The organism is Nonomuraea antimicrobica, assembly GCF_039536965.1.
Taxonomy (GTDB): Bacteria; Actinomycetota; Actinomycetes; order Streptosporangiales; family Streptosporangiaceae; genus Nonomuraea; species Nonomuraea antimicrobica.
In genome coordinates this window covers 18,456-73,632 of the sequence record NZ_BAAAZP010000005.1, presented here as the reverse complement: position 1 = coordinate 73,632, position 55,177 = coordinate 18,456, and the positions used below count along the sequence as shown (strand labels likewise).

Genomic DNA, 55,177 nt, shown 5'->3' with positions numbered 1-55,177 from the left:
ATCATCCAGGCCCGCCGCCCGTCGATGCCGAGTTCGGCGACCGCGTAGCCGAGCACGAGCCCGGCCTGCACGATGCGTCCGACGCGGGTGGCATTGAAGCGGTCGGTGGTGAGCTGGATCCACGCGCTGACCGGCCTGATGAGGACGGTGTCGAGCGTGCCGGCCTTGATGTGCTGGCCGACCCGGTCGAGGTTGCTGACGAACGTGTCGCAGACGGTGAAGGACAGGCTCGCGGCGCCGTACAGGAACAGCACCTCCTCGCGGGAGAACCCGGCGAGCGTGGTGGTGTTGGCGAAGATGATCAGGATCACGGCCACGTCGAGCGCGGCGATGACGAAGCCGAGCAGGGTCATCAGCGCGAACGAGACCGGGTAGGCGGCGGCGGCCCGCGTCCAGGTCCACAGCAGCAGGAAGTACGTCCTAACCACCCTGGATCACCACCTTGTGGCGGATCGCCCGGGTGCCGAGCGCGCCGAGCCCGAGCAGGACCACGGCCCAGAACGCCTGGAAGGCCAGGGCCTGCGGCACCGAGCCCTTGCCGAGGTAGACGTCGGTGGGCACCTGGACCATGGCCGCCCAGGGCAGCGACCTGGCCAGGTCGCCCAGCCAGCCGGGGAAGATGTGCAGCGGCACCATCATCCCCGAGAAGAACGTGGTCAGCACGAGCGACAGGACCGCGACGCCCCGGTCGTCGAGCAGCCAGCAGACCGACAGCGCCAGCAGGTAGCGCCATCCGAAGCTGACCACGATGGCGAGCGTGAAGCTCGCCAGGAAGCCCGCCCACTGCCCCGGGTCGGCGGGCACGACGATGCCGAAGACGGCCGCGCCGACCAGCATGGGCGGCAGGCCGCGCACGAGGAACAGGTAGGAGGCCCTGCCCACGTCCTCCGACAGCGTCCACAGTTGCAGGGAGGCGGGGCGGACCAGGTCGAGCGCGATGTCACCGCTGCGGATGCGCTCGGGGATGCCGAGGCCCCCGCCGAAGAGCTGCATCGGGCCGATGCACGCCTGGGTGACGAAGCAGAAGGTGATGGCGTCGGTCACGTCGTAGCCGGCCAGGCCGGGGCGGGCCTGCCACAACGCGATGAGGATGTAGGCGCGCAGGATGCCGAACACGCTGTTGGTGAACGCGCCGGCCAGTGCGGCCCTGACGTAGGTGGAGTGTTTGCGGAAGCCGTACCGGACGAGCCGGGCGTAGAGCGGTATGGTTTTGCACCTCCGGTGGGTGATGGCACGGTGACGGACCGTGCTTGGATCCGGGCACGGGTTCACGGGCGGGAAACACGGATTATCGAGGGCGGCGCCGTCGGTCCGCAACGCAATAACCGGGGCCGGGCACCCGGCCGGGCACCCGAGGGCGGGCGTAGCGTCCGATATGTGGGGAATCCAGTTACAAAGGCGAAATGTCCGCGTAAGAGGTAGGTTACTTACTGGCCGGTAGGAAGATGGTCATGGGGGAAGAACTGTTCTTGGAGGGTCGATATGCGAATCGACGAGGATGTGCTCCTGGAATACCCCTTGAGCTGGCAGGCCCGCGCGCTCACCGGTCTCCTGCGCGGCACGGTGAAGCCGGCCTTCAGCCTGTTGATGCGTCATCCCCTCGCCCTGGCCGGGGTCGCCCACCTCGGGGAGATCGGGCGGCTGGTCCAGATGGCCTGCCCCGAGCACGTCGTGGTCGAGCCGGTGTCGTTCTCGTCGTGCGGAGGCGAATGGGTGCGCGGCGGGCGCAGGCTCGACGAGCGCAAGGCCGTGCTCTACTTCCACGGCGGCGGATACTTCTCGTGCTCGCCGCTCACGCACCGGTCCATCACATGGCGGTTGTCGGTGGCGGCCGGGCGGCCGGTGCTGGCGCTCGACTATCGGCAGGGGCCGGAGTACCGGCTGGCCGACGCGCAGGCCGACGCGCTGGACGCGTACGAGTGCCTGCTGCGGCGCGGCCACGCGCCCGAGCACATCGTCCTGGCGGGCGACTCCGCCGGCGGCCATCTGACCCTGGTGACCCTGCTGGCCCTGCGTGACGCCGGGCGTCCGCTGCCCGCCGCGGCGATCTGCCTGTCGCCCTGGGCCGACCTGACCGACATCCCGCGCCGGGTCAACCGCTGGCAGGACCCCATGGTGCCGGCCGGTCGCGTACGGTGGCTGGCCCGCAGGTACACCCTGGGCCTGGACCCGTGGGACCCGCTCGTCTCGCCGGTGCACGGCGACTTCACGGGCCTGCCGCCCCTCATGATCGTGACGGGATCGACGGAGGTGCTCAGGGACGAGGCCCGGCGGGTGGCATTGCGGGCGCGGGAGGCGGGGGTACCGGTGCGGTACGAGGAGTGGCCCCAGATGCCGCACGTCTTCCCGATCCTGGCCGACGTGCTCCCGGAGGCGCGGCTGGCCTTCCGGCACATGTCGCGCTTCCTGCGGGCCGCGGCCCGCAGGAACGAGCGGATGGGCGGCACCACGGCCGCCTGATGGCGGATGGGCGGCACCACGGCCGCCTGATCGCGGGTGGGCGGCACCATTACTGCCTGGTCGCGGGTGGGCGGCACGGGCGGCCGCCTGATTTCCGCCCGACCCTTTTAGGGGGATCGGCTTACCCGGAGCGACCAGGGCGGTGTAGGTTAGGTATACCTAACTTTTTGCAGGGGGGCTTTTGATGGCGGAGCAGCGGGCGGACCATCATCGGGGTGTCGTCCGGAGGACCGAGCGCCTGTCCCGGAACATGGTACGCGTCGTCGTCGGTGGCGACGGGCTGGCCGGCTTCGCGACCTCCGGTCTCACCGACCACTACGTGAAGCTGGTCTTCCCGCACGAGGGCGTGCGCTATCCGGAGCCGTTCAGCGTGAAGGTCTGCCGCGAGACCATGCCCCGCGAGGTCTGGCCGAGGCTGCGCACCTACACCGTACGCGCCTGGGACCCCGACTCCCGCGAGCTGACCCTCGACTTCGTCGTGCACGGTGACGAGGGCCTGGCCGGGCCCTGGGCGGAGCGCGCGGCCCCGGGCGACGAGCTGCTCATCCTGGGCCCCGGCGGCGGTTACGCCCCCGACCCCGGGGCGGGCTGGCACCTGTTCGTGGGCGACGAGAGCGCGTTGCCCGCCATCGCGGCCTCGCTGGAGGCGCTGCCCGTGGGTGCGCGGGCGCACGCGCTCATCGAGGTGGACGCCCCCGAGGACGAGCAGAAGCTGCTCACCCCCGCCGACGTCCTGGTCTCGTGGATCCACCGGGGACGGCGTCCCGTCGGCGAGAGGCTCGTGGCCGCGGTGCGGGCGCTGGAGTTCCCCGGCGGTGACGTGCACGCGTTCGTGCACGGCGAGGCCGGGTTCGTCAAGGAGCTGCGCCGCCACCTGCGCCTGGAGCGGGGCGTCGGGCTCGACCGGCTGTCGATCTCCGGCTACTGGCGGGCCGGCGTGGACGACGAGGCGTGGCGGCAGGTCAAGGGCGACTGGAACCGTCGGGTCGAGGCCGAGGAGCAGGCCGCGATCGCGTCCTGAACCCGTCGCCGGGCAGCCATGATCCCGCCTGGCACCCCAGGCGCAAAGATGCACTTCGTGCCCGCTCTGTCACAGCACTTACTTACCTCGAAGATATGACCGCCTTACCTCCAATACCCCTTATGTAAGACATGCGGAAAGCCTCCGCGGATGCCGCCACAGTGTGCTTTGGCCACGACACTGATCAGGAGAGGCGGACCCGGATGGCGCGTGGTGCGAGCGGCATGCCTCCTGGCGTGCGACCGCTTACGGTGGGGGACCCGGTCATCATCGGCCGACACCTGCTCCTCGGCCGCCTCGGAACGGGCGGGATGGGAGTGGTCTATCTGGCCGAACATCCTCAGGGTGGCCTCGTCGCGCTCAAGACACCGCATGCGGTGCATCTCAACGATGCCACGTTGCGGGCGCGTTTCGCGGAGGAAGTGGCTTTCTCCCGCAGATTGGTGCCCTTCTGCACGGCGGCGGTCGTGGCGGACGGCACCGACGGAGACCGTCCTTACCTGGTCAGCGAGTACATTCCCGGCCCCGCGCTCTCCCAGGTCGTCATGGCCAGGGGGCCGCTCACGCCCGACCTGGCCTACGGCGTGGCTCTCGGCGTCGCGGCGGCGCTGGTGGCGGTGCACGAGGCGGGGCTGGTGCACCGGGACCTCAAGCCGGGCAACGTGCTGCTGTCCACGCGGGGGCCGCGCGTCATCGACTTCGGCATCGCCCGCGACGTCGACACGCTCGCCGCGCACACCCAGGCCGGCCAGGTCATGGGCAGCCCGGGGTGGGTGGCGCCGGAGCGGCTGACGGGCGGCCCCGCGCTGCCCGCCTCCGACGTCTTCGCGTGGGGCTGCCTGGTGGCCTTCGCCGCCGCCGGGCACCACCCGTTCGGAGGCGGCGAGGACGACGTGCTGACCCGGCGCATCCTGTTCGAGCCGCCCCGCGTGGAGGGCGTGCCCGCGCTGCTCAGGCCCGCCGTCGAGGCCGCGCTGGCCAAGGAGCCCGCCGACCGGCCCAGGGCCGCTGACCTGCTGCGGGCGCTGCTGGCGGCCGGTGGGGTGGGGGATCCGTGGGATCTGCGGCAGTCGGTGGCTGAGGTGCTGGAGGAGATCTGGACGCCGGTCGCGTACCCGGCGAGCCCCGCGTACGGCGGGCCGGGACCGGACGGGGTGGTGAGCGGCGCGGATCTGTACGGCGGGCCGGTGGTGGGCCTGTCGCGTCCGTCCGGTGAGCCGGGAACGGCGGTGGAGCGTTCCCGTACGCGACGGCGCAGGGTGAAACCGGCGACCCAGCTCTCGCACGCCACCTTCGCGGCCCTGGCCACGGTCTCGATCGCGGCCCTCACGGTCATCGCGGCATCGAGCGGCGACGGGCTGAGCGCCGGGGGCGGCTCGCCGCTGCCCGGAGATCCGCCCGCCGTGCGGTCGTCCGGCAGCGCGCACTCCACGGCGCGTCCCAGCGTGGCGACGGGCCGGGTGCCGCCGTCGGTCCGGCCGGTGACGACGGCCGCGCCGGGCACGCCCACGGTGTTCGTCACGCACACCCGCACCAAGGGGTCGGGCACGCCGGGCACGCCGCCGGAGCGGGAGGGCGGAGACACGTTCCCCCCCTCGCAGACCAGCGGCCCCGGCGACCAGGGCGGCGACGACCCCGGTGAGTGCGCGAGCCCCGCCGGGCGCGGTCGCGGTGATGCGGCGGGCCGCCGCGACTGCCCGCGGCCGTCCGGTTCGGTCACCACGATCCCCCAGGACGGGCCGGGCGAGTCCCCGGGCCCGTCGGTCCCCGTCTCCGAGACCCCGACGGCCACCGCGACCGTCAGCCCGTGACGTCCGCCCGCGCCGGGCTCAGTGGGCGAACTGCTCCTCCTCCGTGGAGCCCTTGAGCGCGGTCGTCGAGGAGTCGGGCGCGACGGCGGTGCTGACCAGGTCGAAGTAGCCGGTGCCGACCTCCCGCTGGTGCCGGGTCGCGGTGTAGCCGCGCGCCTCGGCGGCGAACTCGGCCTCCTGCAGCTCGACGTACGCGCTCATGCCGTCGGCGGCGTACCCCTGGGCCAGGTCGAACATCGAGTGGTTCAGCGAGTGGAACCCGGCCAGCGTGATGAACTGGAACTTGTACCCCATGTGCCCCAGCTCCCGCTGGAACTTGGCGATCGTCGAGTCGTCCAGGTGCTGCTTCCAGTTGAACGACGGCGAGCAGTTGTAGGCGAGCATCTGGTCCGGGTACTCGGCCTTGATCGCCTCGGCGAACTCGCGGGCCACGTCCAGGTCGGGCGTGCCGGTCTCCATCCAGAGCAGGTCGGAGTACGGCGCGTACGCCAGGCCGCGCGCCACGCACGCCTCCAGCCCGTTCCTGACCCGGTAGAAGCCCTCCGAGGTGCGCTCGCCGGTGGTGAACGCCTGGTCGCGCGGGTCCACGTCGCTGGTCAGCAGGGTCGCGGCCTGTGCGTCGGTCCGCGCGACGATCAGCGTGGGCACCCCGGAGACGTCCGCGGCGAGGCGGGCGGCGCTGAGGGTCTTGATGTGCTGGCCGGTGGGGATCAGCACCTTGCCGCCCAGGTGACCGCACTTCTTCTCGGAGGCGAGCTGGTCCTCCCAGTGCACGCCCGCGGCGCCGGCCGCGATCATGCCCTTCATCAGCTCGAACGCGTTGAGCACGCCGCCGAAGCCGGCTTCGGCGTCCGCCACGATCGGCGCCAGCCAGTACGGCGCGTCGCTCACGCCCTCCGACCAGGTGATCTGGTCGGCCCGCAGCAGCGCGTTGTTGACGCGGCGCACGACGGCGGGCACGGAGTTGGCCGGGTACAGGCTCTGGTCCGGGTACGTCTGGCCGCCCAGGTTCGCGTCCGCGGCCACCTGCCAGCCGGACAGGTAGATCGCCTTCAGACCGGCCTTCACCTGCTGCACCGCCTGGTTGCCGGTGAGCGCGCCGAGGGAGTTGACGTAGTCCTCGGTGTGCAGCAGGCTCCACAGCCGCTCGGCACCGAGCCGGGCCAGCGTGTGCTCCTCCTGGACGCTGCCGCGCAACCTGATCACGTCCTCGGCGCGGTAGGTGCGCTCGATCCCCTCCCAGCGAGGGTCGTTGTCCCATTCGTCCTGCAGCTGCTCAGCAGCTCCCTTGAGGCGATCGATCATCGTCCGCTCCTTTGTCGTCCCCTGGGCTCACGCCGAGTCTGTGCCCCGGTGGGTGGCGCCAAACAGTGTGGAGGTGTGAGAAGAAGAGCGGAAATTTCGTCGATGTGCATTACTCGCGGGTATTCAGCAGTGAAGAAATCGCAAGTTTTACCGTTGGCCTAGACCAATGGCGCGGTGGGAACCGCGGGCCCGAAGGCGCCGCCCGCGGGCTCGCCGAGACTAGAAAATGGGCTGAATTTCTGTCTAAGATGCCCGTATGGCCTCCTTGCTGGGCGAAGAACCGCTGTCTTTGACGCAGGAGCTTGATCTGATCGCGTTCGGCCAGCGCCTGCGCCACCTGCGCAAACAGCGCGGCCTCACGCTGTCCGACCTGGGGTCCCGCGTCGGAAGGGCGCCCAGCCAGCTCTCCCTGCTCGAGAACGGCAAGCGCGAGCCCAAGCTCTCCCTGCTCAAGGCGCTGGCCACCGCCCTGGGCGTGCCCGTCGAGGAGCTGCTGCGCCGCCAGCCGCCCAACCGCCGCGCCCAACTGGAGATCGCGCTGGAGGAGGCCCAGCGCGACCCCGTCTACGCCGGGCTCGGCCTGCCCCGGCTGAAGGTCTCCACCCGGGTGCCCAACGACGTGCTCGAACACCTCCTCGGCCTGTACGGCGAACTGCGCGCCCGGCAGGCCCGCGGCACCGCCACGCCGGAGGAGGCCAGGGTCGCCAACGCCGAACTGCGCCGCCGACAGCGGGAGGTGGGCAACTATTTCCCCGAGATCGAGCAGGCCGCCGCCGAGGCGCTCGACGCCGTCGGATACCGCACCGGGGCGCTGTCCCAGAGCATGATCCAGGGCCTGGTCACCCACTTCGGCTACACGGTGCACACCGCACAAGACCTGCCCCGCTCCGTACGCTCCATCACCGACCTGCGCAACCGCCGCATCTACGTCAAACACGAGCAGCTCGGCATGCACACCCCGCGGACGATCCTGCTCCAGACGCTCGGCCACCTCGCGCTCGGCCACGACAAGCCCCGCGACTTCGCCGACTTCCTGCGCCAGCGCACCGAGGCCAACTACTTCGCCGCCGCCGTCCTCGTCCCCGAGAAGGCCGCCGCACTCTACCTCCAGGAGGCCAAGTCCGGCCGGGCGCTGTCGGTGGAGGATCTGCGGGACGTGTTCGCGGTCTCGTACGAGATGGCCGCCCACCGCTTCACCAACCTCGCCACCCACCACCTCGGCCTCGTCTGCCACTTCGTGCGCAACGACGCCGGGGGCACGATCTACAAGGCGTACGAGAACGACGGCATCGTCTTCCCCGCCGACGAGCAGGGGGCCATCGAGGGGCAGCGGATGTGCCTGCAGTGGTCGGGGCGGCAGGTGTTCGCCTCGCCCGACCGGTTCTCGGTGTACTACCAGTACTCCGACTCGCCGACCGGCACCTACTTCTGCGTGGCCCACGTCGATCCGTCGCGCGAGCGGGACTTCGCGATCACGCTGGGGGTGCCGTACAAGGAGTCGCGGTGGTTCCGTGGGCGCGAGACCACCAACCGCACCAAGTCCAACTGCCCCAACGGCGACTGCTGCCGCCGCCCCCCTGCCGCCCTGGCCGAGCGCTGGGAGGGCTACGCGTGGCCGTCCGCCCGCGCCAACTCCCACGTGCTGGCCGCGCTGCCGCCGGGCTCGTTCCCCGGCGTGGACGAGGCCGACGTCTACACCTTCCTCGAACGCCACGCCACCACGGCCTGAGAGGGCTCATGCCCGCGGTGCGGGTCCCCTGAGCACCTCGGTGAGCGCGGAGACGCTGTGGTCGCCGTGGCCCGCCGCCACCGCCCGCCGTACCAGGTCGTGCATGGGGGCGAGCCAGGCCGTCTCGACGTTCGTCTCCTCGGTCAGGTCCGCGTCGTCGGCCTCTGCGGTCAGAAAGAGGTTCACGGAGGAGGCGGCGTCGGTGTAGTCGCCGGTGTCGATCTCGCGGGCGAAGACCGGGAGCAGCGACTTGATCATGTCCAGCCACTTGCCGGCGAACCGCACCATCGAGGCCACCTCGAGACCGCGCGCCTGGACGGCGGCGGCGCCCTGGAAGAAGCCCACGAGGGCGGGCAGCAGCATGGCGCCCACGGCCATCTCGTACAGGGCGGCCAGGTCGGGCTCGTCGCCCAGGTGCACGGTGTCGCCGCCGAGCACGTCCAGGGCCGCCCTGAAGTCGTCGAAGACGGTCCTGTCGCCGCTGTAGTAGAGCAGGGTGTCCGGCGCTCCCACGGCCGAGGGCACGTTCTTGACGGCGCCGGCGAGGAACCGCGCCCCGTGACCGGCCGCCCAGGCCGCCGTCTCGCGGGCGCCTGCCGGGGAGCCGCTGTTCAGGGTGACCAGGGCCCGGCCGGGCAACGCGGCGACCGCCTGGCCCAGGGCCTGCCGGGTGTCGTCGAAGGTGGTCAGGCAGGTGACGACCAGCGGGCTCGCCGCCACCGCGGCCTCGACGTCCGCCGCCCGCGTGGCTCCCAGGGCGACGAGGGGCTCGGTGCGGGCGGCGGTCCTGTTCCAGACCGTGGTCGGGTGCCCGGCCCGGACGAAGGCCCCGGCCAGGGCGGAGCCCATCGAGCCCAGCCCGATGACGGACACCGGCGTGAGATGAGGTGCGGGCATGCGCGTACTCCAGACAGAGAAGGGATGGTGGTGCGGCGCCAGGTCCATGCTGGATGCGTACGGACATATGATCAAGTACCGATATTTTTGCCGGGTACCGACAAGAAGGTAAGTGTGGAGAAGACGACGAAGAGGACGTTCACCTGCGGGCTCGACGCCGCCATCGCCGTCATGGGAGGCAAGTGGAAGGGGCTGATCCTCTTCGCGCTCCAGGACGGCGCGCTGCGCTTCGGCGAGCTGCGGCGGGCGATCCCGCACATCAGCGAGCGGGTCCTGATCCTCCAGCTCCGGGAGATGGAGGCCACCGGGCTGCTGCACCGGGAGGTCCACCACCAGGTGCCGCCGAAGGTGGAGTACTCGCTCACGGAGTTCGGCCATTCGCTCAACAGCGTGATGGCGCCGCTGGGGGAGTGGGGCGAGGAGCACATCGAGCGCATCGAGGCGATCCCCTGGGACCGGCTGACCCCGCCCGCCCGCTGACCCCGCGAACGCCTGCCGGGATCAAGGAGCCTGGGACGGCGGCGGTGGGTCGGCGGGGGAGGGGCGGGTGAGCACGTCGAGGGCGTGCCGGCGGTGGGTGGCGAAGAGCGCCAGGGCGTTGCCCGCGTCGCGGGCGCGTAGCGCGGCGGCCAGCTCGCGGTGCTCGTCGGCCAGGTGCGACCGGTAGTCGTCGGCGCTGCGGCCGATCCGGGTCAGCAGGAACAAGTGGACCTGGGAACGGATGGCCTGCCACGCCTCCTGGAGACGCCGGTGGTGGGTGGCGGCGTACACGGCGTCGTGGAAGGCGATGTCACGGCGCACCGAGGCGTGGGCGTCCTCGGCGCGTTCCATGTGCTCGGCCGCCGTCTCGACGGCTGCGAGGTCGTCGTCCGTGGCACGGGCGACCACCAGCTCGACGGCGAGCCGCTCCAGCGCGCCCCGCAGGCTGTCGAGCTCGGCGACGTCGTCAGGGGTGAGCGCGGTGACGGTGGCGCCGCGGTGCCAGGCGCTGCGTACGAGGCCCTCGCGTTCCAGCCGGAGGAGCGCCTCGCGTACGGGGCCGCGGCTGACCTCCAGCGCGCCCGCCAGCTCCACCTCGCGCAGCGGCGCCCCAGGGGCGTAGACACCGGCGAAGACGGCGTCGCGGATGCGGTCGGCGACCTCGTCGGCGAGGCCCCGGCGGCGGGCCGGCGTCACCCTGCCCGGCCGGCTCCGGGCCCCGCCTTCGGCCCCGGGTTCACTCATGTGCGTCAGCCTCTCACGACCTCACCTGGCTTGTCTGATTGTTCGAATGTTAACATCAGACATTGTTGGTGATCTCAGGAAGGACGTGCCCCGTCATGACCGTTCTCGACTCGCCGATCCCGCGGTTCCACCTCGCCGTGCCGGTCGACGACCTGGCCGCCGCGCGGCACTTCTACGGCGAGACGCTGGGCCTGGAGCAGGGCCGCAGCGCCGACACCTGGGTCGACTGGAACCTACACGGCCACCAGTTCGTCACCCACCTGGCGCCGGGCCGCTCCCAGCGGATCCACAACCCGGTCGACGGACACGACGTCCCGGTGCCCCATTTCGGGCTGATCCTGACCGTCTCGGAGTTCCACAAGCTCGCCGACCGGCTCCGCGCCGCGGGCACCGCGTTCGTGATCGAGCCGTACGTGCGCTTCGAGGGGCAGGCCGGGGAGCAGTGGACGATGTTCCTGCTCGATCCAGCGGGCAACGCCCTGGAGTTCAAGGCGTTCGCCGACGACGCGCAGGTCTTCGCCGTCTGACGTCAGCCGATCCCCCGGCCTGGCCCCGGCCTCTGGCGATCAGCCCGTCACCATCGTCATGCCGTCGGGGCCGAGCCGGAGCGTCACCGCGCCCTTGATGGGCTTGCCGCCCAGGCGGATGACCGCGCGCCCGCCGTCGACGCGGACCAAGGTCAGCGAGATGCCGTTGAGGTTGGCCGAGCCGGTGGGGCCGGGCTGGGTGAAGGTCCAGGCGCCGGACGCCAGCTCGTAGATCACCTTGTCCTCGCGGACGCGCTGCACCTTGAGATCGGCGAATCCGGCCTTGCGGAGCGCGCTGGTGCCGAGGCGGAGAACGTCTCCCGCCTCGACCTCGACCTCGCAGGAGGCGTCCGCGCAGGATGACAGGCGCCTGCCGTCCTTGGCGGGGCGCGACTCGGCGCTCGCGCTCGGGGTGGCGGGAGACGGGGTGCCGGGAGATGGCGTGGCCGATGGCGACGGCGTCGGCGTCGGGGAAGCGGACGCCGGGGCAGAAGGGGGCGCGGAGGCAGGAGCCGGGGCGGTGGCGGACGTGCTGTCCTGGTGCCCACCGGCGCAGGCCGCGAGGGTCAGCGCCAGCACCGCGCCGAGCGCCGTTCGTGCGGCACGGCGCACCGGGCGTCGTCCTGCGTCCATGAGCATCGGCCTCACTGTGGGTGACTGTGCGTCCGGACTGTCGCTGGGCGTCCGCAACCTAACAGCTCGGGCCCGGGACCGGTCCCGGTCTTGCCGCGGGCTCGCCGGACGTGCCTATGATGCGCCCCATGTCTCCCCTCACGCTTCCCCGTCAGCACGCCCGTACGGCGCGGTTCAGGCTCGGCGTCCCCCGCGACTTCACGATCGCCCCCGACGGCAGCCGGGTGGTCTTCCTCAGGTCCTCGGCCGGTGACGACCAGGTGAACCGGCTGTGGGCGCTGACCGTGGCCACGGGAGAGGAACGCCTGCTCGTGGACCCCGGCCGGCCGTCGGGTGAGGCCCTGTCGGAGGCCGAACGCGCGCACAGGGAACGCACCCGCGAACGCGCCGCCGGCATCGTCGCCTACGCCACCGACGCCGCCGTCACCAAGGCCGCGTACGCGCTCAACGGCGAGATCCACACCGTCGACCTGCTCACCGGCGAGGTCACCGCGCTCGGCGTCACCGGCTCCGCCCCGCGGCCCGACCCCACCGGGCGGCACGTCGCCCACGTGTCCGACGGCGCGCTGCACGTCGACGGCAGGGCGCTGCTGACGCCCGACGGCCCCGAGGTGACCTGGGGGCTGCCCGAGCACGTGGCGGCCGAGTCGATGGCCAGGCACCGCGGCTACTGGTGGGCGCCCGACGGCACCCGCCTGCTGGCGGCGCGGGTGGACAACGCCGGGGTGACCAAGTGGCACCTGTCCGAGCCCGCCGACCCGGCCCGGCCGCCCAGGACCGTGGCCTACCCGGCGGCCGGCACCGACAACGCCGACGTGACGCTCTGGCTGACCACGCTGGACGGTGAGCGTACCGAGGTGGTGTGGGACAGGGCGGCCTTCGAGTACGTCGCCGCCGTGTCGTGGACCGCGCAGGGCCTGCTGGTCCTGGTGCAGAGCCGTGACCAGCGCACCACCCGCGTCCTGGAGGCCGACCCCGAGACGGGCGGGACCACGCTGCTGCGCGAGGAGACCGACGCCGCCTGGCTGGAGCTGGTGCCCGGCACGCCCGCCCGCACGGCCGCCGGAGAGCTGGTCAGGACGGTGGACCGCGACGACACCCGCCGCCTGGCGCTGGGAGACGACCTGGTCACGCCACCTGGTCTGCAGGTGCTCGGGGTCCTGGCGGTGGACGGCGACACCGTCCTCATGCAGTGCTGCGACGAGCCCACCGAACGCCACCTCTACACCTACTCCAGAGCAGCAGGGCTGGTCAGGGTCACCGCCGAGCCGGGGGTGCACACCGGCACCCGCGCCGGCGGTGTCACGCTGGTGGTGAGCCGCACCTTGGAGGAGCACGGGGTGCGCGTCACGGTGGCCGGCGGCCCGGCGGCCACCCGGATCGCCTCGAACGGCGCGGTGCCCGTCCTGCGGCCGACGGTGGAGATGGTGGCGCTGGGGAAGCGGGAGCTGCGCGGTGCGATCATGTTCCCGTCCGGGCACGTGCCGGGCTCGCGGAAGCTGCCGGTGCTGCTGTCCCCCTACGGCGGGCCGGGGGGCGCCCTGGTCCTGCGCGGTCTTGACGACTTCGCGGTCGGGCAGTGGTTCGCCGACCAGGGCTTCGCCGTGCTGGTCGTGGACGGGCGCGGCACGCCGGGCCGGGGCCCCGCCTGGGAGCGGGCCGTCCACCTCGACAAGCTGAGCGCGGCGCTGGAGGACCAGATCGACGCCCTGCACGCCGCCGGTGCCCGATTCCCCGACCTGGACCTGGGCCGGGTGGCGATCCGCGGCTGGTCGTACGGCGGGTATCTGTCGGCCGCGGCGGTGCTGCGCCACCCCGAGGTGTTCCACGTCGCCGTCGCGGGTGCGCCGGTCACCGACGCGCGCCTCTACGACACCCACTGGCAGGAACGCTTCCTCGGCCACCCCGACACGCACCCCGAGGCGTACGACCGCAGCTCCATCGTCGCCGACGCCCCGAACCTGCGCCGCCCGCTGCTGCTCGTGCACGGCCTGGCCGACGACAACGTCTTCGCCGCCCACACGCTGCGGCTGTCGGGCGCGCTGCTGGCCGCCGGGCGGCCGCACACCGTGCTGCCGTTGTCGGGGGTCTCCCACATGACCGCCCAGGAGGACGTCGCCGAGAACCTCCTCCTGCTCGAACTGGACTTCGTACGCAGAAACCTCCCGTAACCCCGGCCCGGATCGTGCCCCGAAAGGAGCCATACCGGAACAGGCGCATCTCTTTGCCCGATCGCGCACGTCGCCGGACGCACGACGAGGGCGGCGTCCCGGAACGCGCGCCCTCCCCACCGATCCGATCGCCCTCCCTCCGGCGGACCGTCCTTGAAGGTGATCAAGGAACGTGCAGGTAGGCGTGGGGTTTTGTGGAAAGGGGCAGGCGGGCCGGCTTCACATAAGCTGAAATGTGGGGCAACGGGGGGAGGTGTCGCATGCTTCGTGAAGTGAGCGGATGGTTGCGGCGCCGCACTTCGTCCGCCAGGGACTGGCCGATCCGGGACCTGGTGGCCGCCAAAGGGAGCACCACGGTCAGTGTGGTGCTCCCGGCCCGTGACGAACGCGAGACCGTGGGAGAGATCGTCGGAGTGATCCGGCGGGAGCTGGCCCCGCTCGTGGACGAACTCGTGGTCATCGACTCGCGTTCGACCGACGACACGGCGCTGGTCGCCGCACGGGCCGGGGCCAGGGTGCACGCCCAGGACGAGATCCTGCCGCGGCTCAAGCCGCTCGACGGCAAGGGCGAGGCGCTGTGGAAGTCCCTGGCCGTCACGTCGGGGGACGTGGTGGTGTTCGCCGACGCCGACATCCGCGACTTCCGCGCCTCCCTGATCCTCGGCGTACTCGGGCCGCTGCTGGCCGACCCGACCGTCGTGTACGCCAAGGGCTGCTACGACCGCCCCCTCCACGGGTCTCCCAACGGCGGCGGCCGGGTCACGGAACTGGTGGCCCGCCCCCTGATCAACCTGCACTGGCCGCTGCTCGCGGGCTTCGTGCAACCGCTGGCGGGCGAGTACGCGGGCCGGCGCTCGGCCCTCGAACGCGTACCGTTCATGACCGGCTACGGTGTGGAGCTGGGGCTCCTGATCGACCTGCTGGAGCTGGCGGGGCTGGACGCCTTCGCCCAGGTGGACCTGGGCTCCCGTGAGCACGCCCCGCAGTCCACGGAGGCCCTCGGCGGGATGTCGGCACAGATCATGCTCGCGGCCTGGTCCCGCCTGGAACGCCAGGGAAAGATCCGCTCCTTCCACGAGCCGTCGGGCCGCCTGTGTCAGTTCCGCAGGTGCCAGGGCGGCCACGACGTCCTGACCCGCGACGTCGGCATCGGCGAACGCCCTCCGATGCTCACGATCACCACGACCTGAGATCCGCTCGACGTCCTGCGCGCCACGGCGGTCGTGTCGGCCGGGCCGGGTCTCACGGGCCGGTGCCGAAACCGGTCACCCCTCGCGACAGGTCGAACTGGTGGATCCGGGTCAGCGGCCATTCCTCGTACGGGAAGGTCCGCGGCGCGTCGCCGTCGAGAGCCTCGGTGACGTGCTCGGACCGGAGCCGATCGGCGAGCAGCGCGGTCAGCCGATCGGCGTCCCGCGGCCGTTCCGCCTGCACCGGCGTCAGCTCGTGCGGATCGACGGCGAGATCGAACAGCAGCCGGTGTCCGCCGTTGGCCAGCCAGATCAGCTTCAGGTCGCCCTGCCGGACCATCGCCTTGAACCGCCGGGTCCCGGGCCGTCCGAGGAAGCCGAACAGCGTCTGCCTGGCGGGCGCCGCATCGGTCAGCAGGCCGAGCAGGTCGCTGCCCTGCCGCAGTTCCGGCCGCCCCGCTGCGGAGGTCGCCAGGCCGAACAGGTCGGTCAGGCACACCAGCTCCGACCGGCGGTCGCCGGCCGCGATCCGCTCCGGCCAGGAGACCAGGAACGGGACCCGGGTGGAGGCCTCGAAGAAGCTCTCCTTCTGCCAGCCGTGATGATCGCCGAGCAGGTCGCCGTGATCGGCGTAGAAGCAGATCACGGTGTTGTCCGCGTCCGGTCTTCGCTCCACCGCGTCCAGCAGGTCGCCGACGCATCCGTCGATGTAGCTGATCTCGCCGTAGTAGCGGGCCTTGAGTGTCCTGGCCCGGTGCGGGTCGACGTCCTCGGCGTAGACCAGGTGGTTCATCCAGGGGATGTGCTGGTCGAGATGGTCGATGTCGCGGTCGCCGCACACCGGGTCGGGCATCCGGTCCGGGTCGTACATCCGGTTGTACGGCAGCGGCGGCGCGAACGGCGGGTGCGGACCTATGTAGGACACGAACCCGAACCAGGGCCTGCCGTCGTCGGCGGCCATCAGGCCGATCGCCTCCCGGGTGGCCCAGGACTCGACCGTGCGGTCCGCCGGCAGAGGGCTGAGCTGCGGCATGTAGTACATGTCGGTCCGCTCGCCCATCAGCGCCTCGATCCAGTCGTACGCGGGATGCTCGGCCGCGATCCACGACGCGTACGCGTCACCGGTCCGCTGCTCGGGACTCTCGTAGAACTCCTCGCTGTGCCGCTGCACCTCATAGCCGACCGGCGCGTCCCAGGGCGTGGTGTGGAACTTGCCCACCCCCCAGGTGCGGTACCCGCGCAGACCCATCGCCTCGGCCAGGTACGGGCCGCAGCGCTCCCGGACCAGGCCGTGCCCCCTGTCCGGGACGGTGTTGTCGTACACCCCTGTCCTGGTCGGCTCGCATCCACTGCGTAGCGTGTAGCGGGCCGGGACGCAGACGGGAGCGGTCGAGTACGCGTTGTCGAAGACGGTCCCGCGGGCGGCCAGGCGATCGAGGTTGGGCGTCGCGAGGTGCGGGTTGCCGAGCGCCGAGATGGTGTCGAACCGCTGCTGGTCGGTCATCACGAACAGCACGTTCGGGCGGGTGGGCATGGACGGATCTCTCCTCACAGAGCGGTCGGCGGGCCGGACGGCCGACGAAGGTGCACCACGACGTCCGGAGCCGTCACGCGCGGAACTCCTGCGGGTCGATCTCGCCGCTCTTCACCGCGGCGTCGTAGGCCGCCTGCATCCGCCGCTGCATGTCGGCGAGCGCGGGCCCGAGCGGCACGGACGGGTCGAGCAGCAGCTTCTCCACCGTCTGGTCGACGCTCTCCCCCTCCACCTGGAGCAGGCCGCCGGGCGTCTTCGGCCACTGCCGATCGAGTTCGGCGGGACGGAACTGCTGCAGGAGCGCGTTGTCCCTGACCGCGGCGGAGTCCCAGACGGCGGTGTTCAGCGGCGGCGCGGCCTTCGCGGCCAGCGCCTCCTGGACTCCGTCGCCGACCATCACCTCGAGCACCTTGGCGGCCTTGGCCGGGCTCTTGGTGGTCGACGAGATCGCGTACGGGTACCCGGCGTTCATGGGTGAGCGCACCAGCCGCTGTCCGTCGGGCACCGGCAGCGGCACCGCGACCGCCTTCACCGCGCTGCCGAGTTCGGCCAGTGACGACACCACCGCGCTGCTGCCGATGTACATCCCGGCCTCTCCCTTGCCGAAGGCGTTGATCGCGACGTCGCCGGCCAGGGTCGCGGCGCCCGGGTAGGCGGTCTTGTCGGTGATCAGGCTCCGGTAGAGCTCCAGCAGCGGCGCGTACTTGGCCGACTCGTACCGTTGCGTGGTCGCGTTGAACAGCCCGAACATGGCCAGCGCCGGGTCACCCGCCATCAGCAGGACGTCCACGTTCCACTGCCGGAACCCGGTCGCCTTGATCGGGACCAGCATGCCGAACGCGTCGCCGCCGCCGGCCTTGGTGATCGCCGCCGCGGCCTGCCGTACCTCGGAGAACGTCGAGGGCGGCGCGTCCGGGTCCAGCCCGGCTTTCTCGAACAGGTCGGTGTTGATCAGCATCCGGTTGGTGAACGCGGTGGTCGGCACCGCGTACGGCACGCCGCCCCAGACCAGCTCCCCGTTCTTCTGGTGGTACGGCGCGGCCTTGTCCAGCACCGCCCGGTCGACCAGGTCCGGCAGCGGCTGGACCCATCCGGCCGCGACGAACGCGCCGAGCTGCGCCGACGGGCTGTGGAACAGGTCGGGCGCCCGCTTGGTCTGGAAGCCGAGCCGGACGATCTCCTCGTACTTGTCCGTCGCCTGCGGCTCGTACCGCACCGCGATGCCGAGAGATCTGCCCTGCTGCTCGTTCCACGTGCGGAAGAACTCCTGCCGGGCCGTGGCGTGCGCGCCCGCGCGGTCCCAGACCACGATGGTCGTCAGCTCGTTCGGATCGGCAGCGCCGGTCGAGGTGCCGGTCGAGGAGTCGCCGCACCCGGCCAGGACGCCCACCGCGCCGGCCGCGAACGTGCCGAGGAAGCCACGGCGGGTCAAGGAGGAATCAATCATCAGGGGGCCTTTCTCATCCGGAAGGGACCGAACCGGACCCGATCCGGCCGGAGGGGTTCACGTCCCGAAGCGCGCCGGCTCGGTCGCCGAGCCTGACCACGAGGCTCGCCACGGCCGCCGGCAGCGCGACCAGCAGCAGCGGACCGGCGTACGGCACCCGGACCGCCAGGGAGGGACCGGCGACGACGGCGGCCGGCACGACCGCCGCAGCGAGCAGCGCCAGCTCCGGCCGCGACAGCGCCAGCCGGTACGCCGCCGGCAGCGCCGCGCCGACCCGGCCGTCGCGTTCGAAGAAGACCACCGACCACGGGGCCACCAGCAACCAGGTCACCCCGGTCACCGCGCTGGTCACCAGCACCAGCCAGCCGTAGGGCCCGCCGGGCGACGGTCCGAGCAGGCCGACGAGCACCAGGCCGGCGATGCCGGCATGACAGCCGGCCAGCCGCAGGCCCGGCAGCAGCCGGCCGGCCAGGAACCGCAGCGTCTCACCCGGTCCGAGCGCGGGCTCGCCGGCGGCATATCGTCGTTGCTGGGCCACCAGCCACAGGGTGGCCGCCGGCGCGGTGATCAGGGGGAGGCTCAGCAGCAGCCAGCAGCAGCTCGTCCAGGCCCAGAACCACCAGCGGGACCAGCCGCGCATCAGCGCGCCGTCGGGAGCGAACAGGGTCATCCCTTCACCGATCCGTCCGTCCAGCCGCGCACGAAGTGCCGTTGCAGCACGATGAAGATCACCACGATCGGCACCAGCGCCATGTTCGCGCCCGCCAGCACGGTGTTGTACGGCGTCATTCCCTCGGCGGCGTCGTACTGCAGCGCGCTCACGCCCACGACCAGAGTGCGCAGGTCGGGCTCGGCGAGTGAGAACACCAGCGGCACCTGGTAGTTGTTCCAAGACGCCTGGAATCCGAGTATCACCGTGGTCGCCAGGATCGGCCGCATCATCGGGAAGGCGATCCGCCAGTAGGTGCCGAACAGCCCGCACCCGTCGACCCGGGCCGCGTCCTCCATCTCGGTGCCGAGGCCGAGCACGAACGCCTTGATCAGGAAGACGTGCACCAGCATGATCCCGGCCATCTGGACCAGCGCGATCCCGAGCAGGTTGTCCAGGCCCAGCGCCTGGGCGATCACGTACTGGGGGTAGAGCGTCGCGGTGGTCAGGCCGACGAACAGGGTCCCGACGTACAGGCCCTCCAGGAGCCGCTGGCCGCGCAGCCTGCGCCGCGCCAGCACGTAGCCGGTCATGCTGGAGGCGAGCGTGTCCAGCAGCACGACCAGCGCCGTGACGATCAGGCTGTTGACGAAGTACCGGGAGAAGTCGGCCGTGGTCCAGGCGCGCAGGTAGGTGCCCCACTCCCAGACCCGGGGCAGGATGCCGCCGTCCCTGCTGAGGATCTGGTCCAGCGGCGACACCGAGGCGAACAGACCGAAGACCAGGGGCGAAAGCATGATCAGCGCCACCGCGATCAGGGCCGCGTGCAGCAGCACGGTCTGCGGGCGGACCCTGCGCCGACGCCGTGCCGGGGCGGACTGGGTCGCCTGCTCGGTGGTGCGGCTCGCGGGCCCGGTGACGGTGGGTGTGCTCATGACGTGGTCCTCCCGCTCCGGCTGATCCGCAGGTAGGCCACGGAGATGATGCCGACGATCACGCTCGCGGTGACGCCGAGTGCGGCGGCGTACCCGATCTGGGGGATGGATTCCGGCTCGAAGAAGAACCGGTAGAGGTAGGTGAACATCACTTCGGTGCCGCCGGCCGGGCCGCCGTCGGTGAGGGTCTTGACCAGGTCGAAGCTGCGCAGCGTACCGATGATCGAGATCAGGACCACCACCCGGGTCACCGGGGCCAGCATCGGCAGGACGATGCGCCGCAGTGTCGACCAGTGACCGGCGCCCTCCAGCGACGCGCTTTCGAGCAGCTCGTTCGGGATGGTCATCATCCCGGCGAAGAAGAGCAGCAGGTTGATCCCGAGGTGGGCCCACACGCCGACCCCGATGAGGCTGCCGAGCGCGCTGCCCGCCTCGCCGAGGAACCGGATCGGCGTCTCCAGCAGGCCCGATCCGGTGAGCAGTTGGTTGATCGGCCCGCCTGTCTCACGCAGTAAGAAGACGAAGACGATGCCGACGATCGCCGGCGACAACACGTGCGGCAGAAACAGGATCGTCCGGTACGCCGTGCCGCCGCGAACCCCGCGGAAGAACACGTACGCCAGCACCAGCGCCAGCGGAATCTCGATGACCAGCCGGCCGGCCCCGAACTTCACCGTGTTCAGCACCGCCAGCCACCACTGCTCGTCGCCGATCATCCGCTCGTAGTTGGCCAGCCCGGTGAACCGCGGCGCCGAGAACCCGTTCCAGCGCTGGAAGCTGAACCAGAACAGCCAGCCGATCGGCAGCAGGGCGAAGGCGAGATACGGCAGCAGGCTCGGCAGCAGCATCAGGCGGCCGACGCCGTCCTCCTGCCGGCGCCAGTGCGCGCGACGCGGGGAACGGACAGTTGCGGGCATCCGTGCCCTCCCTCGGTCGAGTGGGCCGGGGCTCGCGCCGGTTCGGCCTCATGAACTCGGGTACTGACCTTAGATCGATCTAAATGAATGGGTCAACCATATAGGTAAAAACCGGTAGGTCAACTATGAAATAGCTGTGAACCGACAGCCCCGAGCGATAGCTGTGAACCGACAGTCGCGAGCGATAGCTGTGAACCGACAGTCGCGAGCGACTGCTCAGTGACAGCCGCAGGACGCGCGAGCGTGCACCTCGGGCCGCGGAGGGGTGCGACTGCCCTCGACCGGCATCCCCATCTCGCCCAGCAGCACCCGGCCGCAAACCCGGCCCAGCTCGACCGGTTCGGTGGCGATGCTGCTGATCGACGGGTTCCACATCGCGGACTGGCGCAGGTCGTCGATGCCCAGCACCGCGCAGGACGCCGCGTCGGGCGTGCCGAGCCGCAACGCCCGCGCCACGCCGTAGGCCACGTTGTCGCTGTGGCACAGCAGCCCGTCGGGCGGCGGCCCGGCCGCGAGCAGCTCGGCCGCGCGACGGTACGCGGCCTCCGCGGTCGCCTCCACCGGCTCCGACCAGGTCGCGTCCCAGTCGGCGCCGGCTTCGCCGACCGCCCGGCGGAAGCTGTCCAGGCGGCGTACCCGCGGCGAGGCCAGGGGGTCGCCGCCGAAGTAGGCCACCCGGCGGCAGCCGTGCACGGTGGTCAGGTGCTCGGCGCCGAGCCGGCCGATGGCCACCTCGTCGGTGCCGACGAAGGGCAGCTCCACGCCGTCGATGTGCCGCAGCAGCAGCACCGTCGGCAGGCCGCTGCGGCGCAGGCCGGTGAAATGGTCGGCGGCCGAGGTCAGCGCGGGGATGGAGACCACGCCGGCCGCCCGGTGCTCGACCAGGGACTGCAGGATCTGCCGCTGCAGGTCCAGCCGGTCGACGGTGTTGGCGATCACGACGAAGAAGCCGAGTTCCCCGAGCACCTCCTGCACGCCCAGGGACACCTCGGCGACGAACGGGTTCATCACGTCCGGCATCACCAGGCCGACCAGGTCGTTGCGCTGGGTCCGCAGGTTCGCGGCGGCCTGGTTGTAGATGTACCCCAGCCGTTCGGCCTCGGCCAGGACGGCGGTCCTGGTGGCCGCCGACACCAGCGGGCTGTCGCGCATCACCAGCGAGACGGTGGCCCGGGACAGGCCGAGCGAGTTGGCCACGTCGATCATCCGCACCCGTCGGACGCGGTCACCCCGTTCGCGCGCTTCCCGCACGTCTCACCTCCTGCGCCCGCACCGCGTGCGTGAGCCGGAACGTCGTCGCCGAGGCCGGCACCCGTCTCGCGATCATCAGGTGATCGGACGGCCCCAGGATAGCCCGATCCCGACCGGCGGGAGCAGCGCGAGGGCCGACGACGGTGACCGGCGGGCGGTCGGCCCCGGTTCGGTCGCGGGTGAACCCGTGACCGAACCGGAGCCGGGGAGGCGTTCCCGGCCGGGTCCGGCGGCCTTAAGGTGTTACCAGCGGTAACGGCTGCTCGCTTCGAGGGGTGCGGCGCATGACGGGGTTCTGCCCGGAGCTGAGTGACGACGTGGTGCGGGTGCGCGACTGGGTGCACGAGTTCGCCCGCGACGTGATCCGCCCGGCGGGCGCCGAATGGGACGAGCGCGAGGAGACGCCCTGGCCGGTCATCCAGGAGGCGGCCAAGATCGGGCTGTACTCGCTCGACTTCTTCGCCACCCAGTGGTTCGAGGAGAGCAGGCTGGCGCTGCCGGTGGCGTTCGAGGAGATCTTCTGGGGCGACGCGGGGATCGGCCTGTCCATCACCGGCACCGGCCTGGCCGCCGCCGCCCTGGCCGCGAACGGCACCTCCGAGCAGATGGGGGAGTGGCTGCCGCAGATGTTCGGGACGGAGAGCGAGGTCAGGCTGGGCGCGTTCTGCGCCTCGGAGCCCGACGCGGGCTCCGACGTCGGCGCCATCCGCACCAGGGCCGTCCGCGACGGTGGTGACTGGGTGCTCAACGGCGTCAAGACCTGGGCCACGAACGGCGGCATCGCCGACGTCCACGTGATCGTCGCCTCCGTGGACCCGTCGCTCGGCACCCGTGGCCAGGCGTCGTTCGTCGTCCCGCCGGGCACGCCGGGGCTGTCCATGGGGCGGAAGTTCCGCAAGCACGGCATCCGCGCCTCGCACACGGCCGAGGTCGTCCTGGAGGACGTACGGGTGCCCGCCGCCTCGTGCCTGCTCGGCGGTGCGGAGAAGCTGGAGGCGCGGCTGGCCCGGGTACGCGAGGGGGAGCGGGCGGGCGAGCAGGCCGCGATGCGTACGTTCGAGACCACCCGCCCGTCGGTGGCGGCGATGGCGGTGGGCATCGCGCGGGCCGGCTTCGAGTACACCAGGGACTACGCCCGCGAACGCGAGCAGTTCGGCCGCAGGATCGGCGAGAACCAGGCCGTCGCCTTCCTCCTCGCCGACATGGCCACGCGGGTGGACATGGCCCGGTTGCTGACGTGGCGGGCGGCGTGGATGGCCCGCCGGGGCAGGCGGTTCGAGCGGGCGGAGGGCTCGATGTCGAAGCTGGTGGCGGGGGAGACGGCGGTGTGGGTGACGGAGCAGGCGATCCAGATCCTGGGCGGCGCCGGGTACACCAGGGAGCACCCGGTGGAACGCTTCCACCGGGATGCCAAGATCTACACCATCTTCGAGGGCACGTCCGAGATCCAGCGGCTGATCATCGGCCGCGCGGTCACCGGCCTGCCCGTCAGGTGACGTTCCCGCGTCAGCAGTCGCAGGAGACGGCGAGAGCCGGAGCGGTCAGGTCGTCCGCCGGACGCCGGATCAGGCCCTGCTCCGTCCGCACCGGGAAGCCCTCCCGCACCCAGTACTCGTAGCCGCCGATCATCTCCTTGACCGGGTAGCCGAGTCTGGCGAACTCCAGGGCCGCCCGGGTGGCCCCGTTGCAGCCGGGACCCCAGCAGTAGGTGACGACGGCGGCGCCGGGCGGGACGGCCTCCGCCGCCCGCGCGGCGATCTCCCGCGTCGGCAGGTGCACGGCGCCGGGCAGGTGCCCCTGTCGCCAGGACTCGGCGCCGCGCGAATCGACCACGACCAGCCCGGGTACGCCCGCCTCCAGGTCGGCGTGGACGTCGCTGACATCGGTCTCGAACGACAGCCGCGCGGCGAAGTGGGCGAGAGCCGCCGCCGGGGCGGCCGGAGGGACGGAGAGTACGTTCGACGAGAGGGGAAGCGCGTTCGCCGGGTTCGGGATTCTGCTCATGTCCAGGATCCTGCTCATGGCCGGTGGCCGAGAACAGCGGCGCGAACGACAGCCTCCGCTAATATTCCGCCACATGGCGCCACGACCTGACCGTCCTGACCGACGCCGCACAGTGGCCGTCCTCGCCTACCCCGGCATGTCGGTCTTCGAGACCGGCATCGTCACCGAGGTGTTCGGGCTGCCCCGCCCCGAACTCGACGTCCCCTGGTACGACCTGACCATCTGCGCCGAGCGGCCGGGACCGGTGCCCGTCATCGGTGGCGCCGGCCTGCACACGCCGTACGGCCTCGACGTCTTCGCGCGGGCGGAGACCCTGATCGTGCCCGGGGTGCCCGACGTCCGGGCCGACCCGTCGCCGGAGCTGGCGGCGGCGCTGCGCCAGGCGCACCAGCGCGGCGCCCGGGTCATGTCGATCTGCTCCGGGGCGTTCGCGCTGGCCGGGGCGGGCCTGCTCGACGGGCGCCGGGCCACCACCCACTGGCAGTACGCCGACCTGCTGCGCCGCCGCTACCCGAACGTCGACGTCGACCCGAACGTCCTCTACGTCGACCACGGCACCCTGCTGACCAGCGCAGGCAGCGCCGCCGGGCTCGACCTCTGCCTGCACGTCGTCCGGCAGGACCACGGCTCGGCCATCGCCAACGCGGTCGCCCGGCGGCTGGTGACCCAGCCGCACAGGGAAGGCGGGCAGGCCCAGTTCATCGAGGCGCCGATGCCCGCGGCCCCGGACGACGACCGCGTCACGCAGAGCATGACCTGGGCGCTGGAGAACCTGGGCCATCCCATCACCGCCGAGACCCTGGCCCGCCGGGCGCACATGTCGACCCGTACGTATCTGCGGCACTTCGCCCGCGCCACCGGCACCAGCCCGATCCGCTGGCTGATCAACCAGCGGGTGCAGGCCAGCCTGGCGCTGCTGGAGGGCACGGACGCGCCGGTCGAGGAGATCGCGCGGACGGTCGGGTTCGACACCCCCGTCACCTACCGCCACCACTTCACCCGGGTGATGCAGACGTCCCCGTCCGCCTACCGCCGGGCCTTCCACACCGGCGGATAGCCCGCTCCCCGGCCGTCTGCCGAGACGGCGGGACCTGGTTTCAGCAAGTGGACATATGGGATGAGCTGCGCACTTTCCATTACCTCGTAAGCAGAGCTAATATTTCTATATGAGTGTGGAGGATCTGCCCGTAGCCCTGGCCGGTGTCCTGACCGGGATCAACCGGTTGATCCGGCGCAGGCTGCGGCGGGAGATGACCGGGCCGCCGCTGCGTGGCGCGCAGGTCGAGCTGCTGCGGCTGGTCGTCGCCGAGCCCGGCGTCAGCGTCTCGGCCGCGGCCAAGGAGCTCTACCTGGCGGGCAACTCGGTGTCCACGCTGGTCAACCAGCTCACCGCCGCCGGGCTGCTGCGCCGCGAGACGCGCCGCGACGACCGCAGGGCCGTCCGGCTGCTGCCCACGCCCGAGGCCGAGGCGCGGCTGCGGGCCTGGCAGGAGCGGCGCGCGGCGCTCGTACGCGAGCACGTGGAACGACTGGACGAGGCCGACAGGAAGGCGCTGGCCGCCGCGCTCCCCGCACTGCGCAGACTGGCCGGCAATCTGCAGGAGGAGGCGACCACGGCGTGACGGACACGCGTGAGAATGACGACGGGATGCCACCGGAGGCGGACGCGGTGACGTGCACGGGTCTGAGCTACGCGTTCGGCGGCTCGAAGGCCGTCGACGGGCTCGACCTGACCGTGCGTTCCGGCGAGGTGTTCGGGCTGCTCGGGCCCAACGGCGCGGGCAAGACCACCGCGATCCGCTGCGTGACGACGCTGCTGCCCGTCCCGCCCGGCATGGCGCGGGTGTTCGGGCACGACGTGGCCACCGACCGGATGGGCGTGCGCCGGCTGCTCGGCTACGTTCCCCAGCAGTTGTCCGCCGACGCGAGCCTGACCGGCCGCGAGAACGTCTCGCTCTTCGCCCGCGTCTTCGACGTGCCGCGCCGCGAGCGCGCCGGCCGCGTCGCCCAGGCGCTGGAGGCGGTCGGGCTCGCCGACGCCGCCGAGCGGATGGCCGGCACCTACTCCGGCGGCATGGTACGCCGCCTGGAGCTGGCCCAGGCCCTGGTCAGCGCGCCGCGCCTGCTGATACTCGACGAGCCCACGATCGGGCTCGACCCCATCGCCCGCACCGGAGTGTGGGAGCACATCATGGCGGTACGCGCCGCCAGCGGGATGACCGTCCTGGTCACCACGCACTACATGGACGAGGCCGACCAGTACTGCGACCGGGTCGCGCTCATGCACCAGGGGCGGATCCGCGCGCTCGGCGAGCCGGACCGGCTCACCGACGACCTGCGCGCCCGGCTCGGCGGCGACTCGGCCCCGACGCTGGAGGACGTCTTCCGCGACGTCGCCGGCAGCGGCCTCGACGACGGAGGGGAGTTTCGCGATGTCCGCCGTACCCGCGCCACCGCCTCCCGCGTCGGCTGACGGCGGGATCGGGCTGCTGCTCAGCCCGCCGCGCTCGCGGCCGGCGTGGCGGCTGGTCCCCGCCAGGGTCGTCGCGATGTGCGTGGTGGAGCTGCAGAAGCTGCGCCACGACCGTACCGAGCTGTACACCCGCGCGATCCAGCCCGCACTGTGGCTGCTGATCTTCGGGGAGACGTTCACCCGCATCAACGTGATCCCGACCGGCGGCATCGCCTACCGCGACTACCTCGCGCCGGGGATCATCGCCCAGTCGACCATGTTCATCGCCATCTTCTACGGCATCCAGATCATCTGGGAACGCGACTCCGGTGTCCTGACCAAGCTCCTGGTCACGCCGACGCCGCGGGTCGCCCTGGTGACGGGCAAGGCGTTCGCCGCCGGGGTGAAGGCGATCATCCAGGCCGTCGTGGTGGTGGTCATCGCCGCGCTGCTGGGGGTGAGCATGTCGTGGAACCCGCTGCACCTGGCGGGGGTGATCGTCGTCGTGCTGCTCGGGTCGGCGTTCTTCTCCTGCCTGTCGGTGACGATCGCCGGGATCGTACGGACGCGCGACCGGCTGATGGGCATCGGGCAGGCCATCACGATGCCGCTGTTCTTCGCCTCCAACGCGCTCTACCCGACCGCGGCCATGCCCGGCTGGCTGCAGGTCATCAGCGCGGTCAACCCGCTCAGCTACGAGGTGGACGCGCTGCGCGGGCTGCTGCTGGGCATCCCCGCGCACCTGCCGCTGGACTTCGCGGTGCTGATCGTGGCCGCGGCCCTCGGCATCACGGCGGCCTCGGCGCTGCTGGGACGGCTGGCCCGCTGACCGCCCGCCGCGCGCGGCGGCTCACGCCGTCAGGCCCGCCTGCTCCTCCAGGTGGGCGAGGGCCCCGACGGGCTCCTCGGCGAAGAAGACCAGGTCGGTGAGCGGCAGCGGCAGGAAACCCTCTTCTTCCATGCGCTGGAACTGCTGCTTGAGCCCGTCGTAGAAACCGGCGGTGTTCAGCAGCACGACCGGCTTGTCGTGCAGGTTGTGCTTCTTCAGCTCCAGGATCTCGGTGGCCTCGTCGAGCGTGCCCGTGCCGCCCACCATGATCACGATGGCGTCGGCGCGGGAGAGGAGCTGCGCCTTGCGTTCGGCCAGGTCGCGGGCGATCACCATCTCGTCGGCGCCCGCGCGGGCCTTGTCGGCCAGGAACTCGACCGAGATGCCGACCAGGCGCCCGCCCGCCTCCTGCACGCCGTCGGCCATGACCTTCATCAGGCCCACGTCGGAGCCGCCCCACACCAGGGTGTGGCCGCCCTTGCCGATCAGCTCGGCGAACTGGCGGGCGGGCACGGTGTAACGGTCGTCGAGGTCGGCGGCGGAGCAGAAGACGCAGATTTTCACAGCCGCCACTGTACGCCAGGCCCGACAGGCGCGGGCCTTTCGCCCGAAGCGGGCACCCGTCAGTGAGCGGTGGTTCGGTCAGTGGCGAGGGCGGTGGAGGAGGAGCATCGCGGCGTCGTCCAGCAGCGGGCCGCCCGTGTGCTCGACGAGGTCCGCGCGCAGCGTGTCGAGTGCCGCCTGCGGGTCCTCGCGCCGCAGCAGCCCGGACCGCTCCACCAGCGGGTAGAACTCCCCGGCCGCGTTCCTGGCCTCGATGACGCCGTCGGTGAAGAACAGGATCCGGTCACCGCCCTCGAACGGGACGCGGTACGCCTTCGCCGCCGTCGGGTCGAACGCGCCCAGCCCCAGGGGCAGCCCCGGCTCGGACGGCTCGACACTGATCAGCCCGCCGGCGCCGAGGACGAGCAGCGGCGGCGGATGGCCGAAGTTCACCAGCGCCATCTCCGTCTCGTGCACCTCGGCGATGATCGCGGTGACGAACTTCTCGCCGCCCAGATGCCGGGCCAGGCTGGCCTCCAGCCGGTCGCCGATGTCGGCCAGGTCGGCCTCGTCGTAGGCCGCCTCCCGGAAGGCGCCCAGCACCCAGGCCGCCGTTTCGACCGCCGCCAGGCCCTTGCCCTGCACGTCGCCGATCAGCAGCCGGACGCCGTGCGGGGTCGTGACGATCTCGTACAGGTCGCCGCCGATCCGCGCCTCGGCCGCCGCCGACGTGTACGACAGCGCCACCCGCAGATCCCCCGCCCGCCGCGGCACCGGCCGCAGCAGCACCCGCTGGGCCGCCTCGGCGACCTGCCGGACGCTGGCCAGCTCCCGTTCGCGCTCCAGGCGCAGGCGGGCGGCCAGCATGCTCGCCGCGGTGACGCCGGCGATGCCGATGACGGTCAGGTTGTTCTCCCACGTGAACAGCAGGTCGTTGTAGAGCGCCATGGGCACGCAGATGGCCAGCGCGACCGCCCCGACGGCGGCGGTTCTGCGTACGCCGCCCGACACCGACGCGAACGCCGGCCCCAGCGTGAGCAGCGGCAGGAAGACCACGGATTGGCCGGCCAGCAGATCGATCGCGGCGACGCCCAGCATGACGACGAACGGAAGCCACCGCAGAACCCGCAAAGACCTCACCCGACCCCCGAAGAACACGCATCAACCGCCGTTGACGTACCAGCATCGCGTACGGCGTGTCCCGTTCTCAAGCGCGATCAGCATCCGGTGCCGAACAGACTCCGCCGCTGGTTCCGTCAATTGGTGATTTCGCCGCTTCTATTGGCGTATTTGCCGAAATTGTGGTCATCGCGGTACACAGCGTGAATCCGCCCGGCGTTTCCCGCGCTCCGCTGCATTTCCTTGAACCCGGCTGGATTCGGGTTTGACAGAAAGGGGTCACGAGAGGGCCATGGCCGACACGAGCATTCGGCGATCACTGGTGGTCTCCGGGGAGTTCCGGGTCTGGGTGTCCTCGCGGACCGACCTGGTCACGGGGTTGTCCGGAGTCTGGTTCGGGGTCGGGCCGATGGTCGACGCCTGGGTGCACACCAATCTGAGCGAACTGGCGACGTTCTTCACAGCGTGGCACGCGTTGCTCTATTCGGGCTGATGTGGCACACGTTCCTCGGTATCTAGACAAGCCTCGATATCTAGGCCCAGTACGCCACCGGCGACCGCATCGTCACCCTCCCCTTCACCGTGGACGTGACCGCCTCGGAGGTCCGCGAATGAAGCGCGCCGGCCGCCGCCGTGACGGTGTTCGTGGTGGTCGGGTCCGCCTCGACGGGACGGCGGGGGAGGGACGACTCGCCGTCAAAGCCCTGATCAACGATCATGAACCACCGGCGGCCCGGTCCGTCGCACTTTCCGCCGAATGTCCGCCCCCAAGGGGTTGACAGACGTCACGGCTCCTTAAATTATTATTCCGACTTGTATAGTAGGAATCATAGGGAAGGGGAGATCGTGCGAGCGCTCATCCTGCTCGGGCTGGTCGGCCTCGCGGCCCAGCTCGTCGATGGCAGCCTCGGCATGGCGTACGGCGTCACGTCGACGACACTCCTGCTGGCCATCGGCACGAACGCGGCAGCCGCCTCGGCCACCGTTCACCTCGCCGAAATCGGCACCACGCTCGCCTCGGGCATCTCCCACTGGCGCTTCGGGAACGTGGACTGGAAGGTCGTCGCCAAGATCGGCATTCCCGGGGCCGTCGGGGCGTTCGCCGGGGCGACGTTCCTGTCCAGCCTGTCCACCGAGATCGCCGCCCCGGTCATGTCGATCATTCTGCTGACCCTGGGCCTCTACATCCTCATCCGCTTCACCGCCTTCGGCCTGCCGCGCGGCAACCTGGGCAAGCCGTTGCGCAGGCGCTTCCTGGCGCCGCTCGGCCTGGTGGCCGGCTTCGTCGACGCCACCGGCGGTGGCGGCTGGGGCCCGGTCGGCACCCCCGCCATCCTGGCCAGCGGCCGGATGGCCCCGCGCAAGGTGATCGGCTCGATCGACGCCAGCGAGTTCCTCGTCGCCATCGCCGCCAGCATCGGCTTCTTCGTCGGCATCGGCTCGGAGAACATCAACTTCTCCTGGGTGGCCGTGCTGCTGCTCGGCGGCGTCATCGCCGCGCCGATCGCGGCCTGGCTCGTCCGGCACATCCCGCCGCGCATCCTGGGCTCGGCCGTGGGCGGCGTCATCATCCTGACGAACGTGCGCACCCTGCTGCGCAGCGACTGGATCGACGCCTCCAGCGGCGTCCAGACGGTCGCGTACGTGGTCATCGCCATCCTGTGGGCGGCCGCCATCGCCTGGTCGGTCCGCGAATACCGTCGTGACAAGGCGAACGAGTCGGTCGAGGCGGTGGAGAGCGACCTGCAGCGGCGTACCGAAGAGGAGGAGACGGCCCCCGCCTGAGCCGGCCCATGAGAATATCCGCGCGCACTCAGTACGCCCTCGGCGCCATGCTCGCCCTGGCCGTGGCCGACCGTCCGGTGCACGCCGAACGGATCGCCGTCACCCAGGAGATCCCGCGCCGATTCTGTGACAACATCCTTCTCCAACTCCGCCGGGCCGGGCTGATTCGCAGTCAGCGCGGCCCGGACGGAGGCTACTGGCTGGCCCGCCCGGCCGGGGAGATCGCGCTCGCCGACGTCATTCGCGTGACGGAGGGCGTCGAGCCGGAGATCCGGCCCTTCTCCCCGGCCGCCGCGCCGCTGGCCGCGATCTGGGACCGGCTGCGCAGCCACGAGGACGCGCTGCTCAGCGAGATCACCCTCGCCGACGTCGTCGCCTCCGGCGCCTCCTCCGGCGCCTCTTTTGCCAATGGCCACCCCGGGCCCGCCGACCTGGTCGAGCCCGCCGCGCCTGCCCGGTCAGCCGAGTCCGCCCCGTCCGACCGCCCGGCCGACCCCGAGTCCGCCCCGGCCGATCCAGGGTCCGCCCGCCTGGCCGCCCCGGAGGCGTCATGACGTCCGGCCGCCGCCCGGTGTGCCCGGGCTCCGTGACATGGCAAGCTGGCACCCGTGGGTTTCGGGGTGCGGGAGTTCGAGCTGGCGTTGATGCACCGCATGCGCGACCTCAACCCCGCCAGGGTCGAGCAGGCGCTGCACGCGATGGACGCCTCCCGCGCCGAGCTACGTGACGCGCACACCCGCTGGACCCGCCTGGCGCACGCCCCCCGAGCGCCGAAGGGCGCCGCCGCGCTGCGGATGGCGCTGGGCCCCGCCCCCTATCGGGGCAGCAGACCGGCGGGCAGCCTGACCTGCGACGTCCTGCGCTGGCCGCTGCCCTCGTGGCCGGGCCTGGAGTACGAGGCGCTGCTCGGCCCCGGCGGCGAGCTGTGGAACCAGTGGTTCGTCCGCCCCTCCGGCCCCGCCGCGCTCGCGCTGACCGACCTCACCCCCTGGACGTGCGTCGTCGGCGACCTCGGCGCGAGTTTCCCCGGCGCGGTGCAGATCGACGGCCCCGCCCCGCACCATTGGACGGTCGACTTCCGCCACGGCGGGCGGGCCTACCGGGCCCGGTTCGTCCACGGACTCCTCCAACGCCTCGACCCGGCCCCGCCCAGTTCTATGGGGAGGAGCGAGGCGGCTGATTAGAGTGCCGGACATGGCGAATCTTGATGTGAATCGTCCGGAAATGGCGGAGTTGGGACGGCAGGCCGTGGAGGTGCTGGCCGACTGGCTGGAGGCGCTGGAGGAGTCACCCGCCAGCGACTACACGAGCCCCGCCGGGCTGGCCGAGCGGGTGCGGCGGCCGCCCGGCGACGATCCCGGCGACTTCGGCGAGCTGGTGGCGACCTTCCTGGAGGCGGCCGGGCAGGGCGTCAACACGGCGGGGCCGGGTTACCTGGCGTACTTCCCGGCCGGTGGGCTCTACTCCGCCGCGCTGGCCGAGCTGCTGGCCAACGCCGCCAACCGCTACACCGGCCTGGCGCAGACGGCTCCCGCCCTGGTCGGCATGGAGCACGGCGTGCTGACCTGGCTCTGCGAACGGTTCGGGCTGCCCCGGGGAGCGGCCGGGATCACCACCACCGGAGGGTCGGTGGCCACGCTGTCGGCCGTGCTGGCCGCCCGGCACGACCGCCTGGGTGAGGACCTGTCCGGCGGCACCCTGTACGTGACCGGCCACACCCACCACTGCGTGGCCAAGGCCGCGCGGGTGTGCGGCCTGCCCGCGAAGAACGTCCGTCAGGTGCCCGCCACCGACGGCCTGCGCATGGACGTGCGCGCCGCCGCCGAGCTGATCGCCGCCGACCGGGCCGCCGGGTTACGGCCCTTCCTGCTGGCCGGCACCGCGGGCACCACCGGCACGGGCACGATCGACCCGCTGCCCGAGCTGGCCGGGCTGGCCCGCCGCGAAGGGCTGTGGTTCCACGTGGACGCGGCCTACGGCGGCGGCTTCCAGCTCACCCGGCGCGGCCGGGCCAGGCTGGCCGGGATCGAGCACGCCGACTCGATCGCGCTCGACCCCCACAAGAGCCTTTTCCTGCCCTACGGAACCGGGGTGCTGCTGGTGCGCGACCCGGCCCTGCTGCACGCCGCCCACGCCGCCGACGGCGACTACCTCCAGGACCTCAACCCGCTGGACGACCTGCCCGACTACGCGAACCTCGGCGTCGAGCTGACCCGCGAGTTCCGCGGCCTGCGGCTGTGGCTGCCGCTGCACCTGCACGGCGTACGGGCGTTCGAACGCGAGCTGGACGAGAAGCTGGACCTGGCCGCGCTCGTGCACCGCGAGCTGGCCGCCGACCCCCGCTTCGAGGTGCCCTGGGAGCCGGATCTCACGGTCGTGATGTTCCGGCTGCGCGACGAAGGGGGCGGCGACGGGGACGAGGGCGAGGGCGGCGACGAGCTGAACCGGCGGCTGCTGCACGAGATCAACGCCACCCGGCGGGTCTATCTCAGCAGCACCACCGTGGGCGGCCGGTTCTACCTGCGCCTGTGCGTGCTCAGCTTCCGCACCCACGCCCACCACGTCCGGCGGGCGCTGCGCATCGTGCGGGAGTCGGCCGGCCGCCTGGCCGATGGGTGCCTGGCCGATGGGTGATCGTCCGGCCGGGTCAGGCCACCTTCGTCCGGTGGGCGACCTTGCCCCACACCTTGAACAGCCGCTTGGCCGAGCCGCCCACCGGGCCGACCGCCTCGTAGAGCACCTTCCGCGAGACCGGCTCGGCCGTCTCGACGGCGGTGACGGCGTCGTCCGCCGAGGTGATCGTGTGCGTGCAGACGCTCAGCAGGTAGTCGGGGATCTTCAGCTCCGGATCGGTGCAGCCCACCAGCGGCACGCCCATGGCGGCGACCACGGGGAAGACGGTCCCGGGGATGCCGATGGCGGCCTCCGCCCTGGCCGACGCCTGGACCGACGTCACGGTGCTGATCTCGTACTTGTCCCAGAGCGTGCGGTCCTCGCGCGGGTGCAGGCCGACCAGGATGTGCTTGCCGGCCGCCGCGAGCCGCTCGGCCGCGGCGAGCAGCAGCTCGGTGCCGGGCGCGGAGCCGCCGGTCTCGCTCGACTTCGTCACGCTGGTCAGCACCAGTACGGTGCCCGCCTCGGGAGCGTACCTGGGCAGCGCGTCGGTCTGCGGCGTGCCCACGACCTCGATGTGCCGGCGCGTGCCGAGGTAGTCGTCGAACACCTTCGCCTCCGCGGGCGACGACGCGGTGATCGCCCGCAGCCGTCCGCGGAACTCCTTGGCCCGCGGCGCCTCCACCGGCAACTGGTACGCCAGCGAGCTGGCCACCAGCGGCAGCCGGCGCAACCGGGCGGCGCACTCGGCCGGCCAGTCCCCCGCGCCCGTCACCACGAGGATGTCGGCCTCGGTGATCTCGTCGATCAGCGCGACCGGCACCGGGTCGCCGGGCTTGATCCCGGACCGGTCCGGCACGAGCTGCACGACCTCCCAGCCCTGGCGGCGCGCCTCGGGGAGGAGCGGGGCCGCGTGGTAGGTGCCCCACTGCTCGTTCGTGGCGATCAGCAGGCGCGGCTTGCGCCCGGGTCGCGTCGCCGCCTGGGCCGGGACGCCGCCGCCCAGGACGGTGAGCCCGGCCCCGGCCAGCGCGCCGGTGAGCAACGACCGCCGCGAAAGGGTACTTACGGGAGAAATGTCATTCAAAGCCATGAAATGACAACTTATGGGGTGGTTCAGGCTGTTTTGTAAACACAGCTCGTCCGCCAGGCGAACGGGAGCAGGGAAGGCCGCGAGACGGCCGGGCCGCCCAAAGGGCCGCGGCCTGCCTGATGGTCACGGCAGAAGGCCACGGCCCTGGAAGCCTACTCCCTCGAACGGGTCAGGCGACCGCACTCAGGCGAACCGCGTTGATCTCGTCGGCCAGGACCTGCAGCCGGGGCCGCAGCTCCTCGTCCAGCGGCGTGATCTGGGTGTCCAGCACGAACAGGCCGCGGGTCACGTGCCGCGCACCCAGCACGCTGAGCACGGGCCGCAGCGCGTAGTCGACCGCCAGCAGGTGCGCCTGCGTGCCGCCCGTGGCGATGGGCACCACGGTCTTCCCGGCGAACGCCTTCTGCGGCAGCCCGTCGAGGAACGCCTTGACCAGCCCGGTGTAGGCGGCCTTGTAGATGGGGGTGGCCAGGACGATCACGTCCGCCTCCGCCACCGACCGCGCCGCCTCGGCCAGGGCCGGATCGTCGGAGTGGCCCAGCAGGAGCGGCTCGGCGGGCAGGTCGCGCAGCCGCAGCAGCGAGACGGCGCCGTGCACCAGGCCGGCCACGTGGTTGAGTAGCTGTCCGGTACGGGAGCTGGCGGAGGGGCTGCCCGATACCAGGAGCACGCGGGTCGTCACGAAGGATCCCTTCAGAAGAGGCCGTTCAGCGGAGGTTGCGCGCCGGTCAGGCGATGGGCGCCGACCACGGCGGCCTTCCACGCGCGCGGATTGTGGTTGGCGACGGTCCTGGCGTTGCGCCAGTGCCGGTCGAGGTTGTGGCGGCGGGCCACCGCGGAGCCGCCGCCCACGTCGAACACCAGCTCGGCGGCCTTCAGCGCGGACTCGACGGCCACGAACTGGGCCTGGGCCACCTCGACCGTGGCCTCGGTGAGCAGGCCGGGGTCGAGCCCGCCGGACCAGGCGCGGTCGATGCTCTCGGCGGCCCGCAGCACGGCCGACTCCGCCGCGTACGCCCGCGCCGAGATCTCGCCCACCGCGTGCCGCACGTACGGGTCGTCCACCGACCGGGCCGCGCCGCTGTGCTCGATGGGGCGGGCCCGCTCCCTGGCGAAGGCCACCGCGTCGGCGAGCGCGGCACGGGCGATCCCCGCCTCCACGGCGGCCAGGTAGAGCTGCATGAACGGGCCGACCGGCGAGCGCCCCGCGTCCCCCGGCCGCTTGACGAACTCCTCGGGCAGCACCTTGACCGCGTTCAGCCGGGTGGTGCCGCTGGCGGTCAGCCGCTGGCCGATGCCGTCGAAGTCGTCGAGGAGCTCCAGCCCCTCGCGGTCGCGCGGCAGGGTGAAGAACACCTTCTCGCCGTCGTCGTCCACGGCGACCAGGCTGATCCAGTCGGCGTAGAGGGCGCCGGTGCTGTAGTACTTGCTGCCGGTGACCGTGCCGTCGCGGGTGATGCGGGTGCGTACCTCGCCGTTGGCGCCGCCGATCTCCCAGCCGGCGTTGCCGAAGACGTCACCGGCCAGGTAGCGCGGGAACCAGCGCTCGCGTTCCGGCTCGGAGGCGGTGAGCAGGTGCTCGACCCGGCCGTAGCTGGAGCGTACGGCCTGGGCGACGTTGGAGTCGGCGGCGGCCAGGCCGATGAGGAAGTCGAAGACCTCCGCCACCCCGGCGCCTGCCCCGCCGTGCTCGGGCGGAATCCTGAACGTGAACAGCTCCGCGGCGGCCAGCGCGCGGATCTGCGCCCTGGGCAGCTCCCGGGACAGCTCACGCTCTGCGGCGCCGTCCGCCAGCTCGGGCAGCAGCTCCGCGGCCCGCCGCCGCAGCTCCGCGAGGGTGGTCATCGGGCTCCCGCCGCGGCGAACGGGACCGAGGCGGGCTCGTCGGGGGAGTGCTGCCCGGGGTGGCTCCACAGGCCACGCTCGCGCAGGATGGGCAGCACGCCCTCGCCGAACCAGTACGCCTCCTCCAGGTGCGGGTACCCGGACAGCACGAACTCGGTGAGCCCGAGCCGGTGGTACTCCTCGATGCGGTCGGCCACCTCGGTGTGGCTGCCGACCAGCGCCGTGCCCGCGCCGCCGCGCACCAGCCCGACGCCCGCCCACAGGTTGGGGTAGATCTCCAGGTCGTCGCGCCTGCCGCCGTGCAGGGCCAGCATGCGCTTCTGCCCCTCCGACTCGCTGCGGGCCAGACCCGCCTGCACCTTCTCGACGGTGGCCGGGTCGATGCCGTCGAGCAGCCTGCGGGCCTGGGCCCACGCCTGCTCGGCGGTGTCGCGGGAAATGACGTGCAGCCGGATGCCGTGCCTGAGCGTACGGCCCTCGGCGGCGGCCAGCCCGTTCACCCAGGCGAGCTTCTCGGCCACCGCGGCCGGCGGCTCGCCCCAGGTGAGGTACGCGTCCGCGTGCCGCGCCGCCACCGGCCCCGCCGCGGCCGACGAGCCGCCGAAGTAGACGTCGGGCACCGGGTCGGGCAGCCGGTTCAGCCGGGCCTGCTCGACCCTGAGGTGCGCGCCCTCGTGGGTCACCGTCTCGCCCCGCCACAACGAGCGCACCACGTGCAGGAACTCGTCGGTACGCGCGTAGCGTTCGTCCTTGTCCAGGAAGTCGCCGTAGGCGCGCTGCTCGTGGGGCTCGCCGCCGGTCACCACGTTGAGCAGCAGCCGCCCGCGCGAGTGCCACTGGAAGGTGGCCGCCATCTGCGCGGCCAGCGTGGGGGAGACCAGCCCGGGGCGGAAGGCCACCAGGAACTTCAGCCGCTCGGTGGTGTCGGCCAGCATGGCCGTGGTCAGCCAGGCGTCCTCGCACCACGCACCGGTGGGCGTCAGCGCCCCTTCGAAGCCGACCTGCTCGGCCGCGTGCACGATCTGCCGCAGGTAGGGCAGGGTGGCGGGGCGGGCGCCACCGGCCGCGCCCGCCGCCAGCCCGTGTCCCCCGCCCACGACGTCGCGGCTGTCGCCGTACGTGGGCAGGAACCAGTGGAACGTCAGCGTCATCGTCTCGTCTCCTAGAGCAGGCCGTGCCGGGGCGGGAAGCGGCCGTCGAGTACGTACCGGCCGATGTGCTGGATCTTCCAGCGGGCCGGGTCGTGCAGCGTGTGCGTACGCGCGTTGCGCCAGTGGCGGTGCAGGTTGAGCCCGTTCAGGCTGGACCGGGTGCCGCCCAGCTCGAAGATCGCGTTGCCCAGCTCCACGGCCACCGGGTCGGCGAACGCCTTGGCGGTGGCCACCGCGATCGAGGCGGCGGCGGCCGACTCGTCGGTCAGGTCGTTCCCGGCGGCGTCCACCGCGGTGCCGGCGGCGTCGAGCAGGGCCTCGGCGGCGCGTACCTTGACGGCCAGCTCGCCGGCCCGCTGGATGACGAGCGGGTCGTCGGCCGCCCGCTCCTGGCCGCTCTCGAACCACGGCCTGGCCTTGGTGCGGACGAACTCCAGGGCCTCCTCCAGCGCGCCCCCGGCGATGCCGACGTCGATGGCGGCGTGCAGGAGCTGCGCGAACGCGCCGTGGAGCTGCGGTCCCTCGAATGTCAGGTGGTGGGGGACCACCCGCTCCTCGGGCACGGGCACGTCCTCGAGCCGTACCGTGCCGCTGGCGGTGGTGCGCTGGCCCATGCCGTCCCAGTCGTCGACGACGGTCAGGCCGGGGGCGTCGCGCGGCACGTACGCCACGTGCAGCGTCCGGTCCTCGCGCCGGGCCAGGACCGGGATCCAGTGCGCGAACAGCGCGCCGGTGCTGTAGTGCTTGGTGCCGTTCAGCAGGAAGCCCCCGCCGGGGGCCGCCACCAGCGAGGTCCGGTAGTCCTGGACGTGCTTGGTGCCCGCCTCCGACTGCGCGTTGCCGAACCGCTTTCCTTCGAGCACCTCGGCGAAGAAGAACTTCCGCTGTTCCGGCGTGCCCTGCCGGCGCAGCACGTTGACGTAGACGAAGTGGCTCTGCGGGATCTGCGCGATGTTGGGGTCGGCGGCCGCCAGCAGTCTGAACACCTCGGCGACCGTGCGCGCGCTCACGTCGGCGCCGCCGTACGCGCGCGGCACGGTGATCGCGAGCAGGCCCCGGGCCGACAGCCGGTCGAGTTCCGCCTCGGGCAGGCGGCGCTCGGCGTCGCGGTCGGCCGCCTGCGCCGCGAACTCCCCGGCCAACTCCCTGGCCGCCGCCAGCGCCTCGGCGTCGTCGGCGATCACGTGGGTCATGTTGTTTCGTCCGTTCTGCGTGTTACGTTATGGTTCACCGTAATCCCTGCAATGCAGGTAGGCAATACCTGTTTAAGGACGCCCATGCGCACCCGCTCGAAACTGCTGCTCGTCACGGCCCTGCTCGCGACGGCGCTGACCGCGTGCGGCAACGTGCCCGCCAATGGGCCCGCCAGTGGGCCCGCCAGTGGGCCCGCCAGTGGGCCCGCCAGTGGGCCCGCCACCGGTGGGGCAGCCGACGGTTCCCCCAAGCCCGGAGGCACGCTCGTGCTCGGCGAGAACGGCGACGAGCCCGCCTGCCTCGACCCCCACCAGTTGTCCACCACCAACACCACGGTCGTCGGCCGCCCGATCTTCGACTCGCTGCTGTGGCAGGACGCCGACGGCAACCTCAAGCCCTGGCTGGCGTCGGCGTGGAAGGTCTCGGACGACGGCCTCACCTACACCTTCACCCTGCGGCAGGGCGTACGGTTCCACGACGGGTCGGCCTGGGACGCCGAGGCGCTGCGGCTCAACCTGGAGCACATGCGCGCCCCGGCGACCAAGTCGCCGCTGGCCGCCGCGTACATCGCGCCCTACGAGGACGCCGAGGTCGTCGACGAGCACACGCTGAAGGTGCGGCTGTCCTCGCCGTACTCGGCCTTCCTCAACGTGCTCGCGCAGTCGTACCTGGCGATGATCTCGCCCAAGCAGCTCAAGGAGGACCCGGCGAGCACCTGCGAGCACCCGGTCGGGTCGGGGCCGTTCGTGTTCGACAAGTGGACCAAGGGCCAGAGCATCGCCTACCGCAAGAACCCCGGCTACGCCTGGGGCCCGGCCGGGCGCGGCGGACCTGCCTACCTCGACCGGCTGGAGATCCGCTTCCTGGCCGAGGACGCCACCCGCTACAACGCCCTGCTCGCCGGCGAGGTCGACGTGATCGACAACACCCCGCCGCAGAACGTCGAGGACATCAAGGCCAACCCCGACCTCGCCTTCGACACCATCGACCGGCCGGGACACCCGTTCTCGGTCTGGCTCAACACCGGCCGCGCCCCCTTCTCCGACCAGCGGGTACGCCAGGCGCTCACGCTCGCCGTGGACCGCGAGGCCATCATCGGCAGCGTCTCCTTCGGCCAGTGGAACGTCGCCACCGGCTTCGTCACCCCCTCCACCCCCGACCACGCCGAGTCCGGCGGCATCGCCCACGACCCGGCCAAGGCCGCCACGCTGCTGGACGAGGCCGGCTGGACGGCCAAGGGCTCGGACGGCATCCGCGTCAAGGACGGCCGGCGGCTGACCGCCGTCGCCCTCGACACCGGCGTCAACCCGCAGAACACCCAGATCCTGGTGCAGACCCAGGCCGCCGCCGCGAAACTGGGCATCGAGCTCAAGATCGAGAACGTCACCGCCCAGGTCTCCTCCGACCGCACCGCCAAGGGCGACTTCGACGTCTCGGTCGGCATCTGGACCACCAACACCGCCGACGTGCTCTGGATCCAGTACTCCTCCAAGAACATCACCACCGCAGAACGGCGCGGCCAGAACACCACCAGGCTCGCCGACGACCAGCTCGACGAACTGCTCGAAAGGGCCAGGCAGAGCACCGACGCCGCAGAACGTGCCGCGATCTACGGCCAGGCGCAGGCCCGCCTGGTCGGGCTCGCACCCGCCATCCCCCTGTACGACCGGCCGAGCCTGGTCTCCTCGCGTACCAAGGTGCACGGGCTGACCTGGGACTACGCCTACGGCGCGGTCACCTTCCACGACACCTGGGTGAGCTGACACATGACCAAGAAACTCGCCGTCCCCCTCCTGACCGCCCTGCTGGTGGCCCTACTGATGGCCGGTTGCGGCGGCGCCGCGCAGGTCTCCGGCGGCGCGGCCGGCCCGTCCGGCGCCCCGAAGCCCGGCGGCACACTCGTCCTGGGCGAGAACGGGCAGGAGCCGCCCTGCCTCGACCCGCACGGCAACGCCAGCTCCGACGGCCCGGTGGCCACGGTGCCGGTCTCCGACTCGCTGGTGTGGTTCGACGCCGACGGCACGATCCAGCCGTGGCTGGCCGACGCCTGGGAGATCTCCGACGACGGGCTGACCTACACCTTCAAGCTCCGCCAAGGGGTGAAGTTCCACGACGGGGCCGTCTGGAACGCCGAGGCGCTGAAGGCCAACTTCGAGCACATGAAGGATCCGGCGACCAAGTCGCCGCTGGCCGCCGCGTACATCGCGCCCTACGAGGACGCCGAGGTCGTCGACGAGCACACGCTGAAGGTGCGCCTGTCGTCGCCGTACGCGCCGTTCCTCGACATCCTCGCGCAGGGCTACCTCGGCATGATCTCGCCCAAGCAGATCAAGGAGGCCCCCGAGACCATCTGCGAGCACCCGATCGGCTCGGGGCCGTTCGTGTTCGAGAAGTGGACCAAGGGCCAGAGCATCACCTACCACCGCAACCCCGACTACAACTGGGGCCCGAAGAGCGCCAAGCACACCGGCCCCGCCTACCTGGAGAAGCTGGAGATCCGCTTCCTGGCCGAGGACGCCACCCGCTACAACGCGCTGGCCGCCGGCGAGGTCGACGCCATCGACTTCACCCCGCCGCAGAACGTCGAGGACGTCAAGACCAACCCCGACCTCGGCTTCCTCACCGCGATCCGGCCGGGGCACCCGATGTCGTTCTGGCTGAACACCTCACGCCCCCCGTTCGACGACGTCAAGGTACGCCAGGCGCTGCTGGCCGCCGTGGACCGCGACTCGATCATCCAGGGCGTCTCCTTCGGCCAGTACCAGGTAGCCCAGGGCTTCGTCACCTCTTCCACCCCCGGCTACGCCAAGGGCCTGGCCGGCACCATCGCCCACGACCCGGCCGCGGCCGCCCGGCTGCTCGACGAGGCCGGCTGGACCGGCAGGGACAAGGACGGCATCCGGCTCAAGGACGGCAGGCGGCTGACCGCGTACTTCCCGATCGCGGCCAACTTCCCCGCCCAGCGCATGCAGATCGCCGTGCAGACCCAGGCGGCGGCCAGGAAGATCGGCCTGGACATCCAGATCCAGACGCCGCCCGAGCAGGAGCTCACGGACCGCTCGACCAAGGGCGACTACGACCTCACCTCGGGCCTGTGGGCCACCAACACCGCCGACGTGCTCTGGATCCAGTACTCCTCCAAGAACATCACCACCGCGCAACGGCGCGGCCAGAACGTCGCCCGCCTGTCGGACACCCGGCTGGACGACCTGCTGGAGCGGGCCAGACGCGCCACCGGCCAGGCCGAACGCACCGAGCTGTACAACCAGGCGCAGACCAGGCTCCTGGAGCTGGCGCCGGCCATCCCGTTCTACGACGACCCGCGCCCGGTCGCCTACCACAACAGGGTCCGCGACCTGGCCTTCACCCCCGCCTACCCCTCGCCGTACTTCTACGACACGTGGCTGGACGAATGAGGACCCTCGCCTTCATCGGATGGCGCCTGCTGGCCGGGGTCGGCGTACTGTGGGGCGCGGCGACCCTGACCTTCCTGGTGGTGCACTTCACCCCCGGCGACCCGGCCGAGGCCATCGTCGGGGGTGAGGGCGCCGCCCCGACCCCGGAGGTGCTCGCCCAGGTCCGCGCCGAGTACGGCCTCGACCGCCCCTGGTACGCCCAGTACGCCACACACCTGTGGCGCATCCTGCACGGCGACTTCGGCACCTCCTACCGGCTGCACAGCCCGGTCACCCAGGCCATCGGCGAGCAGGCCGCCGCCACCGTCGAGCTGGCGCTGGCCGCCGCCGTCACCGGCCTGCTGCTGGCCGTCGTGCTCGCGCTGGCCACCGCCAAGCGGCGGCGCTGGCTGCGCGGGCTGGCCGCGGGGGCGGAGCTGGTGGCGGCCTCCACCCCGACGTTCTGGCTGGGCATCGTGCTGCTGACCGTCTTCTCCTTCGGGCTGCGGCTGTTCCCCGCGACCGGCGGGCAGGGGCCGGCCTCGCTGGTGCTGCCTGCGCTCTGCCTGGCCCTGCCCATCGCGGGTGTCCTCGGCCACGTCCTGCGCGAGGCGCTGGAGGAGGTGCTGGACGAGCCGTTCGTGGTCAGCGCCAGGGCCCGGGGCCTGAGCGACACGGCCGTACGGCTGCGCCACGCGCTCAGGCACGCCCTGACCCCGCTCGTCACGATGACCGGCTTCTGGGTGGGCGCGCTGTTCGGCGGCGCGGTCGTCACCGAGACGCTCTTCACCCGCCAGGGCATCGGCCGCCTGCTCGTCACGGCGGTCAACGCCAAGGACCTGCCGGTCGTGCTCGGCGTGGTGCTGCTGTCCGCGCTGGTCTACGTGCTGGTCAACCTCGTCGTGGACCTGCTCTACCTGGCCATCGACCCCCGGCTGAAGGAGGCCGCGTGAACCGCCTGGGCGTCTACCTCGCCGGCGCAGTCCTGGTGGCACTGGTGCTGGCCGCGCTCGCGCCGCACCTGTTCACCGGCCAGGACCCGCTGGCCGTGGACAGCGGCGGGACCCTGCGGCCCCCGAGCGCCGAGCACCTGCTCGGCACCGACGAGAACGGCAGGGACGTGCTGGCCCGCATCGTGTACGGCACGCGTACCTCGCTGCTGCTCGGCTTCGGGGCGATCGCCGTCGCGCTCGTCTTCGGCGGGCTGCTCGGCCTGGCCGCCGGGCTGGGCAACCGGGTCGTGGAGAACGTCATCATGCGCCTTTCGGACGTCGGCCTGGCCTTCCCCGAGCTGCTGCTGGCGCTGGTGGTCATCACCGTCGCGGGCGGCGGCACCGCCAACGCGATGCTGGCCATCGGCGTGGCCAACATCCCGTCGTACGCGCGCCTGGTGCGCGCCCAGACGCTGGCCGTCCGCAGGTCGAGCTACGTCGAGGCGGCGTACGCGCTCGGCCTGACGGCGCCACGCGTCATCCTGCGGCACGTGCTGCCCAACGCCGTCAAGCCGGTGCTCGTCCTGGCCACCATCGGCGTCGGGACCGCCCTGGTGGCCGGGTCGGCGCTGAGCTTCCTCGGGCTCGGCACGCCGCCGCCGGAGCCCGAGTGGGGCTCCATGCTGTCCACCGCCCGCAACTTCATCTCACGGGCCTGGTGGTACGGCCTCTTCCCCGGCGCCGCGATCACGCTGACGGTGATCAGCGTGACCGTGGTCGGCCGGGCGCTCAGACTGCGATCGGAAGGGAGGACCTCGTGAGCGTGGTGAAGGTGGACGATCTGCGTGTCGCCTTCGGTGCGGCCCAGGTCGTGCGCGGAGTGTCGTTCGAGATCGAGGCGGGGGAGTGCCTGGCCCTGGTGGGGGAGTCGGGCTCGGGCAAGAGCGTCACCGCCCGCACCCTGGTCGGCCTCACCGGTGAGGGCGCCCGCGTCAGCGCCGCCGCGCTGAGCTTCGCCGGGCAGGACCTGACCGCCCTGCGCGAGCGCGGCTGGCGCAGGCTGCGCGGCAGCCGCATCGGATTCGTGCTCCAGGACGCGCTGGTGTCGCTCGACCCGCTGCGCAAGGTCGGCAAGGAGATCGAGGAGGTGCTGGCCGCCCACACCGCCCTGTCCGGCGCCGCCCGCCGGGCCCGCGTGCACGAGCTGCTCGCCTCGGTCGGCGTGCCCGAGCCGGAGCTGCGGGCCGGACAGCTCCCGCACGAGCTGTCCGGCGGGCTGCGCCAGCGGGCGCTGATCGCCGCCGCCATCGCGGGCGATCCCCACCTGGTGATCGCCGACGAGCCCACCACCGCCCTGGACGTCACCGTCCAGGCGCAGATCCTCGACCTGCTGGCCGGGCTCAAGGCCCAGGGCAGGTCGCTGCTGGTGATCAGCCACGACCTGGCGGTGGTCGCCCGGCTGGCCGACCGGGTCGCGGTCATGAAGGACGGCAGGATCGTCGAGCACGGGCCCACCGCCCAGGTGCTCGGCACCCCGGCCCACGACTACACCAGGCGGCTGCTGCGGGCCATCCCCGCCGAGCACACCAAGGGCACCCGGCTCTCCGACGCCGCCCCCGCCGCGCCCCGGCGCGACCCCGGCGAGGTCGTGGTCAGGGCCGAGGGCCTCGGGAAGTCCTTCGGCGGGCGGGCCGCCGTACGGGAGGTGTCGTTCGAGCTGCGCGCGGCCGAGACGCTCGGGATCGTCGGCGAGTCGGGGTCGGGCAAGACCACCACCGCGAGGATCGCGCTCGGCCTGACCCGGCCCGACACCGGCACGGTCGACGTCCGCGGCAAGGCGTGGACCGGCCGCGACCCGGCCCTGCGCCGGGACGTACAGGTCGTCTACCAGGACCCCCTCGCCTCCTTCGACCCCCGCTACACCGTGGCCAAGGTGCTGGCCGAGGCCCTCTCGGTGGCGGGCGTGCCACGCGGCGAGCGCCGCGCGCGCTCCGTCGAACTGCTGGAGCTGGTCGGGCTCGGCGCCGAGCACCTCGACCGGCGGCCGCTGCGGCTGTCGGGCGGCCAGCGCCAGCGCGTGGCCATCGCGCGCGCCCTGGCGCCGCGGCCCTCGGTGATCGTGTGCGACGAGCCGGTCTCCGCGCTCGACGTGTCCGTGCAGGCGCAGGTGCTCGACCTGCTGGAGGACGTACAGCGGGAGACGGGCGTGGCCTACCTGTTCATCTCGCACGACCTGGGCGTGGTGCACCACGTGTGCGATCGGGTCCTGGTCATGAAGGACGGGCGCGTGGTTGAGGAGGGGCCGGTCGAGACCGTGTTCCGCACGCCCGCGCACCCGTACACGAAGGAACTGGTGGCGGCCATCCCGAGATTGGCGGCGGCGTGACATGGCACATGTGATCAAGACCGACGAGGAGGCCGTCGAGGTCGCCCGCGAGCTGGCCCGCGGCTTCGCCGAGGGGGCCGCGCGGCGCGACGCCGAGCGCATCCTGCCCGCGGCCGAGGTCGAGGCGCTCTCGGAGAGCGGGCTGCTCGGCATCACCGTCCCGGCCGAGCACGGCGGCGCGGGCGTGCGTACGGCGACGCTCGGCGCGGTCATCAGGGAGCTGTCGGCGGCCGACGGCAGCATCGGCCAGATCCCCCAGAACCACTTCTGGTACGTCGACTGCCTGCGCGAGTTCGGCACCGAGGAGCAGCAGGCGTTCTTCTACCGCGAGGTGCTGGCCGGACGCCGCCTGGGCAACGCCGCCGTGGACGCGCGCGGCCCCGGCGGCGAGCGCGAACGCGCCACGCTGCGCCCGCACGAGGACGGCTACCTCGTCTCCGGGCGCAAGATCTACTCGACCGGCGCGCTGTTTGCCCACTGGGTCCCCGTCGCCGCGCTGGGCGAGAGCGGGCCCGCTGGCGGGTCCACTGCCGGCGGGTCCACTGACGGCGGGACGTCCGGCGGCGAGACCTACACCGTGGCGTTCGTGCCGCGCGAGAGCCCCGGGCTGACCGTGGTGGACGACTGGGACGGCTTCGGGCAGCGGACGACGGCCAGCGGCACCGTCCTGCTCGACGACGTGTTCGTGCCCGCCGCGCACGTCATGCGGGTGCGCCGCGACGGCGGCGGCACCTTCCGCAGCTTCGGGCTGCTCATCCACGCCGCCATCGACACCGGCATCGCGGAGGGTGCGCTGGCCGACGCCGCCGCGTTCCTGCGCGGCTACCTGAGGGGCGGCTACGGCAGCGTCGGCGCCAACGGCGGCCCGCCCGGAGGGCTGGTCGAGAAGGTCGTCGAGGACCCGGTCGTCGTGCAGCGCTTCGGCGAGCTGGCCGTGCTGACCCGCGCCGCCCGAGCGCTGCTGGAGAGCGCGGGCGACGCCGTCGACCGGGCCCGCGCCGCCCTGCCGGAGGACTTCGAGCACCTGGCCGACGAGGCGGCCGTGGCGATGGCCGCCGCCCGCGCGCAGGCCGACCGGGCCGCCAACCGAGTGACCGGCGAGTGGTTCGAGCTGGCCGGGGCGAGCGCCGTACGCGGCCCGCTCAACCTGGACCGGCACTGGCGCAACGCCCGCACCCACACCGTGCACGACCCGCGGCGGGCCAAGGTGCACGACGTCGGCAACTACCACCTCAACGGCATCGCACCCAGGAGCCTCACCCGATGAGCGGCCTCATCCACTTCAACCTGTTCGAGATGAACTGCGTGGGCCACATCCAGCACGGCCTGTGGACCCACCCCGCCAACAACCGCCACCGCTACACCGACCTGGAGTACTGGACGGACCTGGCCAGGCTGCTGGAGCGCGGCCTGTTCGACGCCGTCTTCCTGGCCGACGTCGTCGGCGCCTACGACCGTTACCGGGGCGGGCCCGAGACCGCCATCCGCGAGGCCGTGCAGATCCCGGCCAACGACCCGCTGCTCGTGGTGCCGGCCATGGCGGCCGTGACGCGGCACCTGGGGTTCGCGGTGACGTTCTCCACCACGTACGAGCCGCCGTTCGCGCACGCCCGCCGCATGTCCACCCTCGACCACCTGACCAAGGGCCGGGTGGCGTGGAACATCGTGACCTCCTACCTGCGCAGCGCGGCCCGCAACTTCGGCCTCGACGACGAGATCGAGCACGACCTGCGCTACGAGATCGCCGAGGAGTACCTGGAGGTGCTCTACAAGCTGTGGGAGGGGAGCTGGGAGGACGGCGCCGTGCTGCGCGACCGCGAACGGGCCGTTTACACCGACCCGGCCAAGGTGCACGCCATCGACCACGTCGGCAAACACTTCCGGGTCGCCGGGCCGCACCTGTCGGAGCCGTCGCCGCAGCGCACCCCCGTCCTGTACCAGGCGGGCAACTCGGAGCGCGGCAAGGACTTCGCGGCCAGGCACGCCGAGGCGGTGTTCACCGGCGCAGTCTCCCCGGAGGCGCTGCGGGAGGAGATCGCCGACACCCGACGGCGGGCCGCCGCGTTCGGGCGCGATCCCGCGCACATCACGTTCTTCCCCAGCGCGTCCGTCATCGTCGCGCCCACGGAACGGGAGGTCGAGGCCAAGGTCGCCGAGCTGCGGCGGCACATCAGGCCGGAGGGCTTCCTGGCGCAGCGGGGCAGCGGCATCGACCTGGCCGCGTACGGGCCGGAGGAGCTGATCGACGACATCGTGGCCCGCGGCGGCGACTTCACCGAGCGGGCCGTGCGCCCCCTGGTCGGCCGGGGCCTGCGGGTGCGCGACGTGCTCGACTCCGTCGGCCGGATCGGCGGGGGCGGGCCGTTCTTCGTGGCCGGCACGCCCGGTCAGGTCGCCGACGAGATCGAGCGCTGGGCCGACGAGAGCGGCGCCACGGGCTTCAACCTCATGCAGTACCTGTCGCCGGGCACCGCCGAGGACTTCATCGACCTCGTCGTCCCCGAACTGCAACGCCGGGGCCGCTACCGCACCGAGTACGGCGACGCGACGCTGCGCGAGCGGCTGCTCGGCCCCGGTGCGCACCGCCTGCCCGCCACCCACCCGGGGGCCGCCTACCGGCGCGCCTGATCGTGGGTCCGCCACGGCGCCTGGTAGGCCCACTGCCAGGCCAGCTCCAGCGGCCCGCGTTCGAAGCGGCGCAGCCACAGGGACGAGCCCACCATGAACGACAGGCAGATCCCCGCCCACGCCACCGGCACCCACCAGGGCCGCCACCCGTCGAGCCGGTCCGCGAGCCCGAGGCCCCAGTCGTAGCACAGCACGGCGGCCGCCACGTTCTGGAAGACGTAGCAGGACAGCGCCGTCCTGCCGACGCCGCTGAGCCCCCTGCGCAGCACGCCGGGGGCCTCGCGCAGGCCCAGCACGATGGAGGTGATCAGCGCCAGCAGGCCCAGCGAGACCAGCGGCGCCACGAGGTAACGGTCGACCACGAACCAGCCGGGCCCGCCGAACGCGGTGAACAGGTTCAGCGGCACCCCCAGGCCGAGCCCGACGGCGATCAGCCTGCCGCGCAGGCGCGCGCCGCCCTCCTCGAAGACTCCGGCGCGCAGCAGGCGGGCGCCGAGCAGGAACAGCACGATGCCCATCGGCACGATGAGCACCAGCTCCGCGCGGAAGATCCCCGGGTTCTGCAGCCGGAACAGCACCTGGTCGAGCCAGCCACTGGGCGGCGCCGCGCCCGTGATCTGGCCCTGCCCGGTCATCAGGCCCACGGTGACCAGGCCCACGACGGCCACGTGCAGCGTGCCCGCACCCACCATCCACGCCGTGACCGTACGCGCGCCACGGCCCACCAGGTACGCCACCACCACGGAGGTGATCGCGTACCCCATCAGCACGTCGAACTCGAAGACCAGCACGTAGTGCAGCACGCCCTCGCCGAACAGCAGCGCCGCCCGCCACAGGTAGCGGCCAGGCCAGGTCGTCCCCTTGCGTACGGCGCTGCGGTACTGCAGCTCCAGCCCCACGCCGAACAGCAGCGTGAGCAGCCCGAGGAACTTGCCGTTCGACAGGAACCGCAGGAACGTCTCCACCGCGCCGCCGCTCCCGCCGCCGAGCAGCTCCATGGGGCCCGCGGGAGAGGTGAAGATCCAGATGTTGGTGCCGAGCGTGCCCAGGATGGCCACTCCGCGAAGCACGTCGAGTGCGTCGATGCGTCTGCTCACACTCTCAACTGTGCTGGCGCGCGGGGCCGCCGTGATCGTCCTGGGGAGCGAAATGGGCCGTACATCGATCGATGTACCTCCCGCGACTTTGGTCTCGCGCGCTGGTCAGGCGGGCGGGTCAGGCGGGCGGGTCAGAGCTGGAGGGCGTGGTCCAGCAGGGACTGCAGGGTGACGGCGCCGGTCAGGCGGCCCTCCTCGACCACCGCCACCAGCGGGCTGCGCGTACGCGCCATCAGCGCCGCCAGCTCCAGCACCGTCGCCTTCGGGTCGGCCACCGGCAGCTCGCGCGGCTGCTCCGGCAGGCACTCGCGCACGGTCTTGCCCCCGAGCCGGTGCAGGAACCGGTCGGCGTGCGCCTCGTCGACCACCCGGGCCAGCGCCGGATCGTCCTGGCAGTAGGCGGGCACCGCCAGACGCAGCACCTGCGTGCCGGGCAGGATGCTGAACGGCCGCCCGTGGTCGTCGACCAGGATGAGCCCCGGCAGGTCGCGCTCGGCCAGCAGCCTGGCCGCCTCCAGCGCCGGGGTGTCGAGAGCGACCGTCGGGAACTCGACGGCGAGATCGCGTGCGCGCATCAGTGGCCTCCGACCTCCCAGCCTAGCCGGATCGGCCCCACCCAGCGGATCAACTCAGCGGTTCGGCTCAGAGGTTCGGCTCAGGGGAGTTCGGCGAAGCGCTCGACCTGCTCCGTACGCCCCGACACCAGCACGATGTCCCCGTACGTCAGCTCCGTATCAGCCGTCGCGTACGTGAACTCCTCGCCCGGCGGCTTCACGGCCACGATCGTGACGCCGTACTTGCGGCGCAGGTTGGAGCGGCCGAGGGGGATGCCCACGTACTCCTTGGGCGGGCTGGTCTTGGCCAGCGCGAAGTCCTCGTCGACCTGCATGTAGTCGAGCATGCGCCCGTTCACCAGGTGGGCCACCCGCTCGCCCATGTCGTGCTCGGGGAAGACGACGTGGTGGGCGCCGATGCGGCTCAGGATGCGGCCGTGCTGGGTGCTGATGGCCTTGGCCCAGATGTCGTTGATCTCCAGCTCGACCAGGAGCGACGTGGTGAGGATGCTGGCCTCGATGTCGCTGCCCACGGCCACCACCGCCTGGTAGAAGTCGGCCACGCCGAGCTGGCGCAGCGCCTCCATGTCGGTGGCGTCGGCGGTGGCGATCTGGGTGATGCGCCCCGCCAGACCCTGGGTGATCTTCGGACGGTGGTCGATGGCCAGGACCTCGGTGCCGCGCCGGGTGAGCTCCAGCGCCAGCGACGTGCCGAACCGGCCCAGGCCGATGACGACCACCGGATTGCTCGTGTAGTCAGCCAACGATGACTCGCTCCTCGGGGAGTTCGTAGTGGCGGGTCCGCCTGTTGAGGGCCAGCGCGGAGCCCAGGGTGAGAGGGCCGATGCGGCCGACGAACATGAGCAGCACGAGCAGCAGCTGACCGGCCGTGCCGACGTCGGCGGTGATGCCGGTGGACAGGCCCGCCGTGCCGAACGCCGCCACCACCTCGAACATCACCCGGTCGAGGTCGTGCGGGGTGAGGGCGAGCAGCACGTACGTGGCCACACCCACCAGCGCCGCCCCCAGCGCCGTGATCGTCACCGCCTGGCGCTGCGTGGTGTCGGACAGGCTGCGGTGGCCGACGTGCACCCGGCCCTCGCCGCGCATCTCGGCCCACACGACGAACGCCAGCAGCCCGATCGTGGTCACCTTGATGCCGCCCGCCGTGCCCGCGCTGCCCCCGCCGATGAACATCAGCAGGTCGGTCGCCAGCCAGCTCGACGGATGCATCTCGGAGATGTCGAGGACGTTGAACCCGGCCGAGCGCGGCATGACCGCCGTGAAGAACGCCGCCAGCAGCTTGCCGGAGTCGTCGAGAGCCCCGAGCGTCTTCGGATTGCGCCACTCGGTCAGCAGGAAGACCAGCGTGCCGAGCACCAGCAGCGTCACCGACACGCCCACCGTGATCCGGGTCAGCACGCTCCACCTGCGCGGGTGCCGCCAGGAGCGGGCCAGCTCGAACACCACGGGGAAGCCCAGCCCGCCCACGATGCAGGACGCGGCGATGGTCAGGCAGATCCAGGCGTCGGAGACGAACCGTACGAGACTGTCGGGCCAGAGCGCGAACCCGGCGTTGTTGAACGCCATCACCGAATGGAAGGCGCCCAGGTAGACGGCGCGGCCGAACGGCTCGTCGTACGCGATCATGAAGCGGCCGGTGAGCACGGCGGCGGTCAGCACCTCGCACAGCAGGCTGAACAGCACCACCTTGCGGATGACCCGCCGGATGTCGCTCATGCTCAGCGCCTTGGTCTCGGCCTGGGCCACGATCCGGGCACGCAGCCCCAACCGGCCCGAGATGAGCAGCGTGAACACGGTCGCCATGGTCATGATGCCGAGCCCGCCCGCCTGGACCAGCCCGGCGATCACCAGCTCGCCGAACACCGACCAGTGCGAGGCGGTGTCGACCACCGCCAGCCCGGTCACGCACGCGGCCGAGGTAGCCGTGAACAGCGCGGCCACCCAGCCCGCCGACTCGCCGTCGGTGGTGGCGATGGGCAGCGTGAGCAGGAACGTGCCGGTCGCGATGGCCAGGCCGAACCCGATCGCCACAACCTGGGCCGGATGCGTGAAACGGGACGAGAGCGGCTTGAGCACTCCCATCACCGAGCCCCGCTCCACTCCGCAGAGCCACGGTCGCACATCGTGAACGCCTCCCCGAGCAGCCGACCGGCAGTCTTATGCCGACCAGACTTCCCGGCGCGCCGTGCACTACCGTAACAGCCCCGGTGGGCGCCAGCGTACCGGCACGTTCTTGACGACGAAACCACGCCTTCTTGACGCCCGCCGGGCCGGAGGTGTCCGCGCGGGACCGGTCCCCGATGTGGGACGGTGAGGGACATGTCCGACGAGATCCCCATGACGGTGGACGCGCTCATCGCCGCCGAGCGGTCCGGCCGTCGTCTCAAGTACGTCTTCTTCTGGGGCCACCAGCCCGCCCGCGACGGCGGTGCCGGCCCCGGATGGCTGAGCCAGTGGTGGCCGGTCACCTTCACCGAGGACGGGCACACGTTCGCCTCGGCCGAGCACTACATGATGGCCCACAAGGCGTGGCTGTTCGGGGACGGGGAGCGCGCGGCCGAGATCCTGGCGGCCGGGCATCCGGGGGAGGCCAAGGCGCTCGGCCGCGCCATCCGGGGGTTCGACGAGGAGACCTGGCAGGCACACCGCTTCGCCATCGTCGTACGCGGGAACACGGCCAAGTTCGGGCAGTGCGCGCCGCTCGCGGACTACCTGCTCGGCACCGGTGAGCGCGTCCTGGTGGAGGCCAGCCCCCGGGACCGGGTGTGGGGCATCGGCCTGGCCGCGGGCGACGAGCGCGCCGCCTCCCCGGCGGCGTGGCAGGGGCTGAACCTGCTCGGCTTCGCACTCATGGCCGCCCGCTCCGCGCTGAGTGGTTAGCCCGGGGGCGGGGGGTCAGGACGCGTACTTGATCTGGAGTCGGCTCTAGGTCGTAGGGTCGCTCCGCAAGCGTCTCCACCGACCGTCAGGGAGTTCGACCACCATGCGCTACCGCGTACTCGGAGGCACCGGCATCGAGGTGAGCGTCCACTGCCTGGGCGCCATGATGTTCGGGGCCGTGGGCAACACCGATCACGACGAGTGTGCCCGCATCATCCACACCGCCCTCGACCAGGGCGTCAACTTCGTGGACACCGCCGACATGTACTCCTCGGGCGAGTCGGAGGAGATCGTCGGCAAGGCGCTGCAGGGGCGGCGGGACGAGGTCGTCCTGGCGACCAAGGTGCACTTCCCGATGGGGGAGGGGCCGAACAGGGGCGGCAACTCGCGGCTGTGGATCACGCGGGAGGTCGAGGAGAGCCTGCGGCGGCTGCGTACGGACTGGATCGACCTCTACCAGGTCCACCGCCCCGACCACACCACCGACGTCGAGGAGACGCTGTCGGTGCTGACCGACCTCGTCCGGCAGGGGAAGATCCGCGCGTTCGGCTGCTCGACGTTCCCCACCGAGGACATCGTCGAGTCGCACCACGTCGCCGAGCGGCGCGCGCTGTATCGGTTCAGGACCGAGCAGCCGCCGTACTCGCTGCTCGCGCGGGGCGTGGAGAAGGACGTGCTGCCGCTCTGCCGCCGGTACGGCATGGGCGTGCTGACGTGGAGCCCGCTGGCCAGCGGCTACCTGTCGGGCCGCTACCGCAAGGGGTTGCCCGTGGACATGTCCGCCGGACGCGCCAAGCTCACGCCGCACCGCTTCGACCCCACCCTGCCCGAGAACGTGGTCAAGCTGGAGGCCGTCGAGCAGCTCGCCGAGGTGGCCGACGGGCTGGGTTGCACGCTGCCGCAGCTCGCCGTGGCCTTCGCCGCCGCGCATCCGGCCGTCACCTCGTGATCACGGGGCCGCGTACGCCGGCGCAGCTCGAAGACCTGCTGAAGGGCGCCTCGCTCACCCTCGACGACGCGACGCTCGACCGCATCGACGAGATCGTCCCGCCCGGCACGAACCTCTACCACCCCGACGGCGCCTGGCGCCCGCGCTCGCTGACCGACCCGGCCCAGCGCCGCCGCCCCCTCCCCGAGCGCGCCGCCTCCGCCTAGCGCCACCGGCTGGGGCACCCCGGGAAGGGGCTCAGGACGGGAACCGCAGGTACGCCGGAGGCACGTGATCCACCAGCCAGACCCCGTTCGCGCTGAGCCGGAACGTGTGCCCGTCGGCGCGCATCGCCCCCGCCGCCACCACCAGCACCACCGGGGCCCCGCGCCGCGCCCCCACCCGCGTGGCCGTCTGCCGGTCGGCGGACAGATGCACGTGGTGCCGGTTCATCGCCCGCAGGCCCTCGGACCTGATGGCCGCGAGGAACCGGCCCACGGTGCCGTGGTAGAGCACCTCCGGCGGCTCGGCTGCGGGCAGGCCGAGATCGACCGGCACCGAGTGGCCCTGGCTGGCGCGGATCCGCCCGTCCTCGAGCGCGTAGCGGCGTTTGTCGTTGGAGGCGACGACCTCCCGCAGCTCGTCGGCCGTGATCGGGAACCCGTGCTCGGCCGCGGCGCGCAGCAACTCCTCCACCTCCACCCAGCCGCCCGGGTCGAGGGCGAGACCGATGCGCTGCGGGTCGTGCCGGAGGTGCCTGGCCAGGTATTTGGAGATGCGTGTCATGCGACGTTCGTTCATCGGAGGACATGCTCGCGTACCCGGCTTCCGCCGCCAAGCCGATTTCGAATGCGTCTCAATGTTCCGCCGCGTCACACAGGCATGAGACGGTCTCGTGGTGACCGCGCAAATCCCGGACACGATCGTCGTCGATGCCACCCCCCACGTGCTGGCCGCCGTCGACGGCGCCGAGCCGCTCTTCGAGCCCACCGGGCACGGCATCGTGCCCGGGCCGTTCCACACGGCCTGCTACCGCGGCTTCGTCTGCTCCTTCACCGTGGACGACGGGCGCCTGCTCCTGTGGGAGCTGACGCTGGGCCCGCACGCGACCGTGGCCGGGCGCCCGGTCTCCGGCGGCACGGAGATCTTCGGGACGCCGCTCGCCGAGGACACGGACGACGGCTCCTTCACGGTCGCCCCGCTGCGGGTGGACGTGCCGTTCACGGGCAGGCTGCTGGCCGGGCGAGGCCTCATCGAGGACCTGCACGTGAACATGGGGTACGCGCCCGGCTGGAAGTACGAGCACGTCGTGGAGCTGGTCCTCGACCGGGGGCGGCTGGCGGGGCGGCGGGACCGCTCGCCCGAGGTGGCGGCGATCCGCCGCGCCATCCTCGCGGGCACCCTGCCCGACCCCGACGGCGAACGGGGCGGCAAGGGCTGGGTCACCCGCACGTTCAGCCTCGCCTTCGAGCGCACCTTCCCCCTCGGCACCCGGTAAGCGGGACGCGGCGCGCCCGCCCACGGCCGGTCGAGGCCGCCCAGCCCGCCCAGCACGCCCAGGCCGACCGCGACAGCTCAGTCCATGGCGGGCACGTCGGTTGTTCAGCCCGTGGTGGGTGCGTCGGCCCAGCGCGGGGGTGGCACGTCGGCCCAGGCCGGGGGTGGTTCGCTCTGGCGCAGCCACTCCGGTGGCGGCGGCGTCCGGGCGCCGACGATGCCGCCCACGATCGCGCACGTCGTGTCCACGTCCCCGCCGGCCGCCGCCGTGGTCCAGAAGGCGGCGGCGTAGTCGTTCAGGTGGCGGGCGGCGGCCCAGAGCGTGAACGGGATGGTGTCCTGGGCCGAGACGGCCCGGCCGTTGCCGAGCCGCCGCGCGGCGAGCACCGGGTCGCTGATCGTCAGCAGGCGGCGGGCCAGCGCGATCCCGTCGCGCACCGGGCCCTGCGGCGTGTGCCGCAGCACCTCGTCGATGAGCCCTCCGGGAGTCGGCCGCGTAGGGGACGCCGCGACGGCCGCCGCCACCG

General features: G+C 72.1%; 55 protein-coding genes and 1 pseudogene (1 of these 56 running past the window's edge). 29 read left to right on the top strand and 27 right to left on the bottom strand.

Annotated features, from left to right (window positions below; genetic code table 11):
* Positions 1-428, bottom strand: the 5' portion of a protein-coding gene (locus ABD844_RS01935) for an ABC transporter permease (RefSeq protein ID WP_344872260.1). The gene continues 361 nt to the left of window position 1, outside the view; the window shows 428 of its 789 coding nt (coding positions 1-428); its start codon is at positions 426-428; its stop codon lies off the left edge, out of view.
* On the bottom strand, positions 421-1,272 hold the full coding sequence (locus ABD844_RS01930) for an ABC transporter permease (RefSeq protein ID WP_344872258.1): 852 nt from the start codon (positions 1,270-1,272) through the stop codon (positions 421-423). Before ABD844_RS01930 ends, ABD844_RS01935 begins: the two co-directional genes overlap by 8 nt.
* Before the next feature lie 210 nt (positions 1,273-1,482).
* Between ABD844_RS01930 and ABD844_RS01925 the strand changes: the two genes are divergently transcribed.
* The 3 genes from ABD844_RS01925 (at position 1,483) to ABD844_RS01915 (ending at position 5,292) form a co-directional block, all read left to right on the top strand.
* Positions 1,483-2,460, top strand: coding sequence for an alpha/beta hydrolase (locus ABD844_RS01925; RefSeq protein ID WP_344872256.1), 978 nt, complete (start codon positions 1,483-1,485; stop codon positions 2,458-2,460).
* Positions 2,461-2,644: 184 nt separating this feature from the next.
* The gene (locus tag ABD844_RS01920) at positions 2,645-3,481 is read left to right on the top strand and encodes a siderophore-interacting protein (protein ID WP_344872254.1); all 837 of its coding nucleotides are present in this window, start codon (positions 2,645-2,647) and stop codon (positions 3,479-3,481) included.
* Positions 3,482-3,717: 236 nt separating this feature from the next.
* Positions 3,718-5,292, top strand: coding sequence for a protein kinase domain-containing protein (locus tag ABD844_RS01915; RefSeq protein WP_344872252.1), 1,575 nt, complete (start codon positions 3,718-3,720; stop codon positions 5,290-5,292).
* Positions 5,293-5,310: 18 nt separating this feature from the next.
* Here the strand turns inward: ABD844_RS01915 and aceA are convergent, their stop codons facing one another.
* A complete protein-coding gene (gene aceA, locus ABD844_RS01910; RefSeq protein ID WP_344872250.1) occupies positions 5,311-6,597 on the bottom strand; it encodes an isocitrate lyase in 1,287 nt (428 codons plus the stop codon).
* Between the two features lie 256 nt (positions 6,598-6,853).
* On the opposite strand from aceA, the gene ABD844_RS01905 reads away from it, so the two are divergent.
* On the top strand, positions 6,854-8,326 hold the full coding sequence (locus ABD844_RS01905; RefSeq protein ID WP_425568493.1) for a helix-turn-helix domain-containing protein: 1,473 nt from the start codon (positions 6,854-6,856) through the stop codon (positions 8,324-8,326).
* Positions 8,327-8,332: 6 nt separating this feature from the next.
* Here ABD844_RS01905 and ABD844_RS01900 read toward each other — a convergent pair whose 3' ends face one another.
* Positions 8,333-9,223, bottom strand: coding sequence for an NAD(P)-dependent oxidoreductase (locus ABD844_RS01900; protein WP_344872248.1), 891 nt, complete (start codon positions 9,221-9,223; stop codon positions 8,333-8,335).
* 114 nt (positions 9,224-9,337) lie between these two features.
* On the opposite strand from ABD844_RS01900, the gene ABD844_RS01895 reads away from it, so the two are divergent.
* The gene (locus ABD844_RS01895) at positions 9,338-9,703 is read left to right on the top strand and encodes a winged helix-turn-helix transcriptional regulator (protein WP_344872246.1); all 366 of its coding nucleotides are present in this window, start codon (positions 9,338-9,340) and stop codon (positions 9,701-9,703) included.
* Positions 9,704-9,724: 21 nt separating this feature from the next.
* On the opposite strand, the gene ABD844_RS01890 is transcribed toward ABD844_RS01895, so the two are convergent.
* On the bottom strand, positions 9,725-10,447 hold the full coding sequence (locus ABD844_RS01890; RefSeq protein ID WP_344872244.1) for a GntR family transcriptional regulator: 723 nt from the start codon (positions 10,445-10,447) through the stop codon (positions 9,725-9,727).
* Positions 10,448-10,542: 95 nt separating this feature from the next.
* Here ABD844_RS01890 and ABD844_RS01885 point away from each other — a divergent pair, with 95 nt between their 5' ends.
* The gene (locus ABD844_RS01885; RefSeq protein WP_344872242.1) at positions 10,543-10,974 is read left to right on the top strand and encodes a VOC family protein; all 432 of its coding nucleotides are present in this window, start codon (positions 10,543-10,545) and stop codon (positions 10,972-10,974) included.
* A 39-nt stretch (positions 10,975-11,013) separates the two neighbouring features.
* Here ABD844_RS01885 and ABD844_RS01880 read toward each other — a convergent pair whose 3' ends face one another.
* Positions 11,014-11,613 carry a hypothetical protein gene (locus ABD844_RS01880; RefSeq protein ID WP_344872240.1) on the bottom strand — a complete coding sequence of 200 codons (600 nt, stop codon included), beginning with the start codon at positions 11,611-11,613 and terminating at the stop codon, positions 11,014-11,016.
* A 122-nt stretch (positions 11,614-11,735) separates the two neighbouring features.
* Between ABD844_RS01880 and ABD844_RS01875 the strand changes: the two genes are divergently transcribed.
* On the top strand, positions 11,736-13,778 hold the full coding sequence (locus tag ABD844_RS01875) for a S9 family peptidase (protein WP_344872238.1): 2,043 nt from the start codon (positions 11,736-11,738) through the stop codon (positions 13,776-13,778).
* Between the two features lie 260 nt (positions 13,779-14,038).
* A complete protein-coding gene (locus ABD844_RS01870) occupies positions 14,039-14,968 on the top strand; it encodes a glucosyl-3-phosphoglycerate synthase (RefSeq protein ID WP_344872236.1) in 930 nt (309 codons plus the stop codon).
* A 52-nt stretch (positions 14,969-15,020) separates the two neighbouring features.
* Here the strand turns inward: ABD844_RS01870 and ABD844_RS01865 are convergent, their stop codons facing one another.
* The 6 genes from ABD844_RS01865 to ABD844_RS01840 form a co-directional block, all read right to left on the bottom strand.
* Positions 15,021-16,502 (bottom strand): sulfatase family protein, encoded by a 1,482-nt coding sequence (locus ABD844_RS01865; protein ID WP_344872234.1) that lies wholly within the window; start codon positions 16,500-16,502, stop codon positions 15,021-15,023.
* Positions 16,503-16,575: 73 nt separating this feature from the next.
* Positions 16,576-17,934, bottom strand: coding sequence for an ABC transporter substrate-binding protein (locus ABD844_RS01860; RefSeq protein ID WP_344872232.1), 1,359 nt, complete (start codon positions 17,932-17,934; stop codon positions 16,576-16,578).
* Positions 17,935-17,962: 28 nt separating this feature from the next.
* Complete coding sequence (locus ABD844_RS01855) at positions 17,963-18,619, bottom strand: hypothetical protein (RefSeq protein WP_344872230.1); 657 nt, start codon at positions 18,617-18,619, stop codon at positions 17,963-17,965.
* Positions 18,616-19,533 (bottom strand): carbohydrate ABC transporter permease, encoded by a 918-nt coding sequence (locus ABD844_RS01850; RefSeq protein WP_344872228.1) that lies wholly within the window; start codon positions 19,531-19,533, stop codon positions 18,616-18,618. The genes ABD844_RS01855 and ABD844_RS01850 overlap by 4 nt, the downstream gene beginning before the upstream one ends.
* Positions 19,530-20,450, bottom strand: a complete 921-nt coding sequence (locus ABD844_RS01845; RefSeq protein ID WP_344872226.1) for a carbohydrate ABC transporter permease — start codon at positions 20,448-20,450, stop codon at positions 19,530-19,532. The genes ABD844_RS01850 and ABD844_RS01845 overlap by 4 nt, the downstream gene beginning before the upstream one ends.
* A gap of 216 nt (positions 20,451-20,666) precedes the next feature.
* Positions 20,667-21,701, bottom strand: coding sequence for a LacI family DNA-binding transcriptional regulator (locus ABD844_RS01840; protein ID WP_344872224.1), 1,035 nt, complete (start codon positions 21,699-21,701; stop codon positions 20,667-20,669).
* A gap of 284 nt (positions 21,702-21,985) precedes the next feature.
* On the opposite strand from ABD844_RS01840, the gene ABD844_RS01835 reads away from it, so the two are divergent.
* On the top strand, positions 21,986-23,197 hold the full coding sequence (locus ABD844_RS01835) for an acyl-CoA dehydrogenase family protein (protein WP_344872222.1): 1,212 nt from the start codon (positions 21,986-21,988) through the stop codon (positions 23,195-23,197).
* Positions 23,198-23,207: 10 nt separating this feature from the next.
* Here the strand turns inward: ABD844_RS01835 and ABD844_RS01830 are convergent, their stop codons facing one another.
* Entirely contained in the window at positions 23,208-23,705 is a 498-nt protein-coding gene (locus tag ABD844_RS01830) for a rhodanese-like domain-containing protein (RefSeq protein WP_344872220.1), read from the bottom strand.
* A 73-nt stretch (positions 23,706-23,778) separates the two neighbouring features.
* Here ABD844_RS01830 and ABD844_RS01825 point away from each other — a divergent pair, with 73 nt between their 5' ends.
* The 4 genes from ABD844_RS01825 to ABD844_RS01810 all read left to right on the top strand — a co-directional run bounded on the left by ABD844_RS01825 (position 23,779) and on the right by ABD844_RS01810 (position 26,986).
* The gene (locus ABD844_RS01825; RefSeq protein ID WP_344872218.1) at positions 23,779-24,762 is read left to right on the top strand and encodes a helix-turn-helix domain-containing protein; all 984 of its coding nucleotides are present in this window, start codon (positions 23,779-23,781) and stop codon (positions 24,760-24,762) included.
* A 109-nt stretch (positions 24,763-24,871) separates the two neighbouring features.
* Positions 24,872-25,327 (top strand): MarR family transcriptional regulator, encoded by a 456-nt coding sequence (locus ABD844_RS01820; protein WP_344872216.1) that lies wholly within the window; start codon positions 24,872-24,874, stop codon positions 25,325-25,327.
* Positions 25,324-26,178, top strand: coding sequence for an ABC transporter ATP-binding protein (locus tag ABD844_RS01815; RefSeq protein ID WP_344872213.1), 855 nt, complete (start codon positions 25,324-25,326; stop codon positions 26,176-26,178). Before ABD844_RS01820 ends, ABD844_RS01815 begins: the two co-directional genes overlap by 4 nt.
* Entirely contained in the window at positions 26,138-26,986 is an 849-nt protein-coding gene (locus ABD844_RS01810) for an ABC transporter permease (RefSeq protein ID WP_344872211.1), read from the top strand. The genes ABD844_RS01815 and ABD844_RS01810 overlap by 41 nt, the downstream gene beginning before the upstream one ends.
* 21 nt (positions 26,987-27,007) lie before the next feature.
* Here ABD844_RS01810 and ABD844_RS01805 read toward each other — a convergent pair whose 3' ends face one another.
* Together ABD844_RS01805 and ABD844_RS01800 are read right to left on the bottom strand one after the other, a co-directional pair.
* Complete coding sequence (locus ABD844_RS01805; protein WP_344872209.1) at positions 27,008-27,550, bottom strand: LOG family protein; 543 nt, start codon at positions 27,548-27,550, stop codon at positions 27,008-27,010.
* 78 nt (positions 27,551-27,628) lie between these two features.
* Positions 27,629-28,669 (bottom strand): PP2C family protein-serine/threonine phosphatase, encoded by a 1,041-nt coding sequence (locus ABD844_RS01800; RefSeq protein ID WP_425568492.1) that lies wholly within the window; start codon positions 28,667-28,669, stop codon positions 27,629-27,631.
* A gap of 271 nt (positions 28,670-28,940) precedes the next feature.
* On the opposite strand from ABD844_RS01800, the gene ABD844_RS01795 reads away from it, so the two are divergent.
* Complete coding sequence (locus tag ABD844_RS01795; RefSeq protein ID WP_344872205.1) at positions 28,941-29,141, top strand: hypothetical protein; 201 nt, start codon at positions 28,941-28,943, stop codon at positions 29,139-29,141.
* 40 nt (positions 29,142-29,181) lie between these two features.
* On the opposite strand, the gene ABD844_RS01790 is transcribed toward ABD844_RS01795, so the two are convergent.
* Positions 29,182-29,367 (bottom strand): hypothetical protein, encoded by a 186-nt coding sequence (locus tag ABD844_RS01790; protein WP_344872203.1) that lies wholly within the window; start codon positions 29,365-29,367, stop codon positions 29,182-29,184.
* A 127-nt stretch (positions 29,368-29,494) separates the two neighbouring features.
* On the opposite strand from ABD844_RS01790, the gene ABD844_RS01785 reads away from it, so the two are divergent.
* From ABD844_RS01785 to ABD844_RS01770, 4 genes are read left to right on the top strand one after another with little or no spacing between them, the layout of a single operon-like run.
* The gene (locus ABD844_RS01785; RefSeq protein ID WP_344872201.1) at positions 29,495-30,433 is read left to right on the top strand and encodes a sulfite exporter TauE/SafE family protein; all 939 of its coding nucleotides are present in this window, start codon (positions 29,495-29,497) and stop codon (positions 30,431-30,433) included.
* 8 nt (positions 30,434-30,441) lie between these two features.
* Positions 30,442-30,987 (top strand): RrF2 family transcriptional regulator, encoded by a 546-nt coding sequence (locus ABD844_RS01780; protein ID WP_344872199.1) that lies wholly within the window; start codon positions 30,442-30,444, stop codon positions 30,985-30,987.
* 54 nt (positions 30,988-31,041) lie between these two features.
* Positions 31,042-31,617, top strand: a complete 576-nt coding sequence (locus ABD844_RS01775) for a hypothetical protein (protein WP_344872197.1) — start codon at positions 31,042-31,044, stop codon at positions 31,615-31,617.
* Between the two features lie 10 nt (positions 31,618-31,627).
* A complete protein-coding gene (locus ABD844_RS01770) occupies positions 31,628-33,067 on the top strand; it encodes a pyridoxal phosphate-dependent decarboxylase family protein (protein WP_344872195.1) in 1,440 nt (479 codons plus the stop codon).
* Between the two features lie 13 nt (positions 33,068-33,080).
* On the opposite strand, the gene ABD844_RS01765 is transcribed toward ABD844_RS01770, so the two are convergent.
* The 5 genes from ABD844_RS01765 to ABD844_RS01745 form a co-directional block, all read right to left on the bottom strand.
* Complete coding sequence (locus ABD844_RS01765) at positions 33,081-34,091, bottom strand: hypothetical protein (protein ID WP_344872193.1); 1,011 nt, start codon at positions 34,089-34,091, stop codon at positions 33,081-33,083.
* Positions 34,092-34,308: 217 nt separating this feature from the next.
* Positions 34,309-34,821, bottom strand: a complete 513-nt coding sequence (gene ssuE, locus ABD844_RS01760; protein WP_344872191.1) for an NADPH-dependent FMN reductase — start codon at positions 34,819-34,821, stop codon at positions 34,309-34,311.
* A gap of 11 nt (positions 34,822-34,832) precedes the next feature.
* A complete protein-coding gene (locus tag ABD844_RS01755; protein ID WP_344872189.1) occupies positions 34,833-35,984 on the bottom strand; it encodes an acyl-CoA dehydrogenase family protein in 1,152 nt (383 codons plus the stop codon).
* Positions 35,981-37,135, bottom strand: coding sequence for an LLM class flavin-dependent oxidoreductase (locus tag ABD844_RS01750; RefSeq protein ID WP_344872187.1), 1,155 nt, complete (start codon positions 37,133-37,135; stop codon positions 35,981-35,983). Before ABD844_RS01750 ends, ABD844_RS01755 begins: the two co-directional genes overlap by 4 nt.
* 11 nt (positions 37,136-37,146) lie before the next feature.
* Positions 37,147-38,328: an SfnB family sulfur acquisition oxidoreductase gene (locus tag ABD844_RS01745; RefSeq protein ID WP_344872185.1), complete on the bottom strand. Its 1,182-nt coding sequence runs from the start codon at positions 38,326-38,328 to the stop codon at positions 37,147-37,149.
* Between the two features lie 84 nt (positions 38,329-38,412).
* On the opposite strand from ABD844_RS01745, the gene ABD844_RS01740 reads away from it, so the two are divergent.
* The 7 genes from ABD844_RS01740 to ABD844_RS01710 are packed head-to-tail and all read left to right on the top strand — an operon-like array spanning position 38,413 to position 47,670.
* A complete protein-coding gene (locus ABD844_RS01740; protein ID WP_344872183.1) occupies positions 38,413-40,092 on the top strand; it encodes an ABC transporter substrate-binding protein in 1,680 nt (559 codons plus the stop codon).
* Positions 40,093-40,095: 3 nt separating this feature from the next.
* Positions 40,096-41,745, top strand: coding sequence for an ABC transporter substrate-binding protein (locus ABD844_RS01735; RefSeq protein WP_344872181.1), 1,650 nt, complete (start codon positions 40,096-40,098; stop codon positions 41,743-41,745).
* Positions 41,742-42,677: an ABC transporter permease gene (locus ABD844_RS01730; RefSeq protein WP_344872179.1), complete on the top strand. Its 936-nt coding sequence runs from the start codon at positions 41,742-41,744 to the stop codon at positions 42,675-42,677. The genes ABD844_RS01735 and ABD844_RS01730 overlap by 4 nt, the downstream gene beginning before the upstream one ends.
* Entirely contained in the window at positions 42,674-43,477 is an 804-nt protein-coding gene (locus tag ABD844_RS01725) for an ABC transporter permease (protein ID WP_344872177.1), read from the top strand. Before ABD844_RS01730 ends, ABD844_RS01725 begins: the two co-directional genes overlap by 4 nt.
* Positions 43,474-45,042, top strand: a complete 1,569-nt coding sequence (locus ABD844_RS01720; protein ID WP_344872175.1) for a dipeptide ABC transporter ATP-binding protein — start codon at positions 43,474-43,476, stop codon at positions 45,040-45,042. The genes ABD844_RS01725 and ABD844_RS01720 overlap by 4 nt, the downstream gene beginning before the upstream one ends.
* Before the next feature lies 1 nt (position 45,043).
* Complete coding sequence (locus ABD844_RS01715) at positions 45,044-46,309, top strand: SfnB family sulfur acquisition oxidoreductase (protein WP_344872173.1); 1,266 nt, start codon at positions 45,044-45,046, stop codon at positions 46,307-46,309.
* Positions 46,306-47,670 (top strand): LLM class flavin-dependent oxidoreductase, encoded by a 1,365-nt coding sequence (locus ABD844_RS01710; protein ID WP_344872171.1) that lies wholly within the window; start codon positions 46,306-46,308, stop codon positions 47,668-47,670. The genes ABD844_RS01715 and ABD844_RS01710 overlap by 4 nt, the downstream gene beginning before the upstream one ends.
* On the opposite strand, the gene ABD844_RS01705 is transcribed toward ABD844_RS01710, so the two are convergent.
* The 4 genes from ABD844_RS01705 to ABD844_RS01690 form a co-directional block, all read right to left on the bottom strand.
* Entirely contained in the window at positions 47,655-48,767 is a 1,113-nt protein-coding gene (locus ABD844_RS01705; RefSeq protein ID WP_344872169.1) for a DUF418 domain-containing protein, read from the bottom strand. The two genes, ABD844_RS01710 and ABD844_RS01705, sit on opposite strands and share 16 nt — an antisense overlap.
* 131 nt (positions 48,768-48,898) lie before the next feature.
* The gene (locus tag ABD844_RS01700; RefSeq protein WP_344872167.1) at positions 48,899-49,342 is read right to left on the bottom strand and encodes a CBS domain-containing protein; all 444 of its coding nucleotides are present in this window, start codon (positions 49,340-49,342) and stop codon (positions 48,899-48,901) included.
* Between the two features lie 80 nt (positions 49,343-49,422).
* On the bottom strand, positions 49,423-50,085 hold the full coding sequence (locus tag ABD844_RS01695) for a potassium channel family protein (protein WP_344872165.1): 663 nt from the start codon (positions 50,083-50,085) through the stop codon (positions 49,423-49,425).
* Complete coding sequence (locus ABD844_RS01690; protein WP_425568490.1) at positions 50,078-51,466, bottom strand: TrkH family potassium uptake protein; 1,389 nt, start codon at positions 51,464-51,466, stop codon at positions 50,078-50,080. The genes ABD844_RS01695 and ABD844_RS01690 overlap by 8 nt, the downstream gene beginning before the upstream one ends.
* 198 nt (positions 51,467-51,664) lie before the next feature.
* Between ABD844_RS01690 and ybiA the strand changes: the two genes are divergently transcribed.
* From ybiA to ABD844_RS01675, 3 genes are all read left to right on the top strand, one after another.
* Positions 51,665-52,225, top strand: coding sequence for a riboflavin biosynthesis intermediates N-glycosidase (ybiA, locus tag ABD844_RS01685; protein WP_344872163.1), 561 nt, complete (start codon positions 51,665-51,667; stop codon positions 52,223-52,225).
* A 103-nt stretch (positions 52,226-52,328) separates the two neighbouring features.
* Positions 52,329-53,174, top strand: coding sequence for an aldo/keto reductase (locus tag ABD844_RS01680; RefSeq protein WP_344872161.1), 846 nt, complete (start codon positions 52,329-52,331; stop codon positions 53,172-53,174).
* Positions 53,171-53,380: a hypothetical protein gene (locus ABD844_RS01675; RefSeq protein ID WP_344872159.1), complete on the top strand. Its 210-nt coding sequence runs from the start codon at positions 53,171-53,173 to the stop codon at positions 53,378-53,380. Before ABD844_RS01680 ends, ABD844_RS01675 begins: the two co-directional genes overlap by 4 nt.
* A gap of 31 nt (positions 53,381-53,411) precedes the next feature.
* Here ABD844_RS01675 and ABD844_RS01670 read toward each other — a convergent pair whose 3' ends face one another.
* Positions 53,412-53,954, bottom strand: a complete 543-nt coding sequence (locus ABD844_RS01670; RefSeq protein ID WP_344872158.1) for an RNA 2'-phosphotransferase — start codon at positions 53,952-53,954, stop codon at positions 53,412-53,414.
* 97 nt (positions 53,955-54,051) lie between these two features.
* On the opposite strand from ABD844_RS01670, the gene ABD844_RS01665 reads away from it, so the two are divergent.
* The gene (locus ABD844_RS01665; RefSeq protein ID WP_344872156.1) at positions 54,052-54,651 is read left to right on the top strand and encodes a hypothetical protein; all 600 of its coding nucleotides are present in this window, start codon (positions 54,052-54,054) and stop codon (positions 54,649-54,651) included.
* A gap of 104 nt (positions 54,652-54,755) precedes the next feature.
* On the opposite strand, the pseudogene ABD844_RS01660 reads toward ABD844_RS01665, so the two are convergent.
* Positions 54,756-55,177, bottom strand: a pseudogene (locus ABD844_RS01660) (ADP-ribosylglycohydrolase family protein); the annotation flags it as partial.

Excerpts from the sequence above, each read along its gene's own strand:
- ABD844_RS01925 (WP_344872256.1), top strand. The coding sequence starts at position 1,483 with ATGCGAATCGACGAGGATGTGCTCCTGGAATACCCCTTGAGCTGGCAG.
- ABD844_RS01920 (WP_344872254.1), top strand. The coding sequence starts at position 2,645 with ATGGCGGAGCAGCGGGCGGACCATCATCGGGGTGTCGTCCGGAGGACC.
- aceA (WP_344872250.1), bottom strand. The coding sequence starts at position 6,597 with ATGATCGATCGCCTCAAGGGAGCTGCTGAGCAGCTGCAGGACGAATGG.
- ABD844_RS01905 (WP_425568493.1), top strand. The coding sequence starts at position 6,854 with ATGGCCTCCTTGCTGGGCGAAGAACCGCTGTCTTTGACGCAGGAGCTT.
- ABD844_RS01900 (WP_344872248.1), bottom strand. The coding sequence starts at position 9,223 with ATGCCCGCACCTCATCTCACGCCGGTGTCCGTCATCGGGCTGGGCTCG.
- ABD844_RS01890 (WP_344872244.1), bottom strand. The coding sequence starts at position 10,447 with ATGAGTGAACCCGGGGCCGAAGGCGGGGCCCGGAGCCGGCCGGGCAGG.
- ABD844_RS01885 (WP_344872242.1), top strand. The coding sequence starts at position 10,543 with ATGACCGTTCTCGACTCGCCGATCCCGCGGTTCCACCTCGCCGTGCCG.
- ABD844_RS01880 (WP_344872240.1), bottom strand. The coding sequence starts at position 11,613 with ATGCTCATGGACGCAGGACGACGCCCGGTGCGCCGTGCCGCACGAACG.
- ABD844_RS01875 (WP_344872238.1), top strand. The coding sequence starts at position 11,736 with ATGTCTCCCCTCACGCTTCCCCGTCAGCACGCCCGTACGGCGCGGTTC.
- ABD844_RS01870 (WP_344872236.1), top strand. The coding sequence starts at position 14,039 with ATGCTTCGTGAAGTGAGCGGATGGTTGCGGCGCCGCACTTCGTCCGCC.
- ABD844_RS01865 (WP_344872234.1), bottom strand. The coding sequence starts at position 16,502 with ATGCCCACCCGCCCGAACGTGCTGTTCGTGATGACCGACCAGCAGCGG.
- ABD844_RS01855 (WP_344872230.1), bottom strand. The coding sequence starts at position 18,619 with ATGACCCTGTTCGCTCCCGACGGCGCGCTGATGCGCGGCTGGTCCCGC.
- ABD844_RS01850 (WP_344872228.1), bottom strand. The coding sequence starts at position 19,533 with ATGAGCACACCCACCGTCACCGGGCCCGCGAGCCGCACCACCGAGCAG.
- ABD844_RS01845 (WP_344872226.1), bottom strand. The coding sequence starts at position 20,450 with ATGCCCGCAACTGTCCGTTCCCCGCGTCGCGCGCACTGGCGCCGGCAG.
- ABD844_RS01835 (WP_344872222.1), top strand. The coding sequence starts at position 21,986 with ATGACGGGGTTCTGCCCGGAGCTGAGTGACGACGTGGTGCGGGTGCGC.
- ABD844_RS01830 (WP_344872220.1), bottom strand. The coding sequence starts at position 23,705 with ATGAGCAGAATCCCGAACCCGGCGAACGCGCTTCCCCTCTCGTCGAAC.
- ABD844_RS01825 (WP_344872218.1), top strand. The coding sequence starts at position 23,779 with ATGGCGCCACGACCTGACCGTCCTGACCGACGCCGCACAGTGGCCGTC.
- ABD844_RS01820 (WP_344872216.1), top strand. The coding sequence starts at position 24,872 with ATGAGTGTGGAGGATCTGCCCGTAGCCCTGGCCGGTGTCCTGACCGGG.
- ABD844_RS01810 (WP_344872211.1), top strand. The coding sequence starts at position 26,138 with ATGTCCGCCGTACCCGCGCCACCGCCTCCCGCGTCGGCTGACGGCGGG.
- ABD844_RS01795 (WP_344872205.1), top strand. The coding sequence starts at position 28,941 with ATGGCCGACACGAGCATTCGGCGATCACTGGTGGTCTCCGGGGAGTTC.
- ABD844_RS01790 (WP_344872203.1), bottom strand. The coding sequence starts at position 29,367 with ATGATCGTTGATCAGGGCTTTGACGGCGAGTCGTCCCTCCCCCGCCGT.
- ABD844_RS01780 (WP_344872199.1), top strand. The coding sequence starts at position 30,442 with ATGAGAATATCCGCGCGCACTCAGTACGCCCTCGGCGCCATGCTCGCC.
- ABD844_RS01770 (WP_344872195.1), top strand. The coding sequence starts at position 31,628 with ATGGCGAATCTTGATGTGAATCGTCCGGAAATGGCGGAGTTGGGACGG.
- ABD844_RS01755 (WP_344872189.1), bottom strand. The coding sequence starts at position 35,984 with ATGACCACCCTCGCGGAGCTGCGGCGGCGGGCCGCGGAGCTGCTGCCC.
- ABD844_RS01750 (WP_344872187.1), bottom strand. The coding sequence starts at position 37,135 with ATGACGCTGACGTTCCACTGGTTCCTGCCCACGTACGGCGACAGCCGC.
- ABD844_RS01745 (WP_344872185.1), bottom strand. The coding sequence starts at position 38,328 with ATGACCCACGTGATCGCCGACGACGCCGAGGCGCTGGCGGCGGCCAGG.
- ABD844_RS01740 (WP_344872183.1), top strand. The coding sequence starts at position 38,413 with ATGCGCACCCGCTCGAAACTGCTGCTCGTCACGGCCCTGCTCGCGACG.
- ABD844_RS01735 (WP_344872181.1), top strand. The coding sequence starts at position 40,096 with ATGACCAAGAAACTCGCCGTCCCCCTCCTGACCGCCCTGCTGGTGGCC.
- ABD844_RS01730 (WP_344872179.1), top strand. The coding sequence starts at position 41,742 with ATGAGGACCCTCGCCTTCATCGGATGGCGCCTGCTGGCCGGGGTCGGC.
- ABD844_RS01715 (WP_344872173.1), top strand. The coding sequence starts at position 45,044 with ATGGCACATGTGATCAAGACCGACGAGGAGGCCGTCGAGGTCGCCCGC.
- ABD844_RS01710 (WP_344872171.1), top strand. The coding sequence starts at position 46,306 with ATGAGCGGCCTCATCCACTTCAACCTGTTCGAGATGAACTGCGTGGGC.
- ABD844_RS01700 (WP_344872167.1), bottom strand. The coding sequence starts at position 49,342 with ATGCGCGCACGCGATCTCGCCGTCGAGTTCCCGACGGTCGCTCTCGAC.
- ybiA (WP_344872163.1), top strand. The coding sequence starts at position 51,665 with ATGTCCGACGAGATCCCCATGACGGTGGACGCGCTCATCGCCGCCGAG.
- ABD844_RS01680 (WP_344872161.1), top strand. The coding sequence starts at position 52,329 with ATGCGCTACCGCGTACTCGGAGGCACCGGCATCGAGGTGAGCGTCCAC.
- ABD844_RS01670 (WP_344872158.1), bottom strand. The coding sequence starts at position 53,954 with ATGAACGAACGTCGCATGACACGCATCTCCAAATACCTGGCCAGGCAC.